Annotated in this window: 48 protein-coding genes (2 of these 48 running past the window's edge); 21 read left to right on the top strand and 27 right to left on the bottom strand. The window is 62.9% G+C overall.

Annotated elements, in window-relative coordinates; all coding sequences use genetic code 11:
• Positions 1–134, top strand: the 3' portion of a protein-coding gene (locus ASE26_RS03425) for a hypothetical protein (protein ID WP_055936590.1). The gene continues 52 nt to the left of window position 1, outside the view; 134 of the gene's 186 nt are visible here — the last part of the coding sequence; its start codon lies off the left edge, out of view; the stop codon is at positions 132–134.
• A gap of 1 nt (position 135) precedes the next feature.
• On the opposite strand, the gene ASE26_RS03430 is transcribed toward ASE26_RS03425, so the two are convergent.
• On the bottom strand, positions 136–1,014 hold the full coding sequence (locus ASE26_RS03430) for a LysR family transcriptional regulator (protein WP_057245593.1): 879 nt from the start codon (positions 1,012–1,014) through the stop codon (positions 136–138).
• A gap of 90 nt (positions 1,015–1,104) precedes the next feature.
• On the opposite strand from ASE26_RS03430, the gene mdtH reads away from it, so the two are divergent.
• On the top strand, positions 1,105–2,304 hold the full coding sequence (gene mdtH, locus ASE26_RS03435) for a multidrug efflux MFS transporter MdtH (RefSeq protein ID WP_057245594.1): 1,200 nt from the start codon (positions 1,105–1,107) through the stop codon (positions 2,302–2,304).
• Positions 2,305–2,442: 138 nt separating this feature from the next.
• Positions 2,443–3,321: an SMP-30/gluconolactonase/LRE family protein gene (locus ASE26_RS03440; protein WP_055936581.1), complete on the top strand. Its 879-nt coding sequence runs from the start codon at positions 2,443–2,445 to the stop codon at positions 3,319–3,321.
• 1 nt (position 3,322) lies between these two features.
• On the opposite strand, the gene ASE26_RS03445 is transcribed toward ASE26_RS03440, so the two are convergent.
• The 18 genes from ASE26_RS03445 to ASE26_RS03530 form a co-directional block, all read right to left on the bottom strand.
• Positions 3,323–4,264 (bottom strand): LysR family transcriptional regulator, encoded by a 942-nt coding sequence (locus ASE26_RS03445; protein ID WP_055937505.1) that lies wholly within the window; start codon positions 4,262–4,264, stop codon positions 3,323–3,325.
• 44 nt (positions 4,265–4,308) lie between these two features.
• A complete protein-coding gene (locus tag ASE26_RS03450) occupies positions 4,309–5,265 on the bottom strand; it encodes a glycoside hydrolase family 43 protein (RefSeq protein ID WP_057245595.1) in 957 nt (318 codons plus the stop codon).
• An 11-nt stretch (positions 5,266–5,276) separates the two neighbouring features.
• Positions 5,277–6,230 (bottom strand): galactofuranose ABC transporter, permease protein YjfF, encoded by a 954-nt coding sequence (gene yjfF, locus ASE26_RS03455; RefSeq protein ID WP_057245596.1) that lies wholly within the window; start codon positions 6,228–6,230, stop codon positions 5,277–5,279.
• Positions 6,227–7,246 (bottom strand): ABC transporter permease, encoded by a 1,020-nt coding sequence (locus tag ASE26_RS03460; RefSeq protein WP_057245597.1) that lies wholly within the window; start codon positions 7,244–7,246, stop codon positions 6,227–6,229. The genes yjfF and ASE26_RS03460 overlap by 4 nt, the downstream gene beginning before the upstream one ends.
• Positions 7,243–8,787, bottom strand: a complete 1,545-nt coding sequence (locus ASE26_RS03465; RefSeq protein WP_055936569.1) for a sugar ABC transporter ATP-binding protein — start codon at positions 8,785–8,787, stop codon at positions 7,243–7,245. Before ASE26_RS03465 ends, ASE26_RS03460 begins: the two co-directional genes overlap by 4 nt.
• On the bottom strand, positions 8,787–9,749 hold the full coding sequence (locus ASE26_RS03470; protein WP_055936565.1) for an ABC transporter substrate-binding protein: 963 nt from the start codon (positions 9,747–9,749) through the stop codon (positions 8,787–8,789). Before ASE26_RS03470 ends, ASE26_RS03465 begins: the two co-directional genes overlap by 1 nt.
• Before the next feature lie 89 nt (positions 9,750–9,838).
• Positions 9,839–12,202 carry a glycoside hydrolase family 127 protein gene (locus tag ASE26_RS03475; protein ID WP_057245598.1) on the bottom strand — a complete coding sequence of 788 codons (2,364 nt, stop codon included), beginning with the start codon at positions 12,200–12,202 and terminating at the stop codon, positions 9,839–9,841.
• Positions 12,199–13,200, bottom strand: coding sequence for an arabinan endo-1,5-alpha-L-arabinosidase (locus ASE26_RS03480; RefSeq protein ID WP_057245599.1), 1,002 nt, complete (start codon positions 13,198–13,200; stop codon positions 12,199–12,201). Before ASE26_RS03480 ends, ASE26_RS03475 begins: the two co-directional genes overlap by 4 nt.
• 2 nt (positions 13,201–13,202) lie before the next feature.
• Positions 13,203–14,738: a glycoside hydrolase family 43 protein gene (locus ASE26_RS03485; RefSeq protein ID WP_082591281.1), complete on the bottom strand. Its 1,536-nt coding sequence runs from the start codon at positions 14,736–14,738 to the stop codon at positions 13,203–13,205.
• 1 nt (position 14,739) lies between these two features.
• Positions 14,740–16,269, bottom strand: coding sequence for an alpha-N-arabinofuranosidase (locus tag ASE26_RS03490; protein WP_057245600.1), 1,530 nt, complete (start codon positions 16,267–16,269; stop codon positions 14,740–14,742).
• Between the two features lie 108 nt (positions 16,270–16,377).
• Positions 16,378–17,145 (bottom strand): SDR family NAD(P)-dependent oxidoreductase, encoded by a 768-nt coding sequence (locus ASE26_RS03495; RefSeq protein ID WP_055936553.1) that lies wholly within the window; start codon positions 17,143–17,145, stop codon positions 16,378–16,380.
• Positions 17,146–17,188: 43 nt separating this feature from the next.
• Positions 17,189–18,760 (bottom strand): aldehyde dehydrogenase (NADP(+)), encoded by a 1,572-nt coding sequence (locus tag ASE26_RS03500; RefSeq protein WP_057245601.1) that lies wholly within the window; start codon positions 18,758–18,760, stop codon positions 17,189–17,191.
• Entirely contained in the window at positions 18,757–19,749 is a 993-nt protein-coding gene (gene araD1 / locus ASE26_RS03505; protein WP_057245602.1) for an AraD1 family protein, read from the bottom strand. The genes ASE26_RS03500 and araD1 overlap by 4 nt, the downstream gene beginning before the upstream one ends.
• 9 nt (positions 19,750–19,758) lie before the next feature.
• On the bottom strand, positions 19,759–21,498 hold the full coding sequence (locus ASE26_RS03510; RefSeq protein WP_055936544.1) for an IlvD/Edd family dehydratase: 1,740 nt from the start codon (positions 21,496–21,498) through the stop codon (positions 19,759–19,761).
• 86 nt (positions 21,499–21,584) lie between these two features.
• Positions 21,585–22,565, bottom strand: a complete 981-nt coding sequence (locus ASE26_RS03515) for an aldose epimerase family protein (RefSeq protein ID WP_057245603.1) — start codon at positions 22,563–22,565, stop codon at positions 21,585–21,587.
• A 6-nt stretch (positions 22,566–22,571) separates the two neighbouring features.
• Entirely contained in the window at positions 22,572–23,516 is a 945-nt protein-coding gene (locus tag ASE26_RS03520) for a family 43 glycosylhydrolase (RefSeq protein WP_057245604.1), read from the bottom strand.
• Between the two features lie 2 nt (positions 23,517–23,518).
• Positions 23,519–24,871 (bottom strand): MFS transporter, encoded by a 1,353-nt coding sequence (locus tag ASE26_RS03525; protein ID WP_057245605.1) that lies wholly within the window; start codon positions 24,869–24,871, stop codon positions 23,519–23,521.
• A 6-nt stretch (positions 24,872–24,877) separates the two neighbouring features.
• Positions 24,878–27,529: a TonB-dependent receptor gene (locus ASE26_RS03530; RefSeq protein ID WP_057245606.1), complete on the bottom strand. Its 2,652-nt coding sequence runs from the start codon at positions 27,527–27,529 to the stop codon at positions 24,878–24,880.
• Between the two features lie 197 nt (positions 27,530–27,726).
• Between ASE26_RS03530 and ASE26_RS03535 the strand changes: the two genes are divergently transcribed.
• From ASE26_RS03535 to ASE26_RS03585, 11 genes are all read left to right on the top strand, one after another.
• Entirely contained in the window at positions 27,727–28,824 is a 1,098-nt protein-coding gene (locus ASE26_RS03535; RefSeq protein ID WP_057245607.1) for a sialidase family protein, read from the top strand.
• A gap of 2 nt (positions 28,825–28,826) precedes the next feature.
• On the top strand, positions 28,827–29,324 hold the full coding sequence (locus ASE26_RS03540; protein ID WP_055936527.1) for a hypothetical protein: 498 nt from the start codon (positions 28,827–28,829) through the stop codon (positions 29,322–29,324).
• 58 nt (positions 29,325–29,382) lie between these two features.
• A complete protein-coding gene (locus tag ASE26_RS03545) occupies positions 29,383–29,718 on the top strand; it encodes a hypothetical protein (protein WP_055936524.1) in 336 nt (111 codons plus the stop codon).
• 68 nt (positions 29,719–29,786) lie between these two features.
• Positions 29,787–31,880: a TonB-dependent siderophore receptor gene (locus ASE26_RS03550; RefSeq protein ID WP_082591282.1), complete on the top strand. Its 2,094-nt coding sequence runs from the start codon at positions 29,787–29,789 to the stop codon at positions 31,878–31,880.
• 118 nt (positions 31,881–31,998) lie between these two features.
• The gene (locus tag ASE26_RS03555; protein ID WP_057245609.1) at positions 31,999–35,145 is read left to right on the top strand and encodes a glycoside hydrolase family 2 TIM barrel-domain containing protein; all 3,147 of its coding nucleotides are present in this window, start codon (positions 31,999–32,001) and stop codon (positions 35,143–35,145) included.
• Positions 35,142–37,514 (top strand): beta-galactosidase, encoded by a 2,373-nt coding sequence (locus tag ASE26_RS03560; RefSeq protein ID WP_057245610.1) that lies wholly within the window; start codon positions 35,142–35,144, stop codon positions 37,512–37,514. Before ASE26_RS03555 ends, ASE26_RS03560 begins: the two co-directional genes overlap by 4 nt.
• Positions 37,515–37,616: 102 nt before the next feature.
• Positions 37,617–38,765, top strand: coding sequence for a galactonate dehydratase (dgoD, locus tag ASE26_RS03565; RefSeq protein ID WP_055936515.1), 1,149 nt, complete (start codon positions 37,617–37,619; stop codon positions 38,763–38,765).
• Positions 38,759–39,709, top strand: coding sequence for a 2-dehydro-3-deoxygalactonokinase (locus ASE26_RS03570; RefSeq protein ID WP_055936512.1), 951 nt, complete (start codon positions 38,759–38,761; stop codon positions 39,707–39,709). Before dgoD ends, ASE26_RS03570 begins: the two co-directional genes overlap by 7 nt.
• Position 39,710: 1 nt before the next feature.
• The gene (locus tag ASE26_RS03575; protein ID WP_055936509.1) at positions 39,711–40,364 is read left to right on the top strand and encodes a 2-dehydro-3-deoxy-6-phosphogalactonate aldolase; all 654 of its coding nucleotides are present in this window, start codon (positions 39,711–39,713) and stop codon (positions 40,362–40,364) included.
• Entirely contained in the window at positions 40,342–41,211 is an 870-nt protein-coding gene (locus tag ASE26_RS03580; protein WP_055936507.1) for an SMP-30/gluconolactonase/LRE family protein, read from the top strand. The genes ASE26_RS03575 and ASE26_RS03580 overlap by 23 nt, the downstream gene beginning before the upstream one ends.
• A gap of 32 nt (positions 41,212–41,243) precedes the next feature.
• Positions 41,244–42,191: a LysR substrate-binding domain-containing protein gene (locus ASE26_RS03585; RefSeq protein ID WP_055936504.1), complete on the top strand. Its 948-nt coding sequence runs from the start codon at positions 41,244–41,246 to the stop codon at positions 42,189–42,191.
• A gap of 9 nt (positions 42,192–42,200) precedes the next feature.
• Here the strand turns inward: ASE26_RS03585 and ASE26_RS03590 are convergent, their stop codons facing one another.
• The 4 genes from ASE26_RS03590 to ASE26_RS03605 are packed head-to-tail and all read right to left on the bottom strand — an operon-like array spanning position 42,201 to position 48,806.
• The gene (locus tag ASE26_RS03590; protein ID WP_057245611.1) at positions 42,201–43,460 is read right to left on the bottom strand and encodes a DUF2264 domain-containing protein; all 1,260 of its coding nucleotides are present in this window, start codon (positions 43,458–43,460) and stop codon (positions 42,201–42,203) included.
• 11 nt (positions 43,461–43,471) lie between these two features.
• Positions 43,472–44,605, bottom strand: a complete 1,134-nt coding sequence (locus tag ASE26_RS03595) for a glycoside hydrolase family 88 protein (protein ID WP_057245612.1) — start codon at positions 44,603–44,605, stop codon at positions 43,472–43,474.
• Positions 44,606–44,619: 14 nt separating this feature from the next.
• Positions 44,620–47,454 (bottom strand): TonB-dependent receptor, encoded by a 2,835-nt coding sequence (locus tag ASE26_RS03600; protein WP_057245613.1) that lies wholly within the window; start codon positions 47,452–47,454, stop codon positions 44,620–44,622.
• 29 nt (positions 47,455–47,483) lie between these two features.
• A complete protein-coding gene (locus ASE26_RS03605; protein ID WP_055936492.1) occupies positions 47,484–48,806 on the bottom strand; it encodes a BNR repeat-containing protein in 1,323 nt (440 codons plus the stop codon).
• A gap of 145 nt (positions 48,807–48,951) precedes the next feature.
• Here ASE26_RS03605 and ASE26_RS03610 point away from each other — a divergent pair, with 145 nt between their 5' ends.
• A complete protein-coding gene (locus ASE26_RS03610; protein ID WP_057245614.1) occupies positions 48,952–49,272 on the top strand; it encodes a hypothetical protein in 321 nt (106 codons plus the stop codon).
• On the opposite strand, the gene ASE26_RS03615 is transcribed toward ASE26_RS03610, so the two are convergent.
• Together ASE26_RS03615 and ASE26_RS03620 are read right to left on the bottom strand one after the other, a co-directional pair.
• A complete protein-coding gene (locus tag ASE26_RS03615; RefSeq protein ID WP_057245615.1) occupies positions 49,267–50,280 on the bottom strand; it encodes a YafY family protein in 1,014 nt (337 codons plus the stop codon). The two genes, ASE26_RS03610 and ASE26_RS03615, sit on opposite strands and share 6 nt — an antisense overlap.
• 39 nt (positions 50,281–50,319) lie before the next feature.
• Positions 50,320–50,547 carry a hypothetical protein gene (locus ASE26_RS03620; protein ID WP_156398173.1) on the bottom strand — a complete coding sequence of 76 codons (228 nt, stop codon included), beginning with the start codon at positions 50,545–50,547 and terminating at the stop codon, positions 50,320–50,322.
• Positions 50,548–50,668: 121 nt separating this feature from the next.
• On the opposite strand from ASE26_RS03620, the gene ASE26_RS03625 reads away from it, so the two are divergent.
• On the top strand, positions 50,669–51,565 hold the full coding sequence (locus tag ASE26_RS03625; RefSeq protein WP_055936480.1) for a 5'-nucleotidase: 897 nt from the start codon (positions 50,669–50,671) through the stop codon (positions 51,563–51,565).
• Here the strand turns inward: ASE26_RS03625 and ASE26_RS03630 are convergent.
• Positions 51,491–52,267 carry a pseudouridine synthase gene (locus ASE26_RS03630; RefSeq protein ID WP_057245616.1) on the bottom strand — a complete coding sequence of 259 codons (777 nt, stop codon included), beginning with the start codon at positions 52,265–52,267 and terminating at the stop codon, positions 51,491–51,493. The genes ASE26_RS03625 and ASE26_RS03630 overlap by 75 nt on opposite strands.
• A 116-nt stretch (positions 52,268–52,383) precedes the next feature.
• Between ASE26_RS03630 and ASE26_RS03635 the strand changes: the two genes are divergently transcribed.
• Both ASE26_RS03635 and ASE26_RS03640 read left to right on the top strand, forming a co-directional pair.
• Positions 52,384–53,166 carry an EAL domain-containing protein gene (locus tag ASE26_RS03635; protein ID WP_057245617.1) on the top strand — a complete coding sequence of 261 codons (783 nt, stop codon included), beginning with the start codon at positions 52,384–52,386 and terminating at the stop codon, positions 53,164–53,166.
• Positions 53,167–53,256: 90 nt separating this feature from the next.
• Positions 53,257–53,910: a DUF6445 family protein gene (locus ASE26_RS03640; protein WP_057245618.1), complete on the top strand. Its 654-nt coding sequence runs from the start codon at positions 53,257–53,259 to the stop codon at positions 53,908–53,910.
• Between the two features lie 8 nt (positions 53,911–53,918).
• On the opposite strand, the gene ASE26_RS03645 is transcribed toward ASE26_RS03640, so the two are convergent.
• Complete coding sequence (locus ASE26_RS03645) at positions 53,919–55,529, bottom strand: hypothetical protein (protein ID WP_156409862.1); 1,611 nt, start codon at positions 55,527–55,529, stop codon at positions 53,919–53,921.
• Positions 55,530–55,575: 46 nt separating this feature from the next.
• On the opposite strand from ASE26_RS03645, the gene ASE26_RS03650 reads away from it, so the two are divergent.
• The 3 genes from ASE26_RS03650 to ASE26_RS03660 all read left to right on the top strand — a co-directional run.
• A complete protein-coding gene (locus tag ASE26_RS03650) occupies positions 55,576–56,562 on the top strand; it encodes a hypothetical protein (RefSeq protein ID WP_156398060.1) in 987 nt (328 codons plus the stop codon).
• A 202-nt stretch (positions 56,563–56,764) separates the two neighbouring features.
• Positions 56,765–57,388 carry a PEP-CTERM sorting domain-containing protein gene (locus ASE26_RS03655; RefSeq protein ID WP_057245620.1) on the top strand — a complete coding sequence of 208 codons (624 nt, stop codon included), beginning with the start codon at positions 56,765–56,767 and terminating at the stop codon, positions 57,386–57,388.
• An 82-nt stretch (positions 57,389–57,470) separates the two neighbouring features.
• Positions 57,471–57,671, top strand: the start of a protein-coding gene (locus ASE26_RS03660) for a hypothetical protein (protein WP_057245621.1). 3,084 nt of this gene lie beyond the right edge of the window; the window shows 201 of its 3,285 coding nt (coding positions 1–201); the start codon lies at positions 57,471–57,473; its stop codon lies beyond the right edge, outside the window.

The following is a 57,671-nucleotide window of genomic DNA, read 5'->3' on the forward strand; positions in this document are numbered from 1 at the left end:
TCGAGCTGCATGCGCAGATGGGCGCGGCCAATGCCTGGATTTATATGCAAAGCATGCAGGTGCCGCGCAGCGTGATCCTGCGCGTGCTGGCCTACCCAGAGCAGCGCCGCAACTGCAGCGCTTCCGCCCACTAGCTCAGAGCACTAATTCACGCACTGCCTGCAGCACGCGCAGCTTGGCGGCATCGGGCCGCTTTCCGCTGCGCCAGGCCGCCATCGCCTCCCATTCCCAGCGCGGCAGATCCTCAATCTCCAGTTTCACCAGGTTGCCCAGCTTGAGCTGGCGCGCAGCCGCCATCTCAGGCATGAAAGTCAAAAAGCCATGCTCCTGCGCCAGCAGGATCGATGCGCTGGAGGGCTGGATCGCGTGAATCGGACTGTCGCTGCAGCGGTGGACGCGGATCATCCTGATCAACTCATCGCATCCCGCCCCCCAGTACTGCGGCGCCAGGCGCGCATTGGCGACGTCGGCCAGTTGCAGGCGTCCTCGCCGCGTCAGCGGGTGGCCGCGCCGTACCACGGCGACGATGGGTGAAACCTGCAGCCGCTCCAGGTGAATGCCGGCGATCGCCGGACATTTCAGGACCAGTCCCAGTTGCACAGTCCCGGTCAGCAGCTTTTCCATGATGACGGGCGAATGGTCCGTGCTGCAGCGGATTTCCAGTGGCGCATCGGCCAATTTGAGCAAGATAGGACCGAACAGCAGCGCTGCCATCGAGGGCACGCTGGCCAGCGTCACCTGCGGCAGCGCCGGCGCGCCCTGCACCGCCTGGCGCCCCGCTTCCAGCGCGGCCAGCGCTTGCTGCGCCGCAGGGAGGAAAGTCAGGCAGGCTGGCGTGGGTGAGGCGCCGCGCCGGTGGCGCGTGAATAACTGCACCGACAACTGTTCCTCCAGCGCAGCCACGCGCTGGCTCACTTGCGGTTGCGACCAGCGGCGCCGTGCAGCAGCCTGGCTGAAACTCCCGCATTCCACGATTTCCACCAGCAGTGCCAGGTCGTCGAAACCAAGAGACATAAGAAAATCCAATATGAAATATGTCAAGATAACGGCTTCAATTATGCCTGACACGCGCCTAAGATGCCTGCATCGAACCAGGAGAAGGCAATGACGGGTGCACAACAGGCCAGGCGGCTGGGCAAGCGGTTTCTGATGGTGGACCACGTGCTGGTCGTGGGCGGCTTCTACTTGGTATTCCCCATCATTGGCCTGCATTTCGTCGGGCAATTGCAGTGGTCTGCCGCGTCGGTCGGCGTGGCGCTTGGTGCGCGCCAGGTGGCGCAGCAAGGCCTGGCGCTGTTCGGCGGCTCGCTATCGGACCGTTACGGCACCAAGCCGCTGATTGTCGCGGGCATGTTGCTGCGTGCAGGCGGCTTTGCCTTGATGGGCTTTGCAAGCAGCCCTGCATGGCTGCTGCTGTCGTGCGTGGCGTCGGGCCTGGGCGGCAGCCTGTTCGAACCGGCGCGAAGCGCGCTGGCAGTGAAGCTGACACGTCCTGCCGAACGTCCCCGCTTCTATTCGCAGCTGATGATGCAGGAAAGCGTTTCCGCCGTGGCGGGCGCCCTGCTCGGCACCCTGCTGCTGGGCGTCGACTTCCACTGGGTCGGTATGGCCGGTTGCACCGTGTTCGTGCTGGCGGCACTCGCCAACGCCTGGCTGCTGCCGGCCTACCGTGTCGCCACGCCCGGCACTTCAGTCGCGAAGGCAATGCGCATTCCGTTGCGCGACAAACCCTACATGACGCTGGTGCTGACACTGAGCGGCTATTACATCATGACCGTGCAGCTCATGATGCTGGTGCCGGTCACCTTGACCGGGCTTTCCGGCACGCCACGCACCGTGGCCTGGATGTATGCAATGGATGCCGTGCTGGCGCTGACGCTCCTGTATCCGATGGCACGCTTCGGCGAGCGATACCTGTCGCTGGAGGCCCGCTTGTTGGCCGGTATCGGCATCATGTGCTGCGCGGTGCTGGCCATGTCGGCAGCGCGTTCACTGGCACCAATGTTCGTATGCATCGCCGTGTTCTATACCGGCTCGCTGGTGGCGGAACCGGCACGCGAGTCGCTGGTATCGCGCTACGCCCTGCCCTCCGCCCGCGCCAGCTACATGGGCCTGAGCCGCTTCGGCCTGGCCGTCGGTGGACTGTTCGGGTACACGGCTGGCGGCTGGCTGCTGGACTGGAGCCGCGCCGTGCACACGCCCGCTTTGCCTTGGCTGGTGCTGGCGTCGATTGGACTGTTGACAATGACAGTGCTTGCCGCTACTGCCACGCCACAAAAAAAGAGCCCGCCAGTGGCGGGCTAAACACTTTGGTTGGGTGCTTCATTGTAGGTCGCGAAAACGCGTTTGATTCTCTCCAATCGTCACCCCATGCCAAATTAGTTATAGCTGGGCTGAAAAAAGGAATCGCGCGTTCCCGCCTTCGCCGCATAGAATACAAGGATGAAATCCTATACCGCCCAATGCGTCCTGCCCCTCGCCGCTGAGCTGGGCGAAGGCCCGCTCTACCTGCCGGCGCAAGACCGCCTGCTGTTCGTTGACCTTAAGCGTTGCATCCTGCATGCGTGGGATGCGGCGAAACACGAGCATCGCAGCTGGCTGCTGCCGGACTATATCTGCTGGCTGGTGCCGCGCCGCGATGGCGATGGTTTCATGGCGGGCCTGCGCGACGGCGTAGTGCGCCTCTGGCTGGAACCGGAGCTGCGCATCGAGGCAGTGGCGCACGTGGTCGATGGCGCCGCCGGCCAGCGCCTGAACGACGCCAAGGTCGACCCGAGCGGCCGCCTGTGGTTTGGCTCCATGCACAATACCGACTACAGGCAAAAAGTGGGCAAGCTGTTCCGCCTCAACCAGGACCAGAGCCTGCACGTGGCCGACGAGGGCTACCACATCTGCAATGGCCCGACCTTCGCACCGGATGGCAGCGCGCTGTATCACTCGGACAGCTTCCTCGACGTGACTTACCGCTACCCGCTGGCCGCCGATGGCAGCCTTGGCACGCGCGAAGTCTGGCGCCGCTATACCGACGGCGGCTCGCCGGACGGCATGCAGGTCGACAGCGAAGGCTGCATCTGGGTCTCGACCTGGGGTGGCAAGCGCGTATGCCGTTTCTGCCCGGATGGCGAACTGCTGGCCGAAGTGCCGCTGCCGACATCGCATCCTGCTTCGCTGGCTTTCGGCGGTGAAGACCTGCGCACCCTGTACATCACCACCGCACGCGAAGGCCTGTCGACGGAGCAGTTGGCGCAGGAACCGCTGGCGGGCGCCCTTTTCAGCGCCCGCATCGACGTACCCGGCCTGCCGGCCAACGCCTTCGGCTAACTCAGTACAGTTCTTTCGCCGCGCTGCGCACAGCCTGCAACAGCAGGTTGGCGCCCGGCGACATCAGGTGGTCGGCCTTGGTGATGATGCCGAAAGCATCCATGCGGAACGGCAGTTCCAGCGGCAGGATGGACAGCACATTCAGGTCGGCGTAGTAACGCGCCACTTCCACCGGCATCACATGCAGAGCGTCGGTCTTTTGCAGCAGCGCCGTGATCAGCAGCTGGGAGGTAGTGTCGACCACGTCGACCGGCGGCTCCAGTCCGGCGCGGCGGAACATCATGTCGCAGCGGTGGCGCAGGATACTGCCCTGCGGCGGCAGGATCCACGGGCGGTTGGCAATATCCTTCAACTGCAGCTTCTCGCGAGCCAGCAGCGGATGCCCTGTGCGCACCACGGCGCATGCAGGTTCTTCGGTCAGCTCCTCATACACCAGGCCTGCCGTGCTTTCCTTTTCCAGGATACGGCCGATCATGAAGTCCAGCGTGCCGCGCTGCAGCAGCTCCATCAGCACATTACTGGCTTCCACCTGCACCCCGATGCGCAGCAGCGGCGCTTCCTTTTTGACGCGGGTGATGGCGTTAGGCAGCAGGTTCATGGCAGGAGTCATGATCACGCCCACCTCCACCTGGCCGGACAGGCCGGCTTTCAGCGTTACGATGTCGTCATGCGCCAGGGCCAGGCTGGTGAGGGCCATGCGGGCATGGCGGATCATGGTCTCCCCGTACAGCGTCGGCTCCATACCGCGCGGCAGGCGCTCGAACAGCTTCACGTCCAGCATGTCCTCCAGGTCCTTGAGCTGCTTGGAGGCGGCGGGCTGCGTCATGTGCAGTTCCTCCGCTGCGCGGTGGATGTTGCGGTGTTCATCCAGCGCGATCATCAGCAACAGTTGACGAGTTTTTAACCTCGCCTTCAGGAACCAGTTCGGATTCGGGGTAGTCATGCGGGGCATGATACCACCGCCGTTATCGACCAATAAGTCGCGCTTCATTTGCAGCCCGGCGCTGGGTTGGCGGCTGGACCTTCGGCCGTTTGCGGGATGAAGGCGATGCTGCCATCGGGCTTGTAATGCAGTTCTTCCACCGCCACCGAGCGGCGGAATTCACCGCCGGTTGGCAGCTTGTCGTTATGGTAGAAAATGTAGGACTTGCCGTTGAAATCGATCACCGCCTGGTGAATGGTTTTCACGACCTTGTTCATGTCCATGATCTTGCCGCGGAACGTCCAGGGACCGGTGGCGCTTGGGCCGGTGGCGTACGCTGTCTCCTCTGGGAAGTTGCGCGAGTAGGTCAGGTAGTAGGTCTTGCCGTGGCGGTGCAGGTAGGCCGCTTCGGTGAAGTTGTCGATGCCCACGGTGTGGATCGGGCCATCGAGTTCAATCATGTTCGGCTTCAGCCTGGCGTATTTCAGCACGCGGTTGCCCCAGTACAGGTAGGCCTGGCCATCCTTGTCGACGAAGACCGCAGGGTCGATGTCGTCCCAGGGAATATCGCTTTCCTTCGTCATGTCGTTGGTGACCAGGGCACTGCCGCGTGCATCGACGAAGGGTCCGGCCGGCTTGTCCGATACGGCAACGCCGATCGCTTTGCCCGGCTTGCCCGCATCGTGCTCGACCGGGGCGTAGAAGTAGTACTTGCCATTGCGCTTGGTGATGTCGGCAGCCCAGGCGTCGGCCTTGGCCCACTTGAAAGTCTTCACGTTCAGCGGCGAACCCATATCGGTCCAGTTCTTCATGTCGCATGACGACAGCACGCGCCATTCGCGCATCAGGTAGTCCTTGCCTTCCGGGGCAGCTTCGTCATGGCCGACATACAGATAGACGCGATTGTCGTCGACCAGCGCCGCCGGATCGGCGGTGAAGATATTCGTCACAAGCGGATTGGCCGCTTGCGCCAGCGTACACAGCGTCGCAAGTGCTGAAGCGAGGGCTGATTTCATGAACATGTAGTCTCCTTTTATTTTTTCTGTTTCCAGGCGAGCAGCCTTTGCAGCGCGCAGAACGCGAACAGCAGCATGCCGATGGCGATCTTGGTCCACCATGAACTGAGCGTGCCATCGAACACGATCAGGGTCTGGATGGCGCCCAGCACCAGAACGCCGGTCAAGGCGCCGGCCACATAGCCGTAGCCGCCCGTCAGCAGCGTCCCGCCGATCACCACCGCGGCGATCGCATCAAGCTCGGTACCCTGGGCATGCTGCCCATAGCCGGACAGCATGTAAAACGCAAACAGCAGCCCGGCCAGCGCGGCGCAGCCGCCGCTGATGGCGTACACGGCAACCTTGGTGGCGCCCACCGGGAGCCCCATCATGTGCGCAGATTGTTCGTTGCCTCCCACTGCATAGACGGCGCGGCCGAATGGTGTCAGGTGCGCCACGACCATCGCAACTGCCAGCAGTGCCAGCGCAATCACCACCCCGGGCGAGACAAAGCCATCGAAGATGCCGACCTGCGCCTGCGAGATCGCCACAAATGCCTGATCTTCGATCGGGATCGAATTCACGCTGATCAGGTAGCACAGGCCGCGCGCCAGGAACATTCCCCCCAGCGTGACGATGAAGGGTTGCAGGCGGAAGAAGTGGATCAAGGCCCCCATGCCGGCGCCGAACACGACGCCCATCAGGAGCACCGCTGCCATCACGGCCGCGGGCGGCCAGTGCGCGGCATGCAGCAGCCAGGCAGCGACCATGGTGCTGAGCGCCAGCACGGAGCCGACCGACAAGTCGATGCCGCCGGAGAGGATGACGAAGCTCATGCCGATGGCAATCACCAGCAGGAAGGCGTTGTCGATCAGGAGGTTGAGCATCACCTGCAGCGACAGGAAGCCTGGATAGGCAATGCCGCCCGCCAGCAGCAGGGCCGCCAGCAGGCCGACCGTAACGAGGGAAGTGAAGTACGGGGCGCGGGTCATGCCTTGCTCCTTTGCGACAGGCAGACCGCGAACACCACCAGCGACTTGACGACGAGGTTGACTTCCGGCGGCACACCGAGGGAATAGACGGTATAGGTGAGGGTCTGGATGATCAGGGCGCCGATCACGCTGCCGGCCAGGTTGAATTTACCGCCGGCCAGCGAGGTGCCGCCCAGCGTAACGGCGAGGATGGCATCCAGTTCCAGTAGCAGGCCGGCATTATTGGCGTCTGCGCTCTTGATGTTGGAACTGATGATCAGGCCTGCCAGGCCGGCGCATACGGCGCAGAAGGCATAGCTGGCGAAGATCAGGGCGCCGGCGCGAATGCCGGCCAGGCGGGCTGCCACCGGGTTGACGCCCACCGCTTGCGTGAACAGGCCGAGGGCGGTCCTGCGCATGGCCAGCGCGATGGCTGCCACCACCGCCAGCGCCACGTACAGCGCGACCGGCAGGCCAAGCAGGTAGCCGCTGCCCAGCACGAAGAAGTCATCGCGGTAGACGGTGATGATCTGGCCATCGGTGACCAGTTGCGCCAGGCCGCGCCCAGCCACCATCAGCACCAGGGTGGCAACAATCGGTTGCAGGCCAAGGCTGGCAACCAGCAAGCCGTTCCAGATGCCGCACAGCAGGGCGGCGCCCAGTGCGGCGGCGAAGGCCAGCCACAACGGCTGTTCGGCGGCGGCCATGGTGCAGGCGACGGCTGCTGCCAGCGCCACCACAGCGCCGATTGAGATATCGATGCCGCGCATGGCGATGACGATTGTCATGCCGGTGGCAGCCAGCATCAAAGGTGCAGCGCGGTTCAGGATGTCGACCATGGCGCCGTACAGGTGGCCGTTTTTCACCTCCAGCTGAAAGAAGCCGGGCACGGCGAACAGGTTAACCAGCAGCAGAACAATCAGCGCGCCGAGCGGGCGCGCCAGCGGGTGGGCGAGCAAGCGCGCGCCCAGGCCCGAAGCCACGTTCGTTGCGGCGGGCGCTGGAGGCGCGGCCAGGTTGGCGGCATTGTGCGTCATGCTGCCTCCCCTGCGATGGCGTGCAGGACGGTCGTTTCATCCAGCTCGCCGCGCCGGTATTCGCCGCAGCTGGCACGGTCGCGCATGACGATCATGCGGTCGCTGACACGCAGTACTTCCGGCAGTTCGGACGAGATAAACAGCAGCGACATGCCGCGCTTGCACAAGGTAGTAACGTAATCCATGATTTCCTGCTTGGCGCGCACGTCGATGCCGCGCGTTGGTTCGTCCAGGATCATCAGGCGCGGATCGGTAGCCAGCCAGCGCGCCAGCAATACCTTCTGCTGGTTGCCGCCGGAAAGCGTGCCGATCGGCGTCTCGATGCTGGCAGTACGGATGCCGAGCGCCTTGACATATTCTTCCGCCAGTTCGCGCTGGCGGTGCAGCGGGATGGCGCGCAGCATGCCCTGGCGCGCCTGCAATGCCAGCACCAGGTTTTCGCGCACGGAGAGCGACAGGACGGCACCTTCCAGCTTGCGGTCTTCCGAGCAGAAGCCAATGCCCGCAGCAATCGCCTGGCGCGGATTGGCGAATGTTCCGTACGCCTTGTCGCCTATCGCGATATCGCCCTTGTCCGCACGGTCTGCACCGAACAGCAGGCGCGCCAGCTCGGTGCGGCCGGCGCCGAGCAGGCCGGCCAGCCCGAGTACTTCGCCCTCGCGCACCTGCAAATCCATCGGCTGCAGCACGCCCTTGCGGCCCAGGCCGCGTGTTTCGAGCACCACCCGCGACGCTGCGGCGCCATGCGCTCCATCATTGCGCTGCACCGCGGTATCGCTGCCCTCGGCCGCGTCGGCGGCATCCGCCGCCTTGCCAATCATCTTGTTCACCAATGCCAGGCGCGAAAGGTCGGCCGCGGCATATTCCCCTTCCCTCTCGCCGTTGCGCATCACCGTGATACGGTCCGAGATTGCGTAGGTCTGGTCAAGGAAGTGTGTCACGAACAGGATCGCCATGCCCTGCTCGCGCAAGCGGCGCAGTACGCGGAACAGCAACTGCACCTCCGCCTCGTCGAGGCTCGAGGTGGGCTCGTCCAGCACCAGCACACGCGAAGAAATGTTCAGGGCCCGCGAGATTGCCACCATTTGCTGGATCGCCAGCGGGTAATGCGATAACGGCGCACTCACGTCGATATCGATTTCCAGATCGCGCAGCAGGGCCGCCGCGCGCGTCCGCATTGCGGCCCAATCGACCATGCCCCATCTGCGCGGATAGCGGCCGATGAAGATATTCTCGGCCACCGACAGATTCGGGCACAGGTTCACTTCCTGGTAGACGGTGGAAATGCCGAGCTCCTGCGCCTCCAGCGTCGAACGCGGATGTATCGCCCGGCCTTCCAGCGCGATGCGACCCTGGTCCGGCGCATGCACGCCGGTCAGCACCTTGATCAGGGTCGACTTGCCCGCCCCATTCTGCCCCATCAGCGTATGGACCTCGCCAGGATAGAGCCGCAGCCCCGCCTCGCTCAGCGCCTTCACGCCCGGGAACGCCTTATGGATGCCGGACAGCTCCAGCACCGGCGCCGCCGCCGCGTTAGCCATCAGTATTTCCGGTTAGGGAGTTCTTTAGCCGCCACTTCCGCCGGGAACACGCGCTCCTCGGTCACGATGCGTGGCGCCACAGGCTTGCCGGCAACGACGTCCTGCGCTGCCTTCATCAGTTGCGGACCAAGCAGCGGGCTGCATTCGACAGACACGTTCAGCTTGCCGGCGATCATGGCCTGGAATGCGCCCTTCACACCGTCGATGGAAACGATGATGATGTCCTTGCCTGGCTTCAGGCCAGCTTCCTCAATGGCCTGGATGGCGCCGATCGCCATGTCGTCGTTGTGCGCATACAGCACATTGATATCCTTGCCGTGGGCTTTCAGGAAGGCTTCCATCACTTCCTTCCCTTTGGCACGGGTGAATTCGCCGGTCTGGGTGCGGATCACCTTCAGTTTGGCGTTGCCCTTGATGGCTTCTTCGAAACCGGCCTTGCGGTCCAGCGCAGGCGCCGAACCTACGGTACCCTGCAGTTCAACCACGTTCAGAACAGGCTTGTTCGCCTTGGCCGCGTATTCGGCCAGCCAGCGCCCGGCGCGGCGGCCCTCTTCCACGAAATCGGACCCGATCAGGGTCACATACAGCGACTTATCCGCCACTTTCACGGCGCGGTCAGTCAGGATGACCGGGATCCTGGCCGCCTTGGCTTCACGCAGCACGGTTTCCCAGCCGGTTTCCACCACCGGCGAAAACGCGATCACGTCGACGCGCTGGGCGATAAAGGAACGGATTGCCTTGACCTGGTTTTCCTGCTTCTGCTGCGCGTCGGCGAATTTGAGGGTGACACCGGCCTGCCTGGCGGCGTCTTTGATGGAGGCGGTGTTGGCGGAGCGCCATTCACTTTCCGCGCCCACCTGGGAAAAGCCCATCACCAGCGGCTTGGCCGCGAACACGCTGCCCGAGGCAGCAAAGGCAAAGGCGAACGCGCCGCCGAGAATAGTCCTGCGGGTGAGAGTCATGCCGGTCTCCTGAATTATAGTAAGTCAATATTAGGAGAATCCGTCATGCCGATCTAATTCATTTTTTCGCAGGATCCATATCGATTTTGTTATCGCAACAGGCGCAGGCCATACAAACCTCCGGCCAGCGATCCCGGGTGCGCGACGAACTTCACTTCCAGCGTGCCCTCGCCGGCCACGCCATGCGGAAGCGGAAGGTCCAGGTCGTAGAAAGCGTCGCCCTTGCGCTCGATGGTGACCGCGTGCAGCAGGCGGCCATTCAGCAGTACGTCGAACTTGCGGCCTGCATCGCCCGAAGCGAAGGTCAGGCGCAGCACCCGGGCGGAGCCATCGCGGTCTTTCAGCTCGTAGCTGAACCACCCGCTGGCGTGGCGCCAGTGCCGCGTACCATTCAGGCCGGCGTCGGCGCCCTCCCCCTTGAAGAAATGATCCGATTCGGGTTGCTGCTCGCCGGGCGCCACCTGGTCGACGGTGCGCACATCGAGCGCCAGCCGCTCGGCTTCGGCAGCGGCAGCCTTCGAACGCATGCCGGCCAAGCCGGCAGGGGTTGTTTGCTGCCAGTAGATCATGTAACGAGAATCGTGCAAGCGGAAGAAAGGCATGAACTGCACCTGGTTCGCACCGTTCCCTTGCACCAGTCCCGGCGCCGTGAACGTCAGCGGCTGCCCCGGTACCGGTTTGAACTTGCTGAGGAAGTCTTTGCTGTCGCTGACGAATACCGGCGCCGCTTCCTGCGGGCAAACCTGGCCTTGCGCGATATGGCCCATGCGCGAGCCGTCCGCCATGAAGTTAAGGCGCTCGCCGGGGAACGGCGAAGTCCTGGCCGCCAGCACGATAGGGCCGTGCAGCACGGCGTAATAGTTCGACTTGTCGGGCATTTGCTCCAGCGTGGTGCGCATCGGCAGGTGCACGTCGACCTTGTCGCCCTTGCGCCAGTCGCGCGTCAGCTCGACGTAGCCGCCAGGTGCAGCGTGCACCGGCACAGGCTTGCCGTTCAAACGCAGCGTCAGTGCCCCTTTAGCGACCCAGCCCGGGTAGCGAACTTTCAGGGTGAACTTGCCGCCGCCGTCGACGCTCAGCCGGGTGTTTTCCTGGTCGGGGAAGCGGCTGGACTGGGTCAGGACAACGCCCTTCTGGCGCCACTCGAGGCGCGAGGGAATGAACAGGTTGACCAGCAGCGCATCGCCATCGCGGGCGTAGATGAACTCACCGTATTTTGCGTGGCTCTCGATGCCGGAGCCAACGCAGCACCACATGCCCTTGTCCACTTCAGAATAGACGCGGTAGTGGTTGGGCCGCATCGGTGTGAAGTAGACGAAACCGCCGCTTTCCGGGCGCTGCGAGGACAGGATATGGTTGTACAGCGCACGCTCGTAGTAGTCGCCGTATGCCGCGCTCGGATCGCGCTGGTACAGCAGCTCCGTGAGCTTGAGCATATTGTAGGTGTTGCAGGTTTCCGGCCCTTCCACCTCGCCGCTCATCGAGGAAAAGTCCTTGTCGTCGTGGAAGTGCTCCTTGACGCTGTTGCCGCCAATGGCGACAGTGCGGTGGTCATGCACGGTGCGCCAGAAGAAGCTGGCGGCCTTGTGCCATTGCTGTTCCCCGGTCAGTTCGGCGATGCGTTCGAAGCCGATCACCTTCGGTATCTGGGTATTGGCGTGCATGCCGGTCAGCTCGTCGCGCCCCGCTGCAAGCGGCTGCAGGACAGCCTGGTGCGAAAAGCGCTTTGCAGCCGCGAGATAGCGCTGGTCGCCCGTCAGTTGGTAGACGTCGGCCAGCACTTCGTTCATCCCCCCATGCTCTGCGCGCAGCATGGCCTGCATCTGCTCGTCGCTCAGGGCGCCGGTCATGGCGACCGTCCAGTCGGCAAACTTCACCAGCATCTGTCGCGCGTCTTCATTGCCCGCGTAGTGCCAGGCATCGCGCAGGCCGGCGGCGATCTTGTGCAGGTTATACCAGGGGACCCATTTGCCGTTGACCGAGAAATTGTCGGCATGGAGCTTGCCCTTGGCGACGTCGTTCCATGCCTCGTGGCCCGAGGGAATACCACCGAGGTAGCCGTCCGGCGCCTGCGCCTTCTTCAGTTCCTGCACGAAGTAGTCGAGGCGCTCGCGTACGGTGCCGTCGCCGGTCGCAGCCCACATCAATGACAAAGCTGAGAGGTAATGGCCTCCCATATGGCCATCGAGGCCGCTGGATTCCCAGTTGCCGTACGAAGGCTTGGACAGCGGCAGTCCGGCCTCGCGCCGGAATGGCGCCAGCAACCGGTCTGCATCGAGCGCCAGCAGGTAGCGGCGGTTGGTTTCCTGGGCTTGCAGGAAAGGACTGGGAAGGAGCCGAACATCCTGTAGCGGGAACAGTTCGGCAGCACCCACGGCGAGCGGTATGCCGGCAGCCAACAGCGCCACCAGGCCGCTCCGTCGCAATGCGCAGGCGAGCGAAGGCAAGATCATTTCTGCACGCTTTGGTAGCTATCGAGGTCCGAAGTGTCGACCATGGGCCAGCCGGCGCTATCCCAGCGCATGTCCATGACCTTCAGCTTCTGAAGGTATTTGTCGGCCGTTTCGTAAGCATGCAGCACCATCACGTCCTTGCCGTCGAAAGTATATGCACTGTTGTGGCCGAGCGCCTTCCACTTTGCGTTGCCCTGCACGACCAGCGAGCCGCCACCGAGCGCCATATCCTTCCCGTCTTTGTCGAGATATGGCCCGGTGACCGAGCGCGAACGGCCAACGACGACGTGGTATGTACTCTTCGCCTTCTGGCAGCATAGTCCCCACGAGGCAAACAGGTAGTACCAGCCATTCTTGCGGAAGATGAAGGGGGCTTCGATCTCCGCCGGGCCTCCGCTGTCATCCTTCACGAAGGCCGGGCGCTCGCGGGCGGCGATGGTGCTCCAGACTTGCGGTTCGGCCGGGCGCGTCCAGGCCTCGTTCAATTTGACCAGTTTGATTCCGCCCCAGAAAGAACCGAACGCCATCCAGCCAGTTCCTTTCTCGTCCTCCACCACATTGGAATCGATCGCATTCCAGAGGTCGCGCCCCGGCACCGACTGCACGACAATACCCTTGTCTTCCCATTTGTAGTCGGGAGAGCGCGGGTCCAGCGTCCTGTTGACCGTCACGCCGATTGCCGAAGTGTTCTTGCCGAATGCGGAGACGGAGTAGTACAGCAGGTATTTGCCGTTGTGATGCTGGATATCCGGCGCCCACACATGGTCGTCAAAGCCCGGCGCCGCCTTGGCTGCGGCTGCCGGGTGACCAGTGAAGATGCGGCCTTCCGGCCTCCAGTTCAACATGTCTTTCGAACTGTAAAAGGTGATGCCCGGCCCGGTCGAATACAGGTAATAGGTATCGCCCTGCTTCGCCATCACCGGGTCATGCACGCTCACCTGGCTCGCTTGCGCCATCTGCGCCAGCAGCAGGCCAGCGCAAAGAATCCATTTGTTCATAATCAGTTCCCCATCCTCGCGCCCCAAAGCGAAACGCCAGCCTTCGACTGCACGGTGAAGGTCACTTCGAAGGCATTGCCATTGGTGTTCCACTGGCGCGACAAAACGCCATTGTAGGCCGTGCCGTCGGTCGACGCGATGCTGACCTTGTTACCGCCCAAGTGGCTCCAGTTGCCGGCGATCGCACCGCTCACAGCCCCCCCAGCCGCCAGGGTCACGACCTGCGATTGCTTGATGACCGCCGAAATGTCTTCGCCGTGGTTGATCACCTTGTAGATACCGGCAGCATCAGCCGCGCTGACGTCCGCCGACAGCGTAATTGCGTTTTTCGACAGCGGTACGTACCGGAACGGGGCGACGACCGGCCAGCCATCGGCGTTGATGAACATTTCGTGCACGCGCACCTCGTGCGCCTCGCCCTGCCCCGGGAAACGGGCATGGAAGACCAGGAAGTACTTGCCCGCGGCTGCATCGTAATAGGCCGAGTTATGGCCAGGCGACACGTAGCCCAGGGCGGTACCAGTCTCGCCGCTTGCCAATACGTACTGGTGGTTGCCCATCAGTTTCTGGCCATGCGGTGCGATACTGGCATCATCGAACAACGGCAACGCCGGATTGGCTTTGACGGTCGCCATGTCGGTTCCTGCGCCATCCACGTAGGGCCCGTCCGGGTTCAGGGAACGGGAGACGCGGATGTTGTAGCCGCCGTTGGCATCCAGCCCGCCGAATGATACGAACAGGTAGTAGTACTTGCTGTCAGGGCTGTACAGGATGTAAGCGCCCTCGATGCGCGCATGGTTGCCGCCCATCAGGTGCCTGCCATAGCCCTGGGCCGGCTTCTGCAGGCCAGTCGCCGGGTCCATCTCCATGATGAAGATGCCGCCAGAGTAGGAGCCGTACACCATCCACAACTTGCCACCGTTATCGCGGAAGACGTTCGGGTCTACCACGTTCGGGTGCTTCGTCGCATCGTAGACGGTGCCATCCGGGCTGGCCTCGCCCCACATGCCAGATTTCAGCAAGAGCTGCTTGTTGACGTAAGGTCCATCTACCTTGTCCGCCACCGCCAGGCCGAGGGCGGAACGCGGCGAGTCGCCTTTGCAGGCGCAGTAGTACATGTAGAACTTACCGTCATCCAGCCTGGCCACATCGGGTGCCCACAACGTGTCCGCCTGCGCCCAAGCCAATGCCTCGGACAAGGCGGCCGTCACATTGTTGAACAGCGGATTGCCGGCATTCACGCCATCCGCAATCCTGGTCCAGTTCATCCAGTCGGTGCTCCTGGCCGCCTCCAGGTGGGAACCGAACACATAATAGGTTTCGGCCGCCTTGATGACCGATGGGTCGTGCACCGAGACGCCGGTGAACGCGACCGTGGTGCTTGGCTGCACCGCCGGCGGCGTGACTGGCGGCGCAGCGGCAGGGGCAGTCGCCGACGACGATCCACCGCCACCGCCACAGCCGCCGACCGTTGCCATCACCGCGCCCGCTGCCGCCGTACGCAGCAGCATGCGGCGCTGCACGGAGATGTTCTCCATCTCAGCCCCCGATTGCCACCACTACGACAGACTTGGCAGGCATCTTCACGGTCAGCTTGCCGCCGCTGGCCTGCACGGCGATCGGTGCCGGCTTTACAGCATCCGGCTTGGCGAAAGTATTATGCGCATCCATTTCATTGGCGGTCAGCACGCGAGCGCTGGCCTTGCCCTCGCCCACGCCGGCGATGCTGACTTCTTCCGCATCGCTTGGGTGGGTATTTACCAGCGCCACATAGACCTTGCCGTCCTTGCCGCGTGCCGCCGAAGCACTCACCTGCGGGATGCTCTTGTCGCCGGAGGCATACTTGCGGTTGCCTTCCAGGGACAGCGGCAAGGTGGTCGCTCCCTGGAACGGCACATACATCTCGTAGGCGTGGTAGGTTGGGGTCAGCAGCATCTTCTCGTTGTCGGTCAACACCATGGCCTGCAGCACATTGACCATCTGCGCGATATTGGTCATGCGAACGCGGTCGGCGTGATCGTGGAAGATATTGAAGTTCAACGCCGCAACCACTGCGTCGCGCAGGGTGTTCTGCTGGTACAGGAAGCCAGCGTTGGTGCCCTTCTCGACGTCATACCAGGTGCCCCATTCATCGACGTAGAAACCAAGCTTTTTCTCGGGATCGTTCTTGTCGAGGACCGCCACGTTGCTGCGGATATGGTCTTCCATGCGCATGGTCGCCTGCAGGGTCGAGAACCATTCGTTGGCAGGGAAGCCAGTCGCCGCCCCTTTCACTTCCCATTTTCCGGTCGGGATGGTGTAGTAGTGGAAGCTGATGCCGTCCGTCATATTCTTGGCCGACTTGCTCAACTCATCGGTCCAGCTGGTGTCGCTGTCATTGCCGCCGCTGGCGACGAACTTCGGACGGCCCGCCGGCGGGGTCTTGAGGAAGGTGGCGCTCTGGCGGTACAGGTTTGCGTAGTATTCCGGCTTCATATTGCCGCCGCAGCCCCAGGCCTCGTTACCGACAGCGAAATAGGCGACTTTGAACGGCTTGTCGCGGCCGTTCTTGCGGCGCAGCTCCGGCAGGGTCGACTTGTTATCCGACGTCATGTACTCCAGCCATTCCGCCATTTCCTGCGGTGAGCCGGTGCCCAGGTTGCCGTTCACGTAGGCGTCCGCGCCGATTTGTTCGACCAGGTCAAAGAATTCATGGGTGCCGACGGCATTGTCCTCGTCCACCCCGCCCCACATGGTGTTGATCTTGACCGGGCGCTTGTTGCGCGGGCCGATGCCTTCGCGCCAATGGTATTCGTCGGCGAAGCAGCCGCCCGGCCAGCGCACCAGCGGCACGTGCAGGTTCTTCAGCGCGCCGATCACGTCATTGCGCCAGCCGCGCGTATTGGGAATCTTTGATTTCGGGCCTACCCACATGCCGCCGTAGATGCCGGACCCAAGGTGCTCGGCAAACTGGCCATAGACGTCCTTGTTGATTACCGGACCGGGTTTGGCGGTATCGATCTTTACCGTGGTGGCAGCTTGCGCAAGGCCTGCGGTGAGCATGGCCAACGCGATCATCGTCTTCTTCATAGCATCTCCTTGATTATTGTTTGAATACCGCAACGAAGCGGCCGCGTGGCTGCATCGTGATTTTCTGCTTGCCTGGGGCGGTAAGCCGCGGTTCGGTGCGGCGCGTGCTCAGACCCAGCCTGCGTCGACGATAAAATCCTGCGCGGTGCACATGGCGCTGTCGTCCGCGCCCAGGAACAGGCACATGGCAGCGATATGCTCCGGCAGCAGCTTGCCCGGCAGGCACTGGTTGCGGGCGATTTCTTCCTCCGCCGCCTTATCGACCCACAGGTCGACCTGGCGCTGGGTCATGACCCAGCCCGGCGTAACGGTGTTGACGCGCACGTTGTGCTTGCCCAGGTCGCGCGCCATGCCGCGCGTCAGGCCGTGCGATGCGGCTTTGGCGGTAGCGTAGACAGGGTAGCCGCCACCTTTGGCGTGCCAGGAGATGGAGCTGATGTTGATGATGGAGCCGCAGCCCTTTTTCTTCATGCCCGGCAGGACTGCCTGGCAGGTGAAGAACAGGGGGCGCTGGTTGATGGCGATGCGCGTGTCCCAGTACTCCGGGGTCACGTCTTCGACGCTATGGCGCTGGTCGTTGGCAGCGTTGTTGACCAGGACGTCGAAGTCCCCCATTTCAGCGGCAAATTCCTTCATCGTACGCTGCAAAGCCGGGATATCAGTGATGTCGCAAGCACGGAACCGGGGCCGCGGCGCGCCGCCCGCGGCGACTGCATCGCACAGGGCGCTGCTGGCGTCGGCCGCGATATCCACGAACGCCACCACGGCGCCCTGCTGCGCAAAGGCCGCAACGATGCTGGCGCCGATGCCGGTGCCGCCGCCGGTGACAAATACCCGTTTGCCTTGCAGGCTCGGGTAGTTGGCAGTGATTGTCATAGTGTCTCCAGTTTTTTTTCTTTTTTAGAACCGGTAAGCCGCTTTAGTGCTGGCCAAGAACGCCGTCGCGGCGACGCCAGGTATTGCCGGGATTTGCATCCTGCAGCACCGGTGGCAGCAGCGCGGCCGGCAAGTCCTGGTAGCACACCGCGCGCAGGAAGCGGTAGATCGCCGCCGTGCCGACCGAGGTGCTGCGGCCGTCCGAAGTGGACGGGAACGGACCACCGTGCACCATGGCGCTGGTCACTTCCACGCCGGTTGGGTAACCGTTAGCCAGGATGCGCCCAGCCTTGCGCTCCAGCACAGGCAACAGCTTGCGCGCCGCCCCTGCATCGCCGTCGGCCATCTGCAAGGTTGCGGTCAACTGCCCTTCCAGGTGCTCCGCCACGGCGATCATTTCGTCGATATCGCGGCAGGCAATCACCAGCGAAGCCGGTCCAAACACTTCGTCCGACAGCGCGTGCTGCGACAGGAAAGCCTGCGCACCGGTGCGGAACAGCGCCGCACCGCCCTTGCAGCCGGAATGCGCCGTAGCGGTGACGGTTTCCACGTCGCCGTGCGAAGCCAGCGCCTGCACGCCGCGCTGGTAGGCGCCGGCAATACCGGCGCTCAGCATGGTGCCCGGCGCGACGCCCGCCAACGCTTGCGCGGCACTGGAGCAGAAGCGCTCCAGGCCCGGGCCTTCAATGCCCAGCACCAGGCCGGGATTGGTGCAGAACTGCCCGACACCCAGCGTCAGCGAGGCTGCGAAGCCGGCGGCAATGCTGTCCGGACGGCCTGCCAGTGCTTCCGGCAGCAGGAACACCGGGTTAATGCTGCTCATTTCCGCATATACGGGAATTGGCTGCTTGCGCGCCGCGGCGGTGGCCATCAGCGCGGTGCCGCCGCCGCGGGAGCCGGTAAAGCCAACCGCCTGGATGGCAGGATGGGCCACCAGCGTCTGGCCGATATGGCTGCCGCTGCCGGTCAGCAGGGCGAATACGCCGGCCGGCAACCCGCATTGGGCGACTGCCGCAACCACGGCACGCGCCACCAGCTCCGAAGTCCCAGGGTGGGCGGAGTGCGCCTTGACCACGACCGGGCAGCCCGCGGCCAGCGCGGAAGCGGTGTCGCCGCCGGCAACCGAGAACGCCAGCGGGAAGTTGGAGGCGCCGAACACTGCGACCGGACCGACGCCGATCAGGCGGTAGCGCAGGTCCGCGCGCGGCGGAGTGCGGGTCGGCAGGGCGACATCGATGCGCGGGTCGCACCAGGAACCTTCGCGCAGCAGCGTGGCAAACATCTTCAGCTGGTTGCAGGTGCGGGCACGTTCGCCTTCCAGGCGGGCTTGCGGCAAGCCGGTTTCCGCCATGGCGCGCTCGATCAGCTCTGTGCCGAGGTCGACGATGTTGCGTGCAATCGCGTCCAGCAGATCCGCACGCGCGGCATCGCTGGAGGAGCGGAAGGTATCGAAGGCAGCGCCGGCCAGGCGGCAGGCTTCGTTCACCTGTTCCACGCTGACCGCGTTGAATTCCTCGCCGAACTGCTGCTCGGTGCCGGGATTGAAGGCGCGCTGCGAGCCGCCCTCCCCGCGCACGGCAACGCCGCCAATCATGGCCTGGCCGGTAATCGTCATAGTTGGCTCACTTTCTTGTAACGGGATTCCTGCACGCGCAGCGGATTGCGCAGCGCTGGACCAAAAGATGGGGCTTCGACTTCAAAGGTTTCGCCCGGCTGCACGGAGATGCCGTCTGCGAAGCTCAGGGTGGCAGTGCCGAAGAAATGGATGTGCACATCGCCAGGGCGGCAGAACAGCCCGTACTTGAAGTGATGGTATTCCAGGTTGGCGATGGTGTGCGACATATTCTGTTCGCCGCTGACAAAGGCCTTCTGCCAGCGTACCGCGCCATCCTTGCCGACGATGCGCGAGGCGCCGTCGATATGCTGCGGCAGCTCACCCACGCGCAGTGCCGGTCCCAGGCCGCAGTTGCGCAGCTTGGAATGCGCGAGGTAAAGGTAGTTCTGGCGCTCAGTCACGTGATCGGAAAACTCGTTGCCGATAGCGAAGCCGAGGCGATAAGGCTGGCCATCTTCCCCGATCACATACAGGCCGGCAATCTCAGGCTCTTCGCCGCCATCGAGCGAGAACTCCGGCATGGCCAGCGCCTGGCCGCTGGCGGCCACGATCGAACCGTCGCCCTTGTAGAACCATTCAGGCTGCACGCCGCGCTGGCCCTCAGCAGGCTTGCCGCCTTCCACGCCAAGGCGGAACATCTTCATGGAATCGCTCAGCGTTTCCATGTCGCCGCCGATCTTGCGGTGCATGGCGTCGCGCGCATCGGCGCTGCCGAGGTGGGTCAGGCCGGTGCCGGTCACATAGCAGTGCGCCGGGTCGACGTGGTCCAGCGGCGGCAGGATGCGGCCGGCGCTTGCCACGGCTTCGTAGCTGGCGACCGTGGTACCGATGGCAGCCTGCGCCACTTCGGCCAGGCCCTTGCCGCGGCTGATGGCGCGCTGCGCCAGTTCATAGGTGGTGTAGACGCCGTCCAGCATGCGCAGCGTATCGCCGTCAAGCGAGGCTACGCGGCGGGAACCGCCTTCGTTGGTGAATTGTACGAGCAGCATATGGTCTCCTTAGTGCGAATGGCGCGGCACGGCGGAACCGCGGCAGCCAACCAGGAAGTCGAAGTCGCAACCTTCGTCGGCCTGCAACACGTGGTCGATATACAGTTGCTGGTAGCCGGACTTGGGCGGCTCCTGCTGCGCAGCGCGCTCGGCCAGGCGCGCCGTCATTTCCTCGTCGCTGATTTCAAGCTGCAGCTTGTTGTTGGCGCAATCGAGTTCGATCCAGTCGCCATCCTTGACGGCGCCGAGGGGGCCGCCGGCCATCGCCTCCGGAGCGACGTGCAGCACCACGGTGCCGTAAGCCGTACCGCTCATGCGCGCATCGGAAATGCGCACCATGTCCTTGATGCCCTTGGCCAGCAGCTTGGGCGGCAGGCCCATATTGCCCACTTCCGCCATGCCCGGATAACCTTTCGGGCCGCAGTTCTTCATCACCAGGATCGAGTTCTCGTCAACCTCCAGGTCCGGATCGATGATGCGTTCCTTGTAGTGGTCGAAATTCTCGAACACGACGGCCTTGCCACGGTGCTGCATCAGGTGCGGCGAAGCGGCGGAAGGTTTCAGCACCGCGCCGCGCGGCGCCAGGTTGCCGCGCAGGATGCAGATGCCGCCGTCGGCAATCAGCGGGTTGTCGATCTGGCGGATCACTTCGTCGTTATAGATCGGCGCTTCGGCACAGTTCTCGCCGATGGTCCTGCCGTTGACGGTCAGCGCTTGCGGATGCGGCAGCAGCTCAGCTTCGCCCATGCGGCGAATCACGCCCGGCAGGCCGCCGGCGTAGTAGAACTCTTCCATCAGGTAGCGGCCGGACGGCATCAGGTCGACGATGGTCGGCATGCCTTTGCCAACCTTGGTCCAGTCTTCCAGTTCCAGCGGCACGCCGATACGGCCGGCAATCGCTTTCAGGTGGATCACGGCGTTGGTCGACCCGCCGATGGCGGCGTTGACGCGGATCGCGTTCTCGAAGTTTTCGCGTTTGAGGATCTTGGACAGGCGCAGGTCTTCCCACACCATTTCGACGATACGGATGCCGGACATATGCGCCAGCACGTAACGGCGCGCATCGACCGCAGGGATCGCGGCATTGTGCGGCAGCGAAGTGCCCAGCGATTCGGCCATGCAGGCCATGGTGGAGGCGGTGCCCATGGTGTTGCAGGTGCCGGCGGAACGCGACATGCCCGCTTCCGCCGACATGAACTGGTGCATGGTGATTTCGCCGGCCTTGACCTGCTCGTGCAGCTGCCACACGGCGGTGCCGGAGCCGATGTCCTTGCCGTTCAATTTACCGTTCAGCATAGGGCCGCCGGTCACGACGATGGTCGGCAGGTCGACGGAAGCGGCGCCCATCAACAGCGCCGGGGTGGTCTTGTCGCAGCCCACCAGCAGGACCACGGCATCCATCGGATTGCCGCGGATGGATTCTTCCACGTCCATGCTGGCCAGGTTACGTGTCAGCATGGCCGTTGGGCGCAGGTTGGATTCGCCGTTGGAGAACACCGGGAATTCAACCGGGTAGCCGCCCGCCTCCAGGATGCCCTTCTTGACGTGCTCCGCGAGCTGGCGGAAGTGGGCATTGCACGGGGTCAGCTCGGACCAGGTATTGCAGATGCCGATGATTGGCTTGCCGCGGAATTCGTGGTCAGGGATGCCCTGGTTCTTCATCCAGCTTCGGTACATGAAGCCGTTTTTGTCCTGCGTCCCGAACCATTCGGCCGAGCGCAGTTTTATCGTTTTCTTTGTCTCTGACATGGATTCCTCCGCTTATCGATGGAGGAAATGTTACGGCTCAGAGCAATATATTTCTAATGACTTATTTGTCGATACCAATATCGAAATCAGTATCGCGAAAAACGGAAAGCCAGCGTGTTGCGGTACACCTCTCCAGGGCGCAGGATCACGCTCGGGAACCGGGGTTTATTGGGCGCGTCAGGGAAGTGCTGCGGCTCCAGGCAAAAGCCGCCGCGGTAGGGGAAGCCCAGCGCGCCGTCGAGGAAATTCCCGCTGTAGAACTGGATGCCCGGCTGGTGAGTGAGTACTTCCAACTGGCGCCCGGAGCCCGGCTCGCGCACCCGTACCGCGCAGCGCATTCCCGGCGCCGGCGCCAACGCGAAGTTATGGTCATACACCGCATCGCCAATCGCGCGCGGCGCGCTGAAATCGAACGGCGTTCCGGCTACCGGAGCCAGTTCGCCGGTTGGTATCAAGCCTTGGTCGACCGGCGTGTAATGCGGTGCATCGATCCACATCTGGTGGTCGTTGATGGTGCCGCTGCCGGCCAGGTTGAAATAGGCGTGGTGCGTCAGGTTGACCGGCGTGGCGCGGTCGGTGCTGGCGCGCAGGTCAACCGTCAGCGCGCCATCGTCGTCCAGCGTGTAAGTCGCCTGCACGTCCAGGTTGCCGGGATAGCCCTGCTCCCCATCGACGCTGCGGTAGCGCAGCACCAGGGCGTCGCCTTCCACGGCAGCGTCCCAGACAACCTTGTCGAAGCCCTGCGCGCCGCCATGCAGGTGATTGTTGCCGTCATTGACGGATAGCTGGTGCTCGACGCCGTCCAATGTAAAGCGGCCCTGCGCAATGCGATTGCCGCAACGCCCGATCAAGGCGCCGAAATAAGGTGAACGGCCGAAATACTCGGCCGCCGTCCCGAAACCCAGCGTGATGTTGGCCAATTGCCCGTCGCGGTCCGGCGCAAAGATATGGGTGACGATACCGCCGTAATTGGTGATCCTGACCTCCATGCCTTGGGCATTGGTCAGGGTGAACAGGGACAGCGGCGAGCCGTCCGGTGCGTGGCCGAATGGCGCGCTCTGGATCATGTGTGATTACTCGATAACAGATGGTCGTCCGAAGACGGGCATGCCCTGCGCATCCCAGCGCAGCGGCTTGACGAAAGTATGGCGGTCCGGGTTCCACAGCGGATCGCCGACGATTTCCGTGTACGTGCGGGCATGGTACACCAGCAGCACATTTCCGTCCGCGTCCACGGTGAAGCTGTTATGGCCAGGGCCGTAGATGCCGTGCTCGAAGCAGGTTTGCAGTACCGGCTCCTGCGACTTGGTCCACGCCTCAGGGTCCAGCAGGTCCGCATCGGCGCCGGCCCACAGCAGGCCCATGGCGTAGTTCTCGTCGGTAGCGCTGGCGGAATAGCTGATGAACACTTTGCCGTTGCGCTGCAGGACAGAGGGGCCTTCGTTGACCCGGAAGCCGCGGATCTCCCAGTCGAATTCCGGCCTGGTCAGCATCACGGGCTTGCCCTTGATCTGCCACGGCGTCTCCATCTCGGCGATGTAGAGGTTGGAATTGCCCTCGATGTCATTGTCCTTCTGCGCCCACAGGTAGTACAGCTTGCCCTTGTGGGTGAAGGTGGTCGCATCCAGGCAGAAGGTGTCGATCCCGGAATCGACCTGGCCCATGAACTCCCATTCGCCTTCCAGCGGATTGGCATTCTTGTTGCGGATCGCGTACATGCGGTGCTGGAACAGCTGGTACTTGATCTCGCGGCTGGGCGCAGCGGCGAAATAGACGTACCAGGCACCCTGGTTGTAGTGCAGTTCCGGCGCCCAGATCAATTCACTATAGGCGCCGGTGTCTGGCTTGTGCCAAACGTCCACGGCCGGCGCATCGCGCAAGCCCTCGATGCTGGTAGCGCGGCGCAATTCGATGCGGTCGTATTGCGGCACCGAGGCCGTAAAGTAGTAATAGCCGTCGCCGTGGCGAACGATGTAAGGATCGGCGCGCTGCTCGATCAGGGGAGTCAGTTTTTGCATATTCAAGCGCTTACGTAGCCATGGGACTTCATGCTCTCTTTCACGGTGCCGTAGTATTCGTCGCTGATGCGGTAGGCGAACATCAACAGCCCCATGAGCAAGTGGAAGAAGCCTGGAATCACCGACAGCATCAGGGCGATGCCGTTCAGTGCGAATTCGGATTGCGCCTGGTTGGGCACATAGTTGAAATAGGTCAGCAGGATGCCCACCAGGCCGCCGGCGATCGCCATGCCCGCCTTCTGGCACACCGAGATGCCGCCGAAGGCAAAGCCGGACACGCGTTTGCCGGTCTTGACCTGGCCGTAATCGATGGTTTCGCCGATGGCAGACCAGAATACCGGCGCATGCAAGTCGACGATGAAGGACAGCGCGAAGAACAGCGCGAAGGCCAGCATCACATCGCCCGGCTTGACCAGCAGGTAGATCGCCACGCTGATGGCCGCCACGACCAGCTGGGTCCAGCGGAACAGTTTGACCTTGCAATAGACCTTGGTGATCCAGGTTGAAGCGATCATCGACAGGATGGCCGCCACCACGCCGGTGGAGAGGAAGGCGGAGACCTGCGCCGTATTCAGGCCCAGGTAATACTTGGCGTAATAGATCGCCACCGAACCTCGCACCACGTAGCCGATGGTGCCGGTCACGCAAACGCCGCACAGGATCAGCCACTGGTCATTTTTCATCAGTACATTCAACTGCTCGCCGAGGGACTGGCGTACCACCACATGGTGTACGCGCTCGGTGGTGGTGAAGAAGCAGAACAGGAACAGCGCCACGCCCAGCACCGCCATCACCGCCATCGCCATCTGGTAGCCGTGCGCAGCGCTGCCCTCGCCCCAGCGTTCGGACAGCAGGGGCACCACGATGGTGACCAGGAAGGCGCCGATCTTGGCGAAGAACAGCCGGTAGCCATTGGCCGACAGGCTTTCCTTCGGATCGCTGGTCAGTGCGCTTGGCAGGGAAATATAGGGAATGCCGACACCCGCTGTCATCACCGTCATGATGATGTAGGTGGAATATGCCCATACCAGCTTGGCGTCATAGCCCCAGTCCGGCGTGGAGAACACGAAAAGGATACTTACGCCATAAGGGACCGCGAGCCACAGCAGGTAGGGACGGTAGCGCCCGAAACGGCTGGTGAAGCGGTCGGTGATCTGGCCCATGGTGAGGTCAGCCACCGCTCCCACTACCTTGACCAGCACGAACAACAGCGCCAGGTCTTGCGTGCGCAAGCCATAGATGTCGGTGTAGAAGTAGGTAATGATCAGCATCATCGAGGAAATCACGACATTGAGCGCCGCATCCCCCGCCCCAAAGCCCGCCTTTTCGAGCACCGACATCTTTTGCTTTTGCATGGTAAATCAGTTCTTCCAGTTCAGCATCAGGCCTACGGTACGGTCGTAGCGGCGGATATCGCGTGGATACACGCTGGCGTCGGTCCAGTAGTCCTTGTATTTGAAGTTCAGCAGGTTGGTTCCGCTAAGCGTCAGCGACAGGTTCGGGCTGAACTTGTAGCTGAGCGAACCATCCAGGCTGCTGGTAGCGGCGGCGACCAGGTTGCGCTGGGGGGCAGTACCGCGAATTGCCGAAGTATCGCCATAAACCTGCGTAAATTTCGAACGCCAGTTATACGCCAGGCGGCCCGAAATGCCGTACTTCTCATACAACAGCACAATGTTATACGAGTTTTTCGACATGCCAGGGAAAGGCAGTTTGCCCGGTCCGACCGCAGCCGCCGTCACTTCGCCTTCCATATAGGTGTAGTTCAACTGCGTGCCGAAACCACTGAACCAGCCCGGCAGCTTGTCATAGAACTGCTGGTATGCCAGCTCGGCGCCTTGCAGGTGGCCGCTATCGGTATTGAATGGGCGGCCGGTCAGGTAGTTGATACCCTGGTAGACCTCAGGCACGGCGCGGCTGACGATGTAGCCGTCGAAATTGTGGCGGAACACTGTGCCGCTCACCATGGCGGCCGGCGCGAAATACCATTCCAGCGCTGCATCGAGGTTCTGGCCGGTCACCGGTTTCAGGTCCGGGTTGCCACCTGAGGCGGAGGCCTGCACCGTAGTGCCGTTCGAGTTCACATACGCGGTTCCCGGATTGAGCTGGGAAAACTCAGGGCGGCTCAGCGTCTTGGCGTATGCCAGGCGTGCAATCAGGTCCTTGCGCAGCGTCGCCTTGAACGAGGCGCTAGGCAGCGTATCGGTTCCGGAACTGTCTTTCGGTGTGGCGACCGGCACGCCGTTGACCATGCTGTAGCCCAGCAGGTCAGAGTCGGTTTTGGACACGCGCACACCTACAACGCCGTCGACAGGCAGGCCGCCGATGTCGAAGCCCAGGCGCGCCTTGCCGTAGAAGGCGATGTTTTTCTCATTGACAGAGAAGAAGGAGCCCTGGTCGAGCGCCTTGGCGGTGCTGGAACCGGTGACGGCCTTGCGCACATCGCCCGTGTTATTCAACAGGAAGCCGGCGCAAGGCGTGTACCAGTAGGCAGTGCCATAGTTTTGCGACAGCTCGCGGTTGGTGCAGCTCATGCCCGGCTGGCTTGCCGCGGAGACGCGGGTGGCCGGATTGAACGCATCCGGCGCGCCAGCGCTGCCCTCGACCGACTTGATCGATTCCGCATCGCGCTTGTTGAAGCGTACGCCGGCACTGAATTCCTGGAAGATGCCGTTGCCGTCCGGCGTGTAGCTTGCGTCGGCACGCCAGTCGGTGGACGCACCCTTGTCGTTGCCGTAGCGGTCGAAGTACTGGAACAGGTAGACGTTCTTCGGATCGGTCATGTCCATGCCGCCGTAGCGCATGAAGGCGCCGCCGTTGACATTGGTCTTCAGGAAGACATCCGGCACGGTGACCATCGTATCGAGGATCGGGTTGCGCCAGTCGTATTTCGACTTGGTGCGCGCCAGCTCGGTGCTCAGGCGCAGGCCGGGTGCGGCATGCCATTTGGCGCCGATCGCGCTCTGCCAGGTGGTGTTGCGGGAAGCGCGCGCCTGGGTCGACAGGATGGTGTTGGCGTTGTGCGACGTCAGTTCGTCCAGTTGGTCGGTGCCGGGAATCTTGGTGCCGCCGATGCCGGAACCGTCCGCCCACCACGGCAAGCCGACGAAGAAGTCGGTTTCGTCCTGGTTCCTGTAGCGCGAATAGAAGCCTTCGGCGTAAATCTCGGTGTCCTTGTTCGGGCGCCATTGGAGGGCGAAGTTCTCGGCAGTGCGTTTGCGCTCGCCGTAAATGCCCTGCATGCCGACCAGGTCGGGTGCGGTCAGGTTTGGCAGCAGCCAGTCCTTGGAGATCGGGAAGGTATTGAAACTGCGCTCTTCGTGGAAGTTGTTACGGACATAGGACACGCCGAACAGGGCGCCGATTTCGCCGTACCCGGTTTTCCAGCGGTTCGAAACCAGGCCATTGGCTTCAGGGTCGGTCTTGTGCGCCTTGTCCTGGTTCTTCACGCCACCGTTGGCGCTCAGCGTAAAGCCTTTGAAATCGAAGGGGCGGTTGGTGCGCACATCGATCGCGCCGGCGATGCCGCCTTCGACCAGTTCCGGGCTTTGGGATTTATACACATCCACGCGCTGCAGCATGGTGGACGGGATATCGGCCAACTGGATATAACGGCCGGTCGTGGTGAACATTTCGCGGCCATTGAGCATGGTAGCAATGCCGGGCAGGCCGCGGATCAGGACCGAATTCGCCTCGCCGGCGTCGCGGCGGACCTGGATGCCGGGGATGCGCGCCAGGGTTTGCGCCACGTTGGTATCAGGGAATTTGCCGATATCGTCGGCGACGATGGAATCGACAACATTGTCAGCCTTCTGCTTGATAGCGAGCGAGCTTTGGGCCGCGGCACGCACGCCGCTCACCTGCACTACTGCGACCTCGCTTTCGGGCGCCTGCTGCGCGGTGGAGGGAATGGCGCTGAATAAGCCGATGCCGGCCAGTGCGGCGACAGATACCTTGAGTGCAACCGGGCGGCGAGGCGCAGCCTGCCCAGGCTCGTATGCGTGGCGCTTCATAAGTCTCCTGACTATAGTTTTTGTAAGCTACTTGGTCTTGAAACTTATCTTAGGTAAATCACCGAGAACAAACTAATCAATTTTTTTCAAAGTTCGATATCAAAATCGATATCACGTTCCGGTTGATCTGGGTCATGGAAAGAGGTATGGGACATGCAGGATTATGACTGGCAATACCCATCCAGCCACCTCGCGACATGAACCTGACACTCCTGGCGGCCCTTGCCGCTTCCGCCCTTGGTACCTCGGGCGCCTTTGACCAGCAGGGCCGCTTGTGGGTTGCCCACACCGGCGACAACGGCATCGTGCTGCAATCGAGCGCCGACGAAGGCCGCAGCTGGACGCCTGCGCGCCAGGTGCTGCCCAAGCCGGAAACGGTGGAAGCGAGCGGCGAAACCCGCCCCAAAATCGCCATCGGCCCGCAAGGCCAGCTCTATCTGAGCTACACCCAGGCGTTGGGCAAACACCACAGTGGCAATATCCGCTTCATCCGGTCGCTGGACGGCGGGCAGACCTTTTCGGCCCCGTACACCGTGCAGCGCGACCGTGCCCCGAGCGGCCACCGCTTCGACGAGATCCAGGTCGACCCGCAAGGCCGCATCTTCCTGGCCTGGCTGGACCAGCGCGACAAGGATGCCGCCCAGGCGGCGCAGCGCCCCTATCGCGGCATCGCGGTCTATTACGCCGTCTCCAGCGACGGCGGCGCCAGTTTCGGTGACGACGCCAAATTGGCCGACCACAGCTGCGAATGCTGCCGCATCGCCACCGCACTGGCGCCCGATGGACGGGTCGCGGCCATGTGGCGCCACATCTTCGAACCGAACATCCGCGACCATGCGGTGGCCTGGCTGCCGGCCAATGGACTGCCCGCCGCGCCAGCGCGCGCAACGGAGGACGGCTGGAAGATCGACGCCTGCCCGCACCACGGCCCCTCGCTGGCCTTCGACGGCAAGGGCCAGCGCCACCAGGCCTGGTTCAGCGCCGCCGGCGAAGAAGGCGGCGTGTTCTATTCGGGGAACGGGCAGTTGATGCGCCTTGGCGGCCCGCAGGCGGAGCATGCAGAAGTAGCTGCGGCCGGCCAGCGCGTCGCCGTCGCCTGGAAGGAATTCGATGGCAAGGCCACCGCCATCCACACCCAGGTGTCGCCCGACGGCGGCGCAAACTGGAGCAAGCATACCGTCGCCACCACGCAGGGCGGCTCCGACCATCCGCACATCGTGCGCCGCGGCGCCGAGCTTTGGCTGCTGTGGCGTACCGCCGATGAAGGCATCGTTGTTCGCAAACTCGAGGACTGATCATGAAAATGCTCCACCCACTTGCCGCCGCAGTCGTGGCGACAGCCATCGCGGCCCTGGCCGCGCTGGCGGCTTCGCCATCCGCCTACGCTGCCGGCCTGAAATCCTTCGACCCGCAAAGCGTCGAGCAGATCGCCGCCAGCCACAAAGGCAAGCCCTTCGTGGTCCTGGTCTGGTCCATGGATTGCGAATTCTGCCAGCACAGCCTTGATGTGCTGTCGAAAGCGCGAGCCGCCAGCCCTGGCTTCGACATCGTCACCATCACCACCGACCCGCTGTCCGACGCGGCCCTGTCGCAAATGGTCAAGAAGCGCCTGTCGGGCATTGACCTGCTGGCCGATGCCTGGAGCTTCGGCGAATTGGCGCCGGAGCGCTTGCGCTACGCCATCGATCCACGCTGGCGCGGCGAAAAACCGCGCAGCTACTGGTACGACGCACAGGGGCAGCGCATCGCGCACTCCGGCGTCATCACGCCCGCCCTGATTGAAAAGATGCGTTAATCGCGAAAACTTGACCGAGTTCATGGTTTGGCAACAGCCCAATCGCTACGATGGGCACATGTTCTCGCACTGCACCACTCGCCGCTTCGTCACCCTGCTGTTGCTGCTGTATGTGGCACTGCAAGGCTACGCAGCCGCAGCGCAGGCAGCGATGCCGATGATGGATCACGCAGCATGCGCGGAACATCACGACGGCCACGACCAACATGGGATGACGGACTGCTTCACCCAGTGCACGCTATGCAGCGCACCGGCCACGGCACCAGGCTACAACAGGCCCTCCGCTCCCGCACCGCACGACCTCACAGGTCCTCGGACCGCTATCATCGCGGCGCAGTACGATGGCGAATCCCATCTGCCGCACCAGGCGCGTGGACCTCCATCCGCAGTGTGACACCTGCTCTTATTCCAGATGCGCCGCCGCCCCCGGCGGCGCACGATACGTCACACCGGAGAATAAAAATGAATCCGCAGTTACGCAAGCATCTGCTTGCAATGTCTGTTGCTACCGCCCTTCCCTGCTACGCGCAAACCACCCTCCCCAGCGTCATCATCACCGGCACCAACCCCGACGTCATGCAAGTAGACGTCAGCAAGAAAGGCTTCCCCAGCGATACCGCAAACCTGCTGCAATCCGTGGCTGGCGTCAGCATGGTCAGCGGCGGCGGCGTATCCGGCCTGCCCTCGATCCGCGGCCTGGCGGACGACCGCCTGCGCATCCAGGTCGACGGCATGGACCTGGTATCGGCCTGCGCCAACCACATGAATCCCGCGCTGTCGTATATCGCGCCATCGCAAGTTGAATCGATCCAGGTGCTGCCTGGCATTACGCCCGTCAGCGTCGGCGGCGACAGTGTCGGCGGCACCATTCGCGTACGCTCCGCCGACCCGAAATTCGCAGAAGCCGGCAAGCAGCTGCTTGAAGGCCAGGCCACCTTTGTCTACCGCGGCAACGGCAACGTGCGTGACGCCAGTCTGGCCGCGACCATGGCCAGCGACACGTTCTCTGCCAGCTATCGCGGCGCCGCGATCAAGGCGCACAATTACGAAGACGGCAGCGGCAAGGAAATCGGTTCCTCCGCCTATGATTCCCGCAATCATTCGCTGACCCTGGCCATGCGCTCCGAAGCGCGCCTGCTGGAACTCAAGCTCGGCGTGCAGCGCATGCCCTACCAGGGCTTCCCCAACCAGCGCATGGACCTGACCCGCAACGACAGCGAGCAGGCCAACCTGCGCTACCTCGAACGCTTCGGCTGGGGCACGCTGGAAGGCCGCGCCTACCACGAACACACCCGCCACGCGATGAACTTCGGCCCCGACAAGCAGTTCTGGTACGGCGCCAAGAAGAACATTCCCGGCATGCCGATGGATACCGAAGGCAAGAACACCGGCCTCTCGGTCAAGGCCACCATCCCGCTGTCGCAGCCCGATACCCTGCGCGTCGGCGCCGACTATCGCCGCTACCGGCTGGACGACTGGTGGGATCCTTCCGGCGGCGGCATGGCGCCGGACACCTTCTGGAATATCCGCGACGGCCAGCGCGACCGCCTTGGCGCCTTCGCGGAATGGGACCGCCGCTGGAATCCGGCCTGGTTCACCCAGTTCGGCGTGCGCGGTGAACTGGTCACCAGCGATACCGGGAAGGTGCAAGGCTATAACTCCGGCTATAACAAGGATGCTTCGGCCTTCAACGCCCTCGACCGCAAACGCGACGACCATAACCTGGACCTGACCGCCCAGGCGCGCTACGTGCCCTCGCAAGACATGACCGTCAAGTTCGGCTACGCCCGCAAGACCCGCTCACCGAACCTGTATGAGCGCTACACCTGGTCGACCGGGGGCATGGCGATGGCCATGGTGAATATCGCCGGCGACGGCAACGGCTATGTCGGCGATCCATCGCTGCGGCCGGAAGTGGCGCATATGGCCACCGGCAGCATCGAATGGCACGATCCGGCACAGGAGAAATGGTCCTTCGCCATTTCGCCTTTCTACACCAGGGTCAACGACTACATCGACGCGCGCTGCCTCACCACCTGCAAGCCGAACGTGTTCGTCAACCTGCGCTTCGCCAACGTCGATGCACGCCTGTACGGCACCGAGGTATCGGCGCATGCCGCACTGGCATCGGGCGGCTACGGCACCTTGTCGGGCGACATGCTGGTCAACTACGTGCGCGGCGAGAACCGCAGCACCGGCGACAGGCTGTACAACATGATGCCGCTGAACACCCGCCTGGCGCTGAACCATCGCCTCGGCGCCTGGAGCAATGTGCTGGAGCTGCAGGCCGTCACGTCGAAGGATCGCGTCTCCAGCCTGCACAACGAGCTGCGAACCGGCGGCTACGCACTGGCAGCCCTGCGCACCAGCTATGGCTGGAACAAAGTGCAGCTGGATTTCGGCGTGGAAAACCTGTTCGACCGGCGCTATGAGCTTCCTTTGGGCGGCGCTTATGTCGGCCAGGGCATGACCATGGCGCTGAACGGCGTTCCCTATGGGACCGGCGTGCGCGGGATGGGCCGTTCGGTGTATGCCGGCCTGACCTTCAGGCTTTAAGGAAGCGGTATATCAAACCGATATAGGAGCCGCGAAATAAGCCATTGGTAAGCTATTGCTGTCGACCGTAGGATTGTGCTGCCGGATACCGTCCAACACACAAAACTACGAGACACCGATGACGACACCGCGATTCCCCGCCCTGCTGGCCCTGGCCAGCGCGCTGGCGGCAGCCTTCCCCCTGGCCGCCAGCGCAGCTCCCGCTACCAAGCATGCCGAATGGGAGCAACCGGAAGTGGTTCAAGTGAACCGCGAGCCGATGAAAACCACCTTTTTCAACTTCGAGCGGCGCGACCTTGCGCTGAAGGGCGACAAGGCGGCTTCGCAGTATTTCCTCTCGCTCGACGGCAGCTGGTCGTTCGCCTACTCGCGCACGCCGGAATCGCGGCCGGTGGACTTTTACAAGCCCGGCTTCGACATCAGCCGCTGGAAGACCATCCAGGTCCCGGGCATGATGCAGGCGCAGGGCTATGGCCAGCCGCTGTTCAACAACAGCGACTACCCTTTCCCGCCCAACCAGCCTTACATCCTGCACAGCATGAACGAAGTGGGTTCGTACCGCCGCAACTTCGACCTGCCGGCTAACTGGGATGGTCGCGATGTCTTCCTGCATATCGGTGCGGCCGGTGCGGCTTACTACATCTGGGTCAATGGCCGGAAAGTTGGCTACTCGGAAGACTCCAAGCTGCCTTCCGAATTCAAGTTGACGCGCTTCCTGCGCCCCGGCAGCAACGTGGTCGCCATCGAACTGTATCGCTTCGCCGACGGCTCCTACCTCGAGGACCAGGATTTCTGGCGCGTCTCCGGCATCGAGCGCAGCGTCTACCTGTATGCCGAGCAAAAAGCCCACCTGCGCGACTACGCGGTGCGCGCTACCCTGGACAAGTCCTCTTACCGCGACGGCGAATTCACGCTGCAGCCCGAGTTTGCGGGGGCCGCCCAAGGCAAGCTGACAGCCACCCTGCTGGATGGCGGGAAGGCCGTGCTGTCGCTGGAAACCGCAGTCACCGCCGGCAAGGCCGAAGCGCTGCACGGCACAGTGCCGGGCGTGCGCCAGTGGTCGGCAGAGACGCCAAACCTGTACCGCCTGCTGCTTGAATTCCATGATGCCAAAGGTGCGCTGGTCTCCTCTACTTCGCGCGTGGTCGGCTTCCGCACCGTGGAGGTGAAGGACGGCGAAGTACGCGTCAACGGCAAGCGCATAATGATCAAGGGCGTCAACCGCCACGAGCACGATCCACACACTTTCCACGTGATGTCGGAAGAATCGATGCGCAAGGATATGGAGCTGATGAAGCAGGCCAATATCAACGCCGTCCGCACCTCTCACTATCCGAACGATCCGCGCTGGTACGACCTGGCGGACGAATACGGCCTGTATGTGATGGACGAGGCGAACATCGAATCCCACGAGTACATGGGCATGGGCGACCGCGTGCGGCACATCCCGGGCGAACGCGAGAAGATACAGCTCGGCTACCAGCCCTATTGGGCGGCGGCGCACCTGGACCGCGTCAGCCGCATGGTGCAGCGCGACCGCAACCACCCCAGCGTGATCCTGTGGTCGCTGGGGAATGAGGCCGGCACCGGTCCCAACTTCGAACGCGCTGCCAAATGGGTGCGCGAGCAGGATCCGGACCGGCTGCTCAGCTACCTCGGCCACGGCACCATCGGCGAAGAGCATCTGCCGAACGATTATGTCGACATCTATGCGCCGATGTATGACCCGATCGAAAAGATGATCGACTACGCGCAGGATCCGCGCTACAAGCAGCCGATGATCCAGTGCGAGTATGTGCATGCCATGGGCAACAGCGTTGGCAATATGGAGGACTACTGGCGGGTGATCCGCTCGCACCGCAAGCTGCAGGGCGGGTTTATCTGGGACTGGGTCGACCAGGCCATGCTGTTGAAGGACAAGCAGGGGCGCAGCTATTGGGCGCAGGGAGAGGATTATGGCCCGAATCCGCGCAAGGATATGTCGGAAGTGGGCGATGGCCTGATCCAGGCCGACCGCACGCCCGACCCGGAGTATTACGAGGTGCAGAAGGTTTATTCGCCCGTGGTGTTCGAGGGCGATCCGGCTGCGGGGCGGTTGCGGGTGGTAAACCGCTATGATTTCGCCGACCTGTCCGGGTTTGATTTCGACTGGTCGGTTGCGCGCGACGGAATACAGCTTGCCGGCGGCTCGCTGGCCGGCGTCAATGCGCCCGCGCAGTCTTCGGCTGACGTGGCGCTGGTCCTGCCGAAGCTCGAGCGTGATCCGCGCTACGAATATGTGCTGACGCTGCGTGCCAAAGCCCGCCCCGGCGCCATTCGCGGCGTCCCGGCCGGTATGGTGCTCGGCTTCAGCCAGTTCGTGCTCCAGGCGCCATCCGCTGCCGCCGTGACGGCCTCGGGCGGCTGGGTGTCACCGGTGCGCGCAGGAAGCGGCGTCGAACTGCGTGCAGGCGATGCAGTGCTGGCGGTCGACGCGGCGAGCGGCAGGCTGGCCTATTCAGCTGGCGGCAAGCAGTTGCTGACCGGCGGCATGCCCAACTTCTGGCGCGCACTGACTGAAAACGACCTCGGCACGGGCCTCGGCAAAACGCACGCGATCTGGAAGCAATTCAGCGAACAGCGCAATGTCCGCGCCTTCGATATCCTGCAGGACGCGGTGCACGTCGAATACATCTTCGGCGCCGGCTCCGCGCGCTGGGACGCCACCTACCGCATGGACAGCAAAGGCGCAGTGCAAGTCACCGCCACCTTCGCCCCGTTGCGCGGCGACCTGCCGGATCCGCTCCGCATCGGCATGCGATTCGACAGCAATCCAGCGCTGGATACGCTTGAATGGTACGGCCGCGGACCGCAGGAATCTTACAGCGACCGCATTACCGGCGCCCCGCTCGGCCGCTACAGCGGCAAACTGGCCGACCAGTATCACGACTATATCCGTCCGCAGGAAAGCGGCAACAAGACCGGCGTGCGCTGGCTGACGCTGAAAGGCGCCGGCACCGGACTGCAGCTGCGCGGCACGCAGCCGTTATCGGTCAACGCCCTGGCTTTCCCTTACGAAGACCTGTATCCGCGCCCGCGCGGCACCTGGCACAGCTCCGACATCCGCCCGCACGGCGACGGCTCGCTGATGGTCGACGCAGTGCAGACTGGCGTCGGCGGCGACACCGGCTGGAGCCAGGTCGGCCGGCCGCACACGCAATACCGCATCAAGCTGGAGCCGACCACCTACCAGTTCACCATCGCACCGCAAGGAGCCGCGCAATGACCAACCCATACCGCCGCCGAGTGCTGGCCGGTGCCGCCGCCGCCACCGCCGGGGCGGCCCTGCTGCCGATGTCCGCCACCGTGCACGCCGCAGCCAACGCGCGCTTCAGCATCGGCAAGGACGACTTCCTGCTCGACGGAAAAGCGCTGCAGATACGCTGCGGTGAAATGCACTTCGCCCGCGTACCGCGCGAATACTGGCAGCACCGCCTGAAAGCCATCAAGGCCATGGGCCTGAATACCGTCTGCGCCTACCTGTTCTGGAACTACCACGAATGGCGCGAAGGCCGCTACGACTGGAGCGGCCAGCGCGACGCCGCCGAATTCTGCCGCCTGGCCCAGGCGGAGGGACTGTGGGTCATCCTGCGCCCCGGCCCTTACGCCTGCGCCGAATGGGAAATGGGCGGCCTGCCATGGTGGCTGCTGAAAAAGAGCAGCAGCGACACCTTCCTGCGCACCCGCGACGAAGCCTTCATGAAGCCAGCCCGGCGCTGGCTGGCGGAAGTCGGCCGCGTGCTGGCCGCGCAGCAGATAACGCGCGGCGGCCCGATCCTGATGGTGCAGGTCGAAAACGAATACGGCTTCTTCAGCGACGACCTGGAATACATGCGCACCATGCGCCAGGCCCTGCTCGACGCGCAATTCGACGTCCCCCTGTTCCAGTGCAATCCGACCAACGCCGTCCCGCGCACCCACATTCCCGAGCTGTTCTCGGTGGCGAACTTCGGCACCGACCCCGACGCCGGCTTCAAGGCCCTGCAGGCGGTGCAGCAAGGTCCGCTGATGTGCGGCGAATACTACTCCGGCTGGTTCGACACCTGGGGCAACCCGCACCGCCGCGGCGCCGCCACCAAGGCGGTCGCCGACATCCAGCAGATGCTCAGGATGGGCGGATCCTTCAGCCTGTACATGGCGCACGGCGGCACCACCTTCGGCCTGTGGGGCGGCTGCGACCGTCCGTTCCGCCCGGACACCAGCAGCTACGACTACGATGCCCCGATCGGCGAAGCCGGATGGGTCGGCGAGAAATTCCTGGCCTACCGCAAAGGCATTGAGCCATTCCTCCGGCCCGGCGAAACCCTGCCGCCGCCACCGGCGCGCCAGCCGGTGATGGCGATACCAGCCTTCACGCTCAAGGAATCCGCCGCGGTCTTCGCCAGCCTGCCGCAAGAAGCGATACGCGACGCATCGCCGCAACCGATCGAGCACTACGACATCAGCCGCGGCCTGGTTTCCTACCGCGTCACGCTGCCTGCGGGTCCTGCCGGCAAATTGTCCGCCGCCAAAGTGCGCGACCTGGCCTGGGTCCACATTGACGGCAGGCTGGTTGGCACTTTCGACACCCGCCACCGCCGCTTCGGCATCGAACTGCCGGCGCGCGACAAGCCGGCCACGCTGGAGATCCTGCTATACACGATTGCCCGCGTCAATTTCGGCCCCGAAGTGCACGACCGCAAAGGCCTGCACGGGCCGGTGCAATTCCAGCCCAAAGGCGGCAACCCGCTGGCACTCGAAAACTGGGAGATCCGCGCCATCGACTTCGATGCCGACGGCGTACTGCCGCCGCTGCGATGGAAACAGCAACGCGCGCGCGGCCCCGCGTTCTGGCGCGGCAGTTTCGACGCCAGACAACCCGCAGACACTTTCCTCGACATGTCGGCCTGGGGTCAGGGCGTGGTCTGGATCAACGGCCGCTGCCTGGGCCGCTACTGGAGCATCGGGCCGACACAAACCATGTACCTGCCCGGACCCTGGCTGAAACGCGGCCGCAATGAAGTCGTCGTGCTCGACCTGACCGGCCCCCAGCGCGCCGAACTGCGCGGTCTGGAAACGCCGATCCTCGACCGCCTGCAGCCGGAACGCGACCTGCCCCGCCCACCGAACAAGTCCAAGCCGAAGCTGGCAGGCGTCGCGCCAGCCCACAGCGGCCAGTTCCAGCCCGGCAGCGCCACCCAGGACGTGCGTTTTACCGCCCCGGTCAGCGGGCGCCAGTTCTGCCTCGAATCGCTGGACGCCTTCGACGGCAAGCAATATGCGGCGGTGGCCGAGATCTCGCTGCTGGACGCCAAAGGCCAGCCGATCAACCAGTCTTCCTGGACTATCGCCTATGTAAGCAGCGAGGAAGGCCGGCGCGAAGACGGCCAGGCCCTGAACGCCATCAACGGCCAGGCCAGCGATTTCTGGCACACCGCTTTGGCAGGCAAAGCCCCGGCGCCGGCCCACCCGCACCGCCTGGTGATCGACCTGGAGAAGACCGTCGAAGTGGCCGGCATCCGCTATACGCCGCGCCAGGGAGACGACAAGGTGACGGGCCGTATCCGCCGCTTCAATGCCTATGTCGGCGCGCAACTGGTGGATCCGGGCGAATGATATGGCGCTATGCCCAATCGATATACATACCGATAAATTTCTCATATTTCTGAACTAGCTCGCCACGATAGACTTGCCTTACCACTTCACTAACGAACAAAAATGAAGATCACAAAACTGACCACATACCGCATCCCACCGCGCTGGATGCTGCTCAAGATTGAAACCGACGAAGGCATCGTCGGCTGGGGCGAACCGGTCATCGAAGGCAAGGCGCGCACCGTGGAAACGGCGGTCCACGAATTCTCGCAATACCTGGTTGGCCAGGACCCGCGCCGCATCAACGACTTGTGGCAAGTGATGTACCGCGGCGGTTTTTATCGCGGCGGTGCCATCCTGATGAGCGCGATCGCAGGTATCGACCAGGCGTTGTGGGACATCAAGGGCAAGGCGCTTGGCGTGCCGGTGTACGAGCTGCTTGGCGGCCTGGTACGCGACCGCATGAAAACCTATAGCTGGGTAGGCGGCGACCGGCCGGCCGACGTCATCGCCGGCATCAAGACCCTGCGCGAAGCCGGCTTCGACACCTTCAAGATGAACGGCACCGAGGAATTTGGCATCATCGAAAGCTCCGCCGCCGTGGATGCCGCCGTGGCGCGCATCGCGGAAATCCGCGAAGCCTTCGGCAACCAGATTGAATTCGGCATCGACTTCCATGGCCGCGTCAGCGCGCCGATGGCCAAAGCGCTGCTGCGCGAACTGGAACCTTACCGCCCCCTGTTCGTCGAAGAACCGGTCCTGGCGGAGCAGGCCGAGTATTACCCGCGCCTGGCAGAGTCCACCTCGATCCCGCTGGCAGCGGGTGAACGCATGTTCTCGCGTTTCGAATTCAAGAACGTATTCCAGGCCGGCGGCATCTCGATCGTGCAGCCCGACCTGTCGCACGCCGGCGGCATCTCCGAATGCCTGAAGATCGCCGGCATGGCGGAAGCCTACGACATCGCCCTGGCCCCGCACTGCCCGCTTGGCCCCGTGGCATTGGCGGCCTGCCTGCACGTGGACTTCGTTTCGTACAACGCCGTGCTGCAGGAGCAAAGCATGGGCATCCACTACAACAAGGGCGGCGAATTGCTCGACTACGTGGTCAACAAGGAAGACTTCAAGATCGAGAACGGCTTTATCAAGCCGCTGCCGAAGCCTGGCCTGGGCGTGGTGGTCGACGAACAGCGCGTGCTTGAAGCCAGCCGCAATGCGCCCGACTGGAGCAATCCGCTGTGGCGCCATCCTGACGGCAGCGTAGCGGAATGGTGAATCACGCCGCCACCGCCAGCCTGCTCGGTCTAGACTGGGGCAGCACCAGCCTGCGCGCCTTCCTGCTCGGCCCCGGCGGCAAAGTGCTGGCCGAACGCAGCAACGGCCATGGCGCGTCCACCCTGTCCGGCGTGCCCGCCTTCACCGCGGCACTGGACGGCATCGCCGGCGACTGGCTGGCCGCCCATCCGCGCCTGCCGATGCTGGCCTGCGGCATGGTCGGCAGCCAGCACGGCTGGCGCGACGTGCCTTACGCCGCATGCCCTGCCAACGCCGCCGCACTCGCCGCCGGCATGCTGCCCCCCCCCGGCGCCGAAATCTCCATCGTGCCGGGCATACTGTACGACGATGGCACCCTGCCGCCGGACGTGATGCGCGGCGAAGAAACCCAGGTGGTGGGCGCCCTGCAGCTGTATCCCGCGCTGCGCGACGCTTCCTGCATCGTCCTGCCCGGCACCCATTCCAAATGGGCGCAGGTGAATGACGGTCGCTTGATGCGCTTCGCGACCCATATGACGGGCGAACTGTTCGCCGTGCTGCGCAGCCATTCCGTGCTGGGCCGCCTGATGGGCGACAGCGGCGCATTCGCCGAACATGCGTTTGCGGCGGGCGTCGACGCCGCGCGCGACTATGGCCACCTCGGCATGAGCCACCAGATATTCGCAGTGCGCACGCTTGGCGTCACCGGCCGCGCCCCAGCCGGCGAGCTGGCAGACTACCTTTCCGGCCTGCTGGTCGGCCACGAACTGCGCGCCGGCCTGGCGTGGCGCGCTGCTGCCGGCCTGGCAAACGCGCCGCTGGCCCTGGTCGGCAGCCAGGTGCTGTGCCAGCGTTACGCGCTCGCCCTGCAACGCTTCCATGCGGCGCCACCGCTGCTGCTCGATAACACCGCTCCCGCCGGCCTGTACCACCTGGCACGCGCGGCCGGCATGCTCAAGGATTGATATGAACGCAACATCATCGCCTTTCGAATCCGCCTTCAGGGCGCTGCCGCTGGTAGCGATCCTGCGCGGCGTCCAGCCACATGAGGTGGAAGCCATCGGCGCCGCCTTGTACGAAGCCGGCTTCCGCCTGATCGAAGTTCCGCTGAACTCCCCGCAGCCGCTGGATTCCATCGCGCGCCTGGCGCGCAGCCTGCCGGACGACGCCGTACTGGGCGCCGGCACGGTGCTGACTGCTACCGCAGTGCAGCAGGTGCGCGACTCCGGCGGTGCACTGATTGTGATGCCGCATTCGGACACTGCTGTGATCCGCGCCGCCAAGGCCGCCGGCATGTACTGCGTACCAGGCGCTGCCACGCCGACCGAAGCCTTCGCCGCCGCCCATGCCGGCGCCGACGCGCTCAAGCTGTTCCCGGCCGAACTGGTGACGCCAAACGTCATGCGTGCCATGCGCGCCGTGCTGCCGCCAGCCCTGCCGCTGCTGCCGGTCGGCGGCGTCACCCCTGGCAGCATGGCCACCTGGCGTGCCGCCGGCGCCACCGGTTTTGGCCTCGGTTCCGCACTGTACCAGCCTGGCCTGGATGCCGCCGCCGTAGCCGAACGCGCACGCAGCTTCGTTTCCGCCTGGAGGCAGGATGGAACAGCAAGTCCAGCCTGAAGCAGCCCTTTGCTCCGCCAGCATCGGCGCCCTGCTCTGGCATGACGGCTGCTGGTGGTGGAGCGATGCCGCCACACCGGCCTTGAAGGCCTGGCGCGGCAAGGGGCCTCCTGAAAACAGCCGCCTGCCGGAACACCTTGCAGCATTCGCATTTTGCCGCAGCGGCAAGCTGTTGCTGGGCCTCGACAAATGGCTGTACCTGGCCGAGCGCACCCCGCCCGGCGCCCTGAAACTGGCACGCCGCCTGCCGCTCGCCGTCGCCGCCGTCGATCCGGCCGAAGCGCGCACGCGCATCAGCGACGGCTGCGCCGACCGCCACGGCAATTTCGTCCTTGGCACCGGCAACCTGAATCCCGATTCCCCGCCCATTGGCAGCTTTTACCAATACTCGCAACGTTTCGGCTTGCGCCGGCTCGCGCTTCCGACCGTCGCCGCCGCGCATGGCATTGGTTTCAGCCCCGACGGCGGCACGCTGTATTTCGCCGGCGGCGACGGCCGCGAACTACTGGAAACTACTTACGACCCGGCTCGCGCCGAAGTGGGTAGAATCAACCGCTTCGCCAGCCTGGGCGCCGCCCGCATCGGCGGACTCACGCTGGATGCCGCAGCCAACGTATGGATTGCGCTGCGCGAAGAAGGAAGGCGCGGCCGCCTGGCGCAATTTGCGGCTGACGGTACACTGCTGCGCGAACTACCGTTGCCGGCATCGCAGCCGTCGCGGCCAGCCTTCGGCGGAGCGCACTTGGAACACCTGGCGGCGGGCGCGCTTGACGGCGGCCTGCACACCATGGAGATAGCCGGCGTGCAGGGATTGGCCCCGTCCCTGTTTGACGACGCCGCTGATTGACGCTGCGGGGGAGCGGCCCTATTATTGTCCGCATGTCAGATCCACGCTCGGACCGATTCGTAAGGTCCCACCTGAAAACGCGCCACCTGGTGCTTCTGGTCGAATTGGGCCGGCACCGCTCGATCCTGCATGCAGCACAGGCGGCAAACCTCACCCAGCCCGCGGCCTCCAAACTGCTGGGCGAGATAGAGCACGCCCTGAACGTCCAATTGTTCGAGCGCCTGCCGCGCGGCGTGGTGCCGACCTGGTACGGCGAAGTGATGATACGGCGTGCCGGCACCGCACTGGCCGAAATGGATGCGGCGCACCAGGAAGTGATGGAGCTGGTATCGGGACTTTCCGGCCGCGTCTCCATCGGTACGGTCCTGACGCCCTCCGCCGGCCTGGTCACCGACGCGGTCAAGCTGCTGAAAAGCCGGACCGCCAAGGTGCAGGTGTCGATTACCGTCGACACCTCCAAGATCCTGGTGGAACGCATGCGCGCCGGCGAATTCGACCTGGTGATCGGGCGCCTGCTCGACTCCAATGTCGCCTCGGAATTCAATTTCGAGCCGCTCACCGACGAACCGCATAGCCTGATTGCCGCAGCCGACCACCCTTTTGTCGGCCGCAAGGACCTGCAACTGGCCGACCTGGCGCGCGAGCCTTGGGTGCTGCCGCCGGCCGGCAGTATCCTGCGCGACCGCCTGACATCGATGTTCCTGTCGCAAGGCCTGGAGCCGCCGACCGAAGTGGTGGAGACGCTGGCCATGCCGGTGGTGGTCAACCTGCTGCCTGGCAGCCGCATGATCGCCGCCATGCCGGAAGAAACCGTGCGCCCTTACCTCGATGCAGGCCTGCTGGCCGTGCTGCCCTGGGACCTGGGCCTGCGCATGGACATGTACGGCATCGTCACCCGCAAGCGCCACCGCCTGTCGCCTGGCGCGGAAGCCATGCTGGTAGCGCTGCGCGAGGCTGCGCAGGCACGCTACCGGCGCTGACTCCCGCCCTCAATAAGCGACATGGTAGTCCTTCGGGAATTTCTTGCCCCCGAAGGCCTTCTTCTGTGTCCAGTCCTGCGCCGGCGAGGTCCAGTAGGAATCGCCGGCTGGCAGGCCCAGCGCCAGGAAGCTCGATGCAGCGATATACATGCTGCCATTGTTCGAGTACCAGTCGCCCAGCTCCGGCTGGTGTCCTGCAAAGCCGATGGTCAGGTAGCCGTCCTTGGTGAAATTGCCCGGCTCCGACCAGATCGCCTTATGTACGCTCGCCAGCGCCGCACGCACCTGTCCTTCGGGCAGGCTGGCCGGCAACTGCTTGCGCCAGGCCAGCAGCGCCAACGGCTGGAAGGCCGCGGTGCGGTAAGTCAGCGAACGCCCGATCGGCGGGAAGGTGCCCTGCGGCGAGATAAAGCGCTCCAGGTGCTCGCCATAGCGTTGCATGCGTTTTTGCGCCTGCGCCAGCAGGTCGGCGGGCTTGCCGTTCCAGAACGGGCCATTTGCCTTGGCCAGCACTTCAAGAATCTCCACCAGCATCGGGTACATCACGAAGGAGTTGTAGTAGTCGAAATGGAAGGCCTCGCCGTCCTTGATCCAACCGTCGCCCACATACCATTCGTTGACTTTGCGGATCGCCACGTTCATGCGCATCGGGTCGTACTGCTCGCCGATCGAGAGCAGGAAAGCCTCATTCATGGCCGCGAACAGCATCCAGTTGATGTATGGCGGCTCGATGCGGCGCAGGCTCTTGACCTCTTCGATGATGCGCTGTTTGGTGGCGGCATCCAAGGGCTCCCACAGCGCTTTGGGCGCGCGCATCAGGGCATTGGTGAAATAGGCGGAGTCCACCAGCGTCTGGCCTGGACCTTTCCACAACAAGTAGTCCGGCGATTTCGGATCGACGGAGTTGGTATAGCTTTGCAGCGCCTGTTCGCGCAGGCGCCTGCGGGTACGGCCTTCTGCGCTGTCCTCGTCGGGCAGCGCGAGCCACGGCGCCAGGCCGGCGATCAGGCGGCCAAAGCACTCAAGATACGCGACGCCGGGATCACGGCCATCCCATGTGGGACTCAGTTCCAGTGCGAATTTCTTTTTCAGTTCTCCCTTCGCCATGTTGGCCAGCACCGGATCTGCCATCTTCTGCAGCAAGGCGACCATGTAGGCGCGGTCGCCGCCAGTGGTCGCCGCAGCCGCACCGGTCGCCAGCGACACGGCCGGCGCGGCCGCCGCGGCACCGCCCGCCAGCATGCCGCGCATGAAGTTCCTTCGTTCCATCCTGCCGCTCCTTATTTATTCTTGTCGATGTAGCGCACCATTTCGGCTGCGGCCAGCAGGTAGGCCCCGACGCCGAAGTGCGAAGTGGAATTCCTGTCCACGACCTGCCCCGCTATGGCGCGTTCGCCGATCGGCTGCACATAGCCGATTTTTCCGTCCGGCTGCAGCGCGGTGCGCGTCAGGTAGCCCCAGCCTTTAAGCGCCACCGGCGCGTACTCGCCCCTGCCTAGCAAGCCATTATTGATGCCCCACAAATAGCCGTAAGTGAAGAATGCCGTTCCGCTTGTCTCCGGCCCCGGTGCATGCTGCGGATCGAGCAGGCTGCGCGTCCAGTAGCCCTCTTCCTGCTGCGCTTTTTTCAGCGCCGCCGCCATGCCCTGGAACTTGCGTACATACTCCTCGCGGTGCGGCGCATCCCTCGGCAAATCGTGCAGCACTTTCGCCAAGCCGGCAAACACCCAGCCATCGCCGCGCGCCCAGAAGTCCTTGCGGCCGTTGACGCTCTTATGCGCCGGGTACACATAGCGAGCATCGCGGTAATACAGCTCTTCATTCTTGTCGTACATGATGCTGTTCGAGTACTGGAAATACTCGTGCAGCTTCTCCAGGTACTGCGGGTTGCCAGTGATGTTGTACAACTTTGTCATCACCGGCATCACCATGTACAGGCCATCCGCCCACCACCAGTAATCGTTGCGCGCGGTGGACATCTGGTATTCCATCACCTCGCGGGCGCGGGCGATGCGGGCTGGGTCCTTTTCGAGCTGGTAGAGATCCGCGTACGTCTGGAAGCAGATCTGCCAGTCGCCGAACAGCACATGATCGTCGGTCTCGCCATAGGCCAGCTTCCACTGGCTCTTGTCCGGCGATTTCGCGCCCTGCCACTGGTTATGCTGCGCCCAGTCCAGCGAGTACTTCAGATAGGCCTGGTTGCCGGTGATGCGGTAGGCCTCCATATTGCCGGTATGGTATGCCGCCACATTCCAGAATGACCATTCCCTGGCCGGCGTGTTGGCTTGCCAGTAGGTGTTGACCTTGTCGATGACGGCGACGACTTCCTGTCGCGGCGGCGCCGGCTGCTGCTGCTGCTGCGTTGAGGCGCAGCCGCCCAGCGCGGCCAGCAGGACAATCAGTATGAGCTTCATGTTTTCGGATCCTGTCACAGCTTGCCGCGCAGGCCGATCTTGATGGTCCGGCCGTCGTACTTCGCATAATCCATGCGTGTCTTCCTGCCGCTGCCGTACTGGCCGGTGGCATCCTCGAAATAGTCATACGACAGTGTGTTCGACAGGTTCAGCGCATCCAGCCGCAGCTCCAGGCTGTCGTTGATCTTGTAGCTGATATTCCCGTCCAGGTAGCCGCGTGCCGCGCGCCAGCGGATCAGGTCATCGCCGTTGTTCTTCGGATTGTCGCCGTGCAGGCTGCGTCCCTTGTAGTTGTACGAGAAGCGAATTGCCAGCGGCCCATTTTCGTAATATGCGGTGGTGCTGTAGGCATACTTCGGCACCGAATTGACCTCGATCTCCCGGCCAGCATTGGTGATCCACTTTTGGCTGTTGAACGGATCGATGTGGGTATAGCTGGCCAGCATGCCAAAGCCCTTGTATGGCGCAGGCAGGAAGTCGAAATCCTGCTGGTACGACAGCTCGTAGCCCTTCAGCACCTGGCGGCCGGCGTTGCTGTAAGTGCGCAGCGTCATCGGCAGGTTCGGGTCCACCCGCCCATCCGGACCATAGAAAATCGCACCCATTGCGGTATCGGGCAGGCCCAATGCACCGAACGTGGTCTGGGCCGTGCTGGACACCGTGGCATCGGTCAGCACCTTGCGGAAATATGCCGCCGACAGCAGGCTCCCCTTGCGGAAATACCATTCCAGGCTGGTGTCCATATTCTTCGACTGCTGCGGGCGCAGGTTCGGGTTGCCCGCCGTAGCCGAGTTGTCGAACGGGTTCGGCACCACGGTTTGCGCGGCGATAATCGACAGCGATGCACGCGAAATGGTCTTGCCGAAAGAGGCACGCCACATCAGGTCTTCAGTCACATCCAGCGCAGCGCTGACGGCGGGCAGCACGTTGCTGTAGGAGCCGCTCTCCCGGTTAGGCTGGTAGGTACCGCCCGCGCCAGTCTTCTTGAAGTTATCGATATCCAGGTCGGTGCGGGAATAGCGCACGCCGGCATTCAAGCGCAGCCCATGGCCCAGCACTTCGCCCTTGAAGTCGGACTGCACGAAGCCCGAAGCCACCTTCTCGGTCGCGGTGAAACTTTGGGCCGGGGTGAAGGTCGCTTCGGTGTTGTAGGCCAGCGGGTCGAAGGTCGAGTAGGTGTAGCCGCGCGTGAAAGTGCCGAATTGATGCGGCCAGCCGGCGCCCATATCCAGCTTACTGATCGGCAGGTCGAATACCATGCCCTGGCGCATGCCGGCGTTGCCCATGCTATTCAACTTGGTCGTCATGTCCGAAGTGGCGTTGCGTTTGTGGACGCCCTTCTCGGTTTCGACATAGACCAGGCCCGTTTTCAGGTGGCCGGTCCAGTCGCCCCACAAGTTGTAGTCCCAGTCGGCAATCACGCGGCCCTGGCGTCCGCGGTCGGTTTCTCGCGTCAGGCCGGTGCCGATACCGAAGCCGGAGTAGTTGGCCGGATTCAGGTAGTCGCTGGTGGAAGACAGCGACGGATAGACATGGTCGCTGCCGTAGTCGATGGTGGAGGTGACGCCGAAGATCTGGCCCGACAGGATGTCCTGGTAGCTTTGCGCCTTGCTGCTGTTGGCGCTCAGTTGCGCAGTCAGCGCCAGCCGGTCATTGGCTTTCCAGTTGGCGTTCAGCGACGCATAGCTGAACTTCGTTTCGTCCTCGCTGTAGGTAACGCCGCTGCTGTACGAAGTATTGCCGAAAGTGCCGGTCAACAGGTTCGAACCGGGGTCAATGCGAACATCGATCGGCACCAGCCCGTTGTGACCAGCGGTACCCGGCGGCGCGCTCGGGTTGGTCGTTTTGCTGTTGCGGATCAGGATGCCGTAATACAGTTCGTCGCGCGAATTCTTCAGCTTGGAGTACATGGTATCCAGGCTGACATTCAGCGTGCTGTCCTTGTACTGCAGCGACGAAACCAGCCCGTCGCGGCTGCGGTCATTGGACGAACCATAGAAACGGTAAATGCGCGGCAGCAGCGCGTTATCCACCTGCTCGCGCGTGTAGCCGGACAGGTTGGCGCGCGGATCGTCGTAATCGAGCTGCATCGCGAAGTTGCCCTGCACTGGCGACTTGCTGCCGCGCGCCGAGCTGTTGTAGCCGCCGGTCGCCTCGAAGCCGGAGCGGTTGTTCATGGCCTTTGAATGCGCACCGCCAATCAGGAAGCCCCAGTTGCCCCAGGTCTTGGAGAACAGGCCGAAGGCTGCGGGGTCGGTCTTTTCGGACATGGTGTTGTACGCCGCAGTTACCGCGTAGCGCACGGCACCTTTGGGATTGTCGAACGGGCGCGGCGACTGCAAGTCCACCACGCCGCCCATGCCGCCTTCCGGCAGTTCGGACAGCGGCGATTTGAAGAAGTCCACGCGGCCAAAGAGCTCGGACGCAAACACATCGTAGTTGAAGCCACGCGCCGCGTTGCCGATGGAACCAGTACTGGTGGTATTCACCGGTGCCCCGTTCAGGGTGGTGACGGAATACTCGGTCGGCAAGCCGCGAATCGAAATGCGCTGGCCCTCGGCCGAGCTCTCATCGCGGTTCAGGATAATGCCCGGCACACGCTGCAGCGATTCGGCCACGTTCGACTCGGGGAACTTGCCGATATCCTCCGCCACGATGGAATCGCGCACGCCGATTGCCTGGGCTTTCAGGTTCAAGGCCTTCTGCAAGCTGGAACGAAAGCCCGTTACCACCACGGTATTCTCTGCACCCACGTTCGGCGCTTGCGCTGCCTCCTGCGCCATGGCCCCTGGACCATATGCCGCCGCCAATGCCAAAGGCACCAGCGTTGCCATTACTTTCTTCTTCATTTTGTATGTCTCCCGTATTAACTTCTTATTTAACGAAACAGCTTTGACACCTCCCAGTCCAGCACTCGTACCGGTTCTGCCGGCCGTTGCGCAACGCCCTCCCCGTCCACTTGCGCCACAGTCTGAACAAACAGGCTCAGGATGCGGTGCGACTTCCACAACTCGCTGTCGAAGGTCGGCTCCCATTCCCCGACCGAAGCTTCGGACAAGTCGTGTACGGACCACTGGAAAGACTGGAAATCCTTGATGAGCGCGAGCGACACCTTGCTGCCGCGCTCTTCGTCGCGAAATACCAGCAAGCCGCCCCGGTCGGCCAGCAGCAGCTGCGGCCGCGCCATCGAAATGCGTTTCGTGCCGCCGCCCGACAGGCTGAACGCCGCCTTGTGCAGCGGCAGGGTACGTACCTCCCAGCGCTGCCCCGTATGGAAGACCACGCGATACTGGGGAGTCGCACTATCCGGATCCCGCCAGTAAGTTGCGATATAAGGATGGCCTTTGCTATCGGCCGCCATCGAAGTCTGGTTGATCAATTCACTGCGCTGCGGGATGCGCAAGGCATACTCCGCACTGGCCGCGGTAATGGGAAGCGTGTACGGTATGCCGTCCGCATGCTCCCAGCTCTTGCCGCCGTCGCGCGAGCGGGCATAGGCCAGGTCATGGTTGCTCGCCACGTCCGGCGACTCGCGCCACACCCAGGACAGGTGCAGCAGGCCCCGGCTGTCGGCATGCGCCTGCCAGTACGCATTGCGCTGCCCTTCACCGTCGATCAGATTGTCCTGCAGGCGTTCCCACTTCGCGCTGGCCCGGCGATAGCGGTTCATCACCAGGTTGCCGCGCCCCGAAGCGCCGTCGCGATACAGGAATAGCAGGTCGCCATCCGGCAGGCGATAGAACTCCGGATAGCTCACGGCCTGCTCATCGCGCCCCACCATCGCCTGCTGCGGGCCCAGCGCCAGCCCGCCCGGCGCCCTGCTGCGGGCATAGCGCAGCGGATTGTCGTGCTGGTCCCACGCCGCATGCAGGTAGCCCGCACCATCGACCATGATGCTGATGCCATTGTGCGCATCTTCAGCCTTGCCCTGGTACTGGCTGCGCTGGACGGTCCACCCGCTCGCCCCCACGCGGCGCCTGGCAAGCACCACATAACGCTCGGCATCGTAATAGGCCGCGTATTGCACGTTTTTATGGGTTACGAGGGAATTCTTGCGGAAGACGGTCACGTTGACCGAATTGTTGGCCCAACCCGGACCAATGATGGATTGTTTGACTTCGATTGCCTGCGCGGCTGGAATGCACAGCGCGGCGCACATCGCCGCAGCCACTGCCCTCCATTTCCTCGCAATAGATTTCATGGTCTCGTTGCAATCATTAATGAAGCCGAAACCATTCTAGGGAAAACGAAATGCGGAACCTATATATTCTTTCGCAGTTTCTAGATCAAAACCATATACCTTGAGCCGGGCGCTCCGCAAGGCCGAGGCGCAGTAAGATGGCCGCATGGCTAAGGAAGGAAAACGTCAGCTCGACCGTGCGGTCGACGATCTTGAACATGAAGTACCGGGCAAGGCCAGGCGCTTCATCGAATGGGCGCGCTCCGACCGCGCGCGCTGGGTGCGGATTCCCCTGGCCCTGGCGCTGATCGCAGTCGGGATACTGGCGCCGTATATGCCGATCGTCGGCGTGGAGGACGTGCCAGTCGGCTTGCTGCTGCTGTCTTACGACATTCCTTTCCTGCGCAAACCGATGGCGGCCTTCATCGAATGGCTGATCGGCCTGTGGCGGCGGCTGCGGGGCAAGTCGCCTCACCGCAAGTCATGACTTGTCCTGGTATGCCGCAGCCATACGCTGGGCGGTCTGTTTGATTTCGTCCCTCAGGTCCGCTGGCTCATGGACCACGACACCGTCACCAAAGCCGAGCAGCCACCAGGTCAGCGCGCGGGTGCGCGGTACCGTGGCGATCAAGCGCAGATGATCGGCCGATTCGCTGTACAGTACCTGGTCTTTACTCAAGGGCGTTTCCGCCAGGTGCTCGCCGGCCGCACGGGCGAAGACCGCCTGCAGCCTGATCTCGCCGCCGTTTGCAATGCCGAACTGTCCCTGGGCGATGAAAGCATCGATATCGAAGCCCTCCTTGCGGCGCGCCTGCAGGTAAAGCATCTCCGCCTGCTTCACGCGATGCAGCGCAATAGTGCGCGCATCCGCATAGTCGGAAAACATGCAGACCAGGTAAACCGTGCCGGCCTTCTGCACGATGGCCAGCGGATGGACCGCGTCATAGACAGTCAGCGCACTGCCATCGCGCTTCTGGTAATGCAGCCTGAGCTGGCGGTCCTTCATCAGCGCATCGTAGACCGTGCGCTGGGATTGTTCATCCACTTCCGCCGGCAGCAAGGGCTGCGCCGATGGAATGCTGCGCACCTTGCCCAGCCAGGCCTTGGTTTGCGCACGGTCGTCGATCGCCGCCAAGGTCTGGGCAGCGGCCGAAAAATGCGGCTGCAGTGCGTCCAGCGTCGAAGGCGGAAGCTGCCGCTGCAAGTGCTGCTCAACCATCGTCAGCGTCAGCGCCTCCGGCACCGACATGCCAGGCAGGCTGAAAATCGCGCCATCGCGCCGCCAGCTCCACTTGAATGGCTTGGCCGATTCATCGACCAGCAAAGGGAACAGCGATTCCAGCGCCTTCAGGTCGCGTTCGACCGTGCGCTTGTCGATCGGATACTCAGCCTGGGCCAGGCGCTCGGTAATCTCGGCAGCCGTAATGCTGAGTGGTGCGCGCGGTACCAGCCGCAGCATATTCCACTGCCGGAACATGGAATCTTTGGAAGCCATCCGATAAATGCCAGGTTGTCAAAAATTTCATTGTAGCAATTATTTGAACCGCGCACCCCGCAATCCGCTCGGCGTGACCACGATCTCCCACACATCCATTTCCTCCAGCCGCCCTGCCAGCTCGCAGGCGCGCCGGTAGCCCAGGCGGAACCGGACCTGCAGGCGCGACACGGGGCAAGCCAGCAAGCCGCTGCGCGCGGCATTCAGCCCCCGCACGAAATCGATGGCGCCCGCGATTTCGCCCATGGTGAATTTTCCATCTCCCAAACTGCCCCTCCTGAACTCACTGACGATGCAGCAGTATTGGGCGCCGCTGCGACAGCCTATGTCGCAGGCCGTGCGACACAAGCTGTCGCAGCGTCTGCGACAATAAGCAAAAGGAGGAAATATGAAGCTAGTCGTCGCTATTTCATCGCGGGCCCTGTTCCAACTGGACGAAAGCCACGCCATCTTCGAATCCCAGGGAGTGGCCGCCTACTGCGCCCACCAGCGCGAGAACGAACATGTGGTGCTGGAGCCCGGTCCTGCCTTCAACCTGGTGCGCAAGCTGCTGGCCCTGAACCAGGACGCGCCCACTGCGCCGCTGGTGGAAGTGGTGCTCTTGTCGCGCAACAGCGCCGACACCGGCATCCGGATTTTCAACTCCATCGAGCACTACCAGCTCGACATCAGGCGCGCCGCCTTCTGCTCCGGCGCCAGCACCCACCGTTATGTGGAAGCCTTCGGCGCGCAGCTGTTCCTGTCCACCAATCCGGACGACGTGCGCGAATCGCTGGCCCAGGGCCATGCCGCGGCCACCATCCTGCCCTCGCACCGCGAGGACGACAGCGGCCAGCTGCGCATTGCCTTCGACGGCGATGCCGTGCTGTTCTCCGACGATTCCGAACGTATCTACAAGCAGCTTGGCCTGGACGCCTTTGCGCGCAATGAAAGGGAAGCCGCGCGCGACCCGATGCCTGGCGGCCCGTTCAAGAATTTCCTCGGCGCGCTGCACGCGATCCAGGCAGCGCACGGCGCCGACGATGCACCGATCCGCACCGCCCTGGTCACCGCCCGCTCGGCGCCGGCGCACGAACGGGTGATCCGCACTTTGCGCGCCTGGGATATCCGTATCGACGAAGCGCTATTCCTCGGCGGCATGCCGAAGGGCGCCTTCCTCAAGGCCTTTGGCGCCGATATCTTCTTCGACGACCAGACCATGCATTGCGATTCAGCGCGCGAGTTCGTCCCAACCGGGCACGTCCCCTACGGCATCGCGAATGCCGCTATCGCGGGGGAAAATTGACAGCACCTGCAGGAAGCTGGCTTCCGGTGCGGCGCTGAGCTCCAGCAGCCCGCCCGTCACCGGATGTTTGAACGACATGCCGACAGCCGCCAGCATCAGGCGCCCAAGGCCGAAGCGCTCCGCGAAATAGCGGTTGTGGCGCCCGCGCCCATGGTTGGCATCTCCGATGATCGGATGGCTGATGTGCTTCATATGGCGCCGCAACTGGTGGCGGCGGCCGGTTTCAGGAAATAGCTCCACCAGGCTGTAACGGCTGCTGCTGTAGCCTTCAATGGCGACCGGGATCTCGGTCGTCGCCAGGCGGCGGAAACGCGTCACCGCCTCGCGAATCGGCGCTTCCTCGTCCTTGCAGCGGCGGTCTTCCGGTTCTTCGCGCAGCGGATGGTCGATGATACCGTCGTCCGGCGCCCAGCCGCGCACCATGGCGAGGTAGCGTTTGTGTACTGCGCCGGCCATGAACGCCTTACCAAGCACGCTGGCCGTCTGTTGGTCGCGCGCGAACACCAGCAAGCCGGAGGTGGGCCGGTCCAGCCGATGCACGGCGTACACATACTCGCCGCCATTCATCTCGCGCGCATACTGCAAGGCGAATTCGGTTTCATGCGGATCGATCGGGCTGCGATGCACCAGCAGGCCGGCCGGTTTGTGCACTGCCAGCAGCCAATCGTCGCGGTAGATTTCTGTCAGGGGATTCTGTTTCATTGCAGGCGGTATTCTCCCACATGCGGCAGACGCAGTTGGATATGCCGAAACCTTCGTTCACTTGTGCGGCGGCCGCGGCGTAGACTGGGCTCCCACGTTACCCCGAGGAGCCTGCGATGAGCTACCCAGCCTTGAATGCCTACCTGGAGCGTCTTGCGACAGGCGGGACTCCCTCCGGCAGCCTGCGCCTAAGCGGCGACGGTGAAGTTCAGGGCCATATCTTCAACTGCTGGCTGGGTAGCACCTTCCTGCCTATCCGGGAACTGGGCAGCGGCACAGTCACCGCTTATGCCGGCCGTGTGCGCGGCGTGACGGAAGAGGACTGCGGCCTGCCCGTCTGGACCTACCTCGATGGCGCCGCCAGCGACGACGAATCCGTAGCGCTGGACCGCCTGTGCCGCACGCTGCACGCCATCAACTTCTTCCGCGGCGAAGAGCCGGGCACGCGCCCCCTTCACCTGAACGTTCACGACCGCCTGCTCAGCGCCGTCAGCAGCAACCATGGCATGGCATTCCGGCGCATCCTCGACTCGCTCGGGCTTCCGCTCGGACAGATCGTACTGCAATTGCCGGCCGTGAACGCGCGCCAGAACTGGATGCTGAACTACGTGGCCGACAACTATCGACGCAACGGCTTCCGCATTTCGGTGAAAGTGGCCACCGCGGCCCAGCTGCCCTCCGTGTTCGGCCACGCCCGTGTGGATGCGGTGCGCATCGCCAGCCTGCACGGCACCGGCACCGCCGAATTGACGCACGTCCTGGCGCGGGCCGCCGCCTTGAACGTGGAAATCCTGGTCAAGGACGATACTCCTGCCCTGCGCGAAGCCGCCGCACGTAGCGGCGCCCGGGTGCTGGTGCAGGACAACGCCAGGCGCGCAGGCGACCGCCTGGCGGCCTGATGCCGGCATCGTCCCGTAACGTATCAATCTGAACACAGCGGGGGCGTTAAGAATCCGTTAAATCGCTGTTTTCTTGCTACGCTCTACGCCATGCTGCCGATCATCCCCTACCGCAAACCCCAATTAGGCCGTGACTATTGGGTGCAGGACGACTTCCTGCCCAATGCCCAGGAAATCTCACAGCGCTGCTACAACCAGGACTACTGGGAACTCGGCGCCCCCTACGCCAACGAACCCTGGCCCGGCAAGCGCACGCCGAACGCACTCACGCCACCCGAGATCGAATTCGTGGAAACGTGGGTGAAGAAGATGACCGGCGCCAAGCGCCTGTGGCAGGAAGCGACGCCCCAGGGCACATCGCTCAATCACAACTACGCCCAGCTGGTAGGCATGCCGGATTCCGGCGCACGTCCGCACACCGATTCGACCAAGCTATGCCGCTACGCCTGCGTGATCTACCTCACGCCTGATCCCGATCCGGATTGCGGCACCTCGTTCTACCGCCAGCGCCAGCCAAACGGCACGCTGGGCGGCAACCTGTGCATGCCGCCGCACGCCAACCTGCGCGAAGCGCTGAAGGTGAAGGGCCTGCCGCCCGACGCCTGGCAGGAAGACGTGCGGGTTGAGAATCGCTTCAACCGCATCCTGCTGTACAAGGCGAACCTGGTGCATTCAGCGACCGGGTATTTCGGCTTCGACCATCTGGATAAACGCCTAACGGCTGTTTTCTTCTGGATGGCCTGAGGTGCGGGCTAAGGCCGGGTCAACAAACTCTGGATATCGGCGCAATAAGTGTCGCAATACTGGAAGACATAGCCTTCGTCAAAGCCGATGGCTTTCGCCTGGTCCACATGTTTCCTGGCGGCCGCCGCATTCCCTGCACGTTTCAGTGTCGACGCTTTCATGAGATAGGCGAGCGATGTAGTGTTCGACGCCATCGGGTACTTCATTTCCTTCAAGGCCTTTTCGCCGTAGACAATCGCACCGTCTATATCATGCATGAAAAACAGCAGGAAATGCGAATAGTTCCCAAGGGTCCACGCGCTGGGATTTCGCTCCAGTTGCCGCTTGTAATAAGCCGCCTGCATGTCTTTACGGCCGAGGCGGGAATAGGCGGCGACCAGCAGGGATTCATTCGCGAAGTCCGGTTCACTGTCTGCCAGGCCCTCTTCAATCTTGATCACTTCGGCGTAATCCGACTTCAGCCACATCATTAATGACTTGCCCGCCATTACACGGCTTCGCGGCACATCGCCCGCCTCGCCGGCCTTCAGCAATTCACTGGCTTTGCCGATGTCACCGTTACCAAGGGCGATAGCAAATTTTCCGGTAAAGATCCGGCCATTGGCGGATTGGGACGGCTTGACGGCATCCAGGATCTTGTCGGCCGCAGCACTGAGCTTCGGATCATAAATCCCGATCATGTTCTGGGTCTTCCAGTAGCCCTTTGCCAGAAACCACTCTGCCAATGCAAGATCCGCGGATTCCAGCCCCGGCGTTTCTTTCCGCTGCCGTTCAATAATCTCATACGCATGGTCCAGGACTTCCGGCGTCCCGTGGTAGGCGCCCGTCAGCCTGACAGCGATGCGCATGCGCTGCTCAGGATCCTTGAACGAATCAAACAGCAGCTGCGAAATATCGGTACTACGCACCGGATGGCCGGTGAATCCCGAAAAATCACTGATGAAGGCAATAGCCGACACCAGGGCCTTGCCGTTATCTTTCGATTGGATCAAGGCCTTTTTTGCATAGGCGAGCGCCTTGTCGTATTGCCTCATGCGGCCGTACAAATCGGCGAAATTATTGTAGAGCCAAGGGTCCGAAGTTCCGATACGTTCGGCACGCTCAAGCGATTTTCTCGCACTCTCAAAATCTTCAACATTCAAGAAGGCATGGCCAGCCAGCACGTAGGACTTGGGGTAAGACGGGTCTTTCTTCTGCACCTCGGCAATGATTGCCAGCGCGTCGCGATTGGCCTTCTTGAAATCATTGGTGCCGGTCGCCCCGCGCATGATGGCCAGGCGGGCTTTCTCGATATAGATCGGCAGGAAGTCCGGATCGGATTTGATCAAACTGTCGATCATCACACCTGCGGCAACCAGCTTCTCGTTCTCACCGCTCCAGTCGTCCAGCACTTTCATTGTCTCGGAAAGCAGTTCCCTTTTCTGAGCGCTTAATTGTGAAGCCTCAGTTTTGAATCTGGGAGCGGCATAAGACGCCGTTGCGCCCAAAAGAGCGGCGCAGAACAGGACTGTATTTCCAAAATTTCGCATGACGGTAATCGGATTGCTAAAAACGATATATTGCCACAAAGAAAATTCTCGTGGATTGCGATCCGGTGTTACTTGCAAAATAAGCAACATAGTCTTATGATCATTGCCGCCAAGACAAAACTTTTTCTGGAACCCTATGAAACGATTTACTGTATCAGCGATTATTCTTGCGACACTTTGTGCATGTGGCGGCGGTGGCGGCACAACAAACAGTTCTAACGGGACGGGCGCGCCTCTGACTCCCACAACCCCTGCGCCCCCTGTAGTTGCCTCCATCAACGCGAGTCAAGCATTCAAGAATTTTATCCAGACCGATCAGACGATCCCACTGTCGTCAAATGACGGCTCGCTGGCAACGGCAACCCTGATTATCAAAGCCGAAGAATCCTATCCATTTGTGACCAATGGCAAATCACAAAGCGTCACGAATACCAGGATCATCCAGTTGCAGCGCATTGACGCCAGCGGCCGCCTGGTAAGGCAGAGTCTTTGGAAGTTCCATCTCGACGCAAATATGGCGCCCCTCGGCGTTGCCTACGGCGCGGATAACAACGCATTTAAAGAGTGCATTTCTGTCGCGAACAAGAGCGAACTGCCGACGTCAACCAACTCCTCAGGCGTCCTCTTCTCGGGCTTGCGCACAACCGGCTATAGCGAGGCGTTCCGCGCTGGCGCATTCGCGCACTATTGCGATCCGACACCCGATTACACCGCGACTGCTGAATGGTCTGTGGTCGCCGGTGCCCCCAATCCGTATTTCTGCATGACCTTGCCCATGGGATTTTCGACGACCAAGGTGCGCATCTGCACGCCGGTTGACAGCGTGGGAAACCAGAGCAAATCGCTTTGGATTCGCTCCCTCAACACGGATGGATCAACTGTGGTCGACTATAAAGACACCTCAGCGAATCGACCTGTAGAGCAATTCAGCAACGTTATCAATCCAAAAGATTACTGGTACGGTGCTGTGTGGCGTCCGCTTGATGGCTATATTTATCAGCGCTATGAAGATACGAAGTTTTCCTCGGAGCAGGCTTGCCGCGAGCAATCTGCTATTGACTGGAAGAAGACCTGGATCGCTTCAAATGTTTCCTGGACGTGCACGCACGTGACGTCAAACTAAAGCAGGCCGCGCAAGCCCGCTTGAATGCGGGCGTGCGCAATTCCGCGTTTACCCTAACGGTCGATTTGAAAGCAAGTGTCGTTTGATCTTACAAATTAAACAATGAAAGTCAAACGACTTCTTTTCAATCAAATACTTATCAATCTGGCATAACTTCTGCTTAAGGCTCCCAGCACGCAAAATCAATTCTTAGGGATCTGGTATGAACAAGCGCATCCTCAATGTGGGAAAACTGCTTACGGCCGGCCTTGCCTGGCTCGGCGCCATGGCCGGCAGTTCGGCGGGTACCTTGTCCTACAGCTTCGATTCCTTTGCCGACAGCACAAGCCTGACCAGCCAGTACAGCGGCTTGCAGTTCACGCATGCGACTATCCTGAAAAGCGGCGTCAGCCTTAACGAATTCTCTTTTCCACCCCATTCGGGAACCAACGCCCTCCTTGACGACGGCGGTCCTATCGTCATCACGTTTGCCACCCCGGCCCAAGCCGTGTCGGGCTACTTTACTTATTTGAGCGGACTGACAATGTCCGCCTACGACAGCAGCAACAGGCTGCTCGCACAAACCAGCTCTGCTTTCCTGAGCAATGCGGCTGACGGCACGGGCGATCCGGGCAGCGTCGCGAACGAGCTGTTGAGCATTGCCGCTGCCGGCGACCTGATCGCCCGCCTCGAAATCAGCGCCGCAGCGGACGGCTTTTCGTTCCTGCTCGACGACCTCAGCGTCACTACCCCGGCCACCGACCTGCCTGAGCCGGCCAGCCTGGCACTGGTCCTTGGCGGGCTGGCCCTCATCCTGCGCCGACGCAGCAAGTTCCGTCACCCCTGAAGCCCTTGCGGGCGAATTCCGGCAATCCATCTGAAGCAAAGCATTGCGCCCGCGCCCGTCGCGGATGCGCCAAGGAGCAAGCATGAGAATCGTTTATTCTGCGATCCATACGGCCGTGCTGGCGGGGGCAGCCCTGCTGTCCGGCCAGGCCGCGGCCGGCAGCCTCGGCACGCCCGTGCTTAGCCCTGCCAGCATCGCGGCAGCCATGCCGGCCACCGTCAAGGTCGTCGTGGCGATCAGCGATCCGAATTACATTGCAGGCAGTGCCAATGTGCAGCGGCTG

The sequence above is a fragment of the Duganella sp. Root198D2 genome (assembly GCF_001428585.1).
Lineage (GTDB): Bacteria > Pseudomonadota > Gammaproteobacteria > Burkholderiales > Burkholderiaceae_D > Rugamonas.

Bases quoted from the DNA above. Each gene is read 5' to 3' on its own strand.
- ASE26_RS03430 (WP_057245593.1), bottom strand. From the start codon at position 1,014: ATGTCTCTTGGTTTCGACGACCTGGCACTGCTGGTGGAAATCGTGGAA.
- mdtH (WP_057245594.1), top strand. From the start codon at position 1,105: ATGACGGGTGCACAACAGGCCAGGCGGCTGGGCAAGCGGTTTCTGATG.
- ASE26_RS03440 (WP_055936581.1), top strand. From the start codon at position 2,443: ATGAAATCCTATACCGCCCAATGCGTCCTGCCCCTCGCCGCTGAGCTG.
- ASE26_RS03445 (WP_055937505.1), bottom strand. From the start codon at position 4,264: ATGACTACCCCGAATCCGAACTGGTTCCTGAAGGCGAGGTTAAAAACT.
- ASE26_RS03450 (WP_057245595.1), bottom strand. From the start codon at position 5,265: ATGTTCATGAAATCAGCCCTCGCTTCAGCACTTGCGACGCTGTGTACG.
- yjfF (WP_057245596.1), bottom strand. From the start codon at position 6,230: ATGACCCGCGCCCCGTACTTCACTTCCCTCGTTACGGTCGGCCTGCTG.
- ASE26_RS03460 (WP_057245597.1), bottom strand. From the start codon at position 7,246: ATGACGCACAATGCCGCCAACCTGGCCGCGCCTCCAGCGCCCGCCGCA.
- ASE26_RS03465 (WP_055936569.1), bottom strand. From the start codon at position 8,787: ATGGCTAACGCGGCGGCGGCGCCGGTGCTGGAGCTGTCCGGCATCCAT.
- ASE26_RS03470 (WP_055936565.1), bottom strand. From the start codon at position 9,749: ATGACTCTCACCCGCAGGACTATTCTCGGCGGCGCGTTCGCCTTTGCC.
- ASE26_RS03475 (WP_057245598.1), bottom strand. From the start codon at position 12,202: ATGATCTTGCCTTCGCTCGCCTGCGCATTGCGACGGAGCGGCCTGGTG.
- ASE26_RS03480 (WP_057245599.1), bottom strand. From the start codon at position 13,200: ATGAACAAATGGATTCTTTGCGCTGGCCTGCTGCTGGCGCAGATGGCG.
- ASE26_RS03485 (WP_082591281.1), bottom strand. From the start codon at position 14,738: ATGGAGAACATCTCCGTGCAGCGCCGCATGCTGCTGCGTACGGCGGCA.
- ASE26_RS03490 (WP_057245600.1), bottom strand. From the start codon at position 16,269: ATGAAGAAGACGATGATCGCGTTGGCCATGCTCACCGCAGGCCTTGCG.
- ASE26_RS03495 (WP_055936553.1), bottom strand. From the start codon at position 17,145: ATGACAATCACTGCCAACTACCCGAGCCTGCAAGGCAAACGGGTATTT.
- ASE26_RS03500 (WP_057245601.1), bottom strand. From the start codon at position 18,760: ATGACGATTACCGGCCAGGCCATGATTGGCGGCGTTGCCGTGCGCGGG.
- araD1 (WP_057245602.1), bottom strand. From the start codon at position 19,749: ATGCTGCTCGTACAATTCACCAACGAAGGCGGTTCCCGCCGCGTAGCC.
- ASE26_RS03510 (WP_055936544.1), bottom strand. From the start codon at position 21,498: ATGTCAGAGACAAAGAAAACGATAAAACTGCGCTCGGCCGAATGGTTC.
- ASE26_RS03515 (WP_057245603.1), bottom strand. From the start codon at position 22,565: ATGATCCAGAGCGCGCCATTCGGCCACGCACCGGACGGCTCGCCGCTG.
- ASE26_RS03520 (WP_057245604.1), bottom strand. From the start codon at position 23,516: ATGCAAAAACTGACTCCCCTGATCGAGCAGCGCGCCGATCCTTACATC.
- ASE26_RS03525 (WP_057245605.1), bottom strand. From the start codon at position 24,871: ATGCAAAAGCAAAAGATGTCGGTGCTCGAAAAGGCGGGCTTTGGGGCG.
- ASE26_RS03530 (WP_057245606.1), bottom strand. From the start codon at position 27,529: ATGAAGCGCCACGCATACGAGCCTGGGCAGGCTGCGCCTCGCCGCCCG.
- ASE26_RS03535 (WP_057245607.1), top strand. From the start codon at position 27,727: ATGAACCTGACACTCCTGGCGGCCCTTGCCGCTTCCGCCCTTGGTACC.
- ASE26_RS03540 (WP_055936527.1), top strand. From the start codon at position 28,827: ATGAAAATGCTCCACCCACTTGCCGCCGCAGTCGTGGCGACAGCCATC.
- ASE26_RS03545 (WP_055936524.1), top strand. From the start codon at position 29,383: ATGTTCTCGCACTGCACCACTCGCCGCTTCGTCACCCTGCTGTTGCTG.
- ASE26_RS03550 (WP_082591282.1), top strand. From the start codon at position 29,787: ATGAATCCGCAGTTACGCAAGCATCTGCTTGCAATGTCTGTTGCTACC.
- ASE26_RS03555 (WP_057245609.1), top strand. From the start codon at position 31,999: ATGACGACACCGCGATTCCCCGCCCTGCTGGCCCTGGCCAGCGCGCTG.
- ASE26_RS03560 (WP_057245610.1), top strand. From the start codon at position 35,142: ATGACCAACCCATACCGCCGCCGAGTGCTGGCCGGTGCCGCCGCCGCC.
- dgoD (WP_055936515.1), top strand. From the start codon at position 37,617: ATGAAGATCACAAAACTGACCACATACCGCATCCCACCGCGCTGGATG.
- ASE26_RS03570 (WP_055936512.1), top strand. From the start codon at position 38,759: ATGGTGAATCACGCCGCCACCGCCAGCCTGCTCGGTCTAGACTGGGGC.
- ASE26_RS03575 (WP_055936509.1), top strand. From the start codon at position 39,711: ATGAACGCAACATCATCGCCTTTCGAATCCGCCTTCAGGGCGCTGCCG.
- ASE26_RS03580 (WP_055936507.1), top strand. From the start codon at position 40,342: ATGGAACAGCAAGTCCAGCCTGAAGCAGCCCTTTGCTCCGCCAGCATC.
- ASE26_RS03585 (WP_055936504.1), top strand. From the start codon at position 41,244: ATGTCAGATCCACGCTCGGACCGATTCGTAAGGTCCCACCTGAAAACG.
- ASE26_RS03590 (WP_057245611.1), bottom strand. From the start codon at position 43,460: ATGGAACGAAGGAACTTCATGCGCGGCATGCTGGCGGGCGGTGCCGCG.
- ASE26_RS03595 (WP_057245612.1), bottom strand. From the start codon at position 44,605: ATGAAGCTCATACTGATTGTCCTGCTGGCCGCGCTGGGCGGCTGCGCC.
- ASE26_RS03600 (WP_057245613.1), bottom strand. From the start codon at position 47,454: ATGAAGAAGAAAGTAATGGCAACGCTGGTGCCTTTGGCATTGGCGGCG.
- ASE26_RS03605 (WP_055936492.1), bottom strand. From the start codon at position 48,806: ATGAAATCTATTGCGAGGAAATGGAGGGCAGTGGCTGCGGCGATGTGC.
- ASE26_RS03610 (WP_057245614.1), top strand. From the start codon at position 48,952: ATGGCTAAGGAAGGAAAACGTCAGCTCGACCGTGCGGTCGACGATCTT.
- ASE26_RS03615 (WP_057245615.1), bottom strand. From the start codon at position 50,280: ATGGCTTCCAAAGATTCCATGTTCCGGCAGTGGAATATGCTGCGGCTG.
- ASE26_RS03625 (WP_055936480.1), top strand. From the start codon at position 50,669: ATGAAGCTAGTCGTCGCTATTTCATCGCGGGCCCTGTTCCAACTGGAC.
- ASE26_RS03630 (WP_057245616.1), bottom strand. From the start codon at position 52,267: ATGAAACAGAATCCCCTGACAGAAATCTACCGCGACGATTGGCTGCTG.
- ASE26_RS03635 (WP_057245617.1), top strand. From the start codon at position 52,384: ATGAGCTACCCAGCCTTGAATGCCTACCTGGAGCGTCTTGCGACAGGC.
- ASE26_RS03640 (WP_057245618.1), top strand. From the start codon at position 53,257: ATGCTGCCGATCATCCCCTACCGCAAACCCCAATTAGGCCGTGACTAT.
- ASE26_RS03645 (WP_156409862.1), bottom strand. From the start codon at position 55,529: ATGTTGCTTATTTTGCAAGTAACACCGGATCGCAATCCACGAGAATTT.
- ASE26_RS03650 (WP_156398060.1), top strand. From the start codon at position 55,576: ATGAAACGATTTACTGTATCAGCGATTATTCTTGCGACACTTTGTGCA.
- ASE26_RS03655 (WP_057245620.1), top strand. From the start codon at position 56,765: ATGAACAAGCGCATCCTCAATGTGGGAAAACTGCTTACGGCCGGCCTT.